At 43.2% G+C, this 50,439-nt stretch carries 54 protein-coding genes; 17 read left to right on the top strand and 37 right to left on the bottom strand.

Annotation, left to right across the window (positions count from 1 at the left end; genetic code table 11):
* Nucleotides 1–65 precede the first annotated feature (65 nt).
* The 4 genes from RH88_RS23780 to RH88_RS22615 form a co-directional block, all read right to left on the bottom strand.
* Nucleotides 66–218 carry a hypothetical protein gene (locus RH88_RS23780; RefSeq protein WP_005600399.1) on the bottom strand — a complete coding sequence of 51 codons (153 nt, stop codon included), beginning with the start codon at nt 216–218 and terminating at the stop codon, nt 66–68.
* A gap of 729 nt (nt 219–947) precedes the next feature.
* Nucleotides 948–1,781 carry a hypothetical protein gene (locus tag RH88_RS22625; RefSeq protein ID WP_005600397.1) on the bottom strand — a complete coding sequence of 278 codons (834 nt, stop codon included), beginning with the start codon at nt 1,779–1,781 and terminating at the stop codon, nt 948–950.
* A gap of 5 nt (nt 1,782–1,786) precedes the next feature.
* On the bottom strand, nt 1,787–2,512 hold the full coding sequence (locus tag RH88_RS22620) for an IclR family transcriptional regulator (protein ID WP_005600395.1): 726 nt from the start codon (nt 2,510–2,512) through the stop codon (nt 1,787–1,789).
* A gap of 505 nt (nt 2,513–3,017) precedes the next feature.
* Nucleotides 3,018–3,551: a dihydrofolate reductase family protein gene (locus tag RH88_RS22615; RefSeq protein WP_005600392.1), complete on the bottom strand. Its 534-nt coding sequence runs from the start codon at nt 3,549–3,551 to the stop codon at nt 3,018–3,020.
* Nucleotides 3,552–3,639: 88 nt separating this feature from the next.
* Here RH88_RS22615 and RH88_RS22610 point away from each other — a divergent pair, with 88 nt between their 5' ends.
* Nucleotides 3,640–4,200: a TetR/AcrR family transcriptional regulator gene (locus RH88_RS22610; protein WP_005600390.1), complete on the top strand. Its 561-nt coding sequence runs from the start codon at nt 3,640–3,642 to the stop codon at nt 4,198–4,200.
* Nucleotides 4,201–4,283: 83 nt separating this feature from the next.
* Here RH88_RS22610 and RH88_RS22605 read toward each other — a convergent pair whose 3' ends face one another.
* Complete coding sequence (locus RH88_RS22605; RefSeq protein ID WP_005600388.1) at nt 4,284–5,960, bottom strand: DUF342 domain-containing protein; 1,677 nt, start codon at nt 5,958–5,960, stop codon at nt 4,284–4,286.
* Between the two features lie 282 nt (nt 5,961–6,242).
* Between RH88_RS22605 and nifW the strand changes: the two genes are divergently transcribed.
* The gene (nifW, locus tag RH88_RS22600; protein ID WP_005600384.1) at nt 6,243–6,518 is read left to right on the top strand and encodes a nitrogenase-stabilizing/protective NifW family protein; all 276 of its coding nucleotides are present in this window, start codon (nt 6,243–6,245) and stop codon (nt 6,516–6,518) included.
* A 132-nt stretch (nt 6,519–6,650) separates the two neighbouring features.
* Here nifW and RH88_RS22595 read toward each other — a convergent pair whose 3' ends face one another.
* The 8 genes from RH88_RS22595 to RH88_RS22560 all read right to left on the bottom strand — a co-directional run bounded on the left by RH88_RS22595 (nt 6,651) and on the right by RH88_RS22560 (nt 11,881).
* Nucleotides 6,651–7,076 carry a hypothetical protein gene (locus tag RH88_RS22595; RefSeq protein ID WP_005600382.1) on the bottom strand — a complete coding sequence of 142 codons (426 nt, stop codon included), beginning with the start codon at nt 7,074–7,076 and terminating at the stop codon, nt 6,651–6,653.
* 248 nt (nt 7,077–7,324) lie between these two features.
* Nucleotides 7,325–9,232: a hypothetical protein gene (locus tag RH88_RS22590; RefSeq protein WP_005600381.1), complete on the bottom strand. Its 1,908-nt coding sequence runs from the start codon at nt 9,230–9,232 to the stop codon at nt 7,325–7,327.
* A 62-nt stretch (nt 9,233–9,294) separates the two neighbouring features.
* A complete protein-coding gene (locus RH88_RS22585) occupies nt 9,295–9,729 on the bottom strand; it encodes a hypothetical protein (protein WP_005600380.1) in 435 nt (144 codons plus the stop codon).
* 31 nt (nt 9,730–9,760) lie between these two features.
* Nucleotides 9,761–10,261 (bottom strand): lysozyme inhibitor LprI family protein, encoded by a 501-nt coding sequence (locus RH88_RS22580; RefSeq protein WP_005600379.1) that lies wholly within the window; start codon nt 10,259–10,261, stop codon nt 9,761–9,763.
* Nucleotides 10,258–10,599, bottom strand: coding sequence for a hypothetical protein (locus tag RH88_RS22575; protein WP_005600378.1), 342 nt, complete (start codon nt 10,597–10,599; stop codon nt 10,258–10,260). Before RH88_RS22575 ends, RH88_RS22580 begins: the two co-directional genes overlap by 4 nt.
* Before the next feature lie 9 nt (nt 10,600–10,608).
* Nucleotides 10,609–10,998: a hypothetical protein gene (locus RH88_RS22570; RefSeq protein WP_005600377.1), complete on the bottom strand. Its 390-nt coding sequence runs from the start codon at nt 10,996–10,998 to the stop codon at nt 10,609–10,611.
* Nucleotides 10,995–11,456 carry a hypothetical protein gene (locus tag RH88_RS22565; RefSeq protein ID WP_005600376.1) on the bottom strand — a complete coding sequence of 154 codons (462 nt, stop codon included), beginning with the start codon at nt 11,454–11,456 and terminating at the stop codon, nt 10,995–10,997. The genes RH88_RS22570 and RH88_RS22565 overlap by 4 nt, the downstream gene beginning before the upstream one ends.
* Nucleotides 11,457–11,521: 65 nt before the next feature.
* Nucleotides 11,522–11,881 carry a hypothetical protein gene (locus RH88_RS22560; protein WP_005600375.1) on the bottom strand — a complete coding sequence of 120 codons (360 nt, stop codon included), beginning with the start codon at nt 11,879–11,881 and terminating at the stop codon, nt 11,522–11,524.
* Between the two features lie 492 nt (nt 11,882–12,373).
* Here RH88_RS22560 and RH88_RS22555 point away from each other — a divergent pair, with 492 nt between their 5' ends.
* The 3 genes from RH88_RS22555 to RH88_RS22545 are packed head-to-tail and all read left to right on the top strand — an operon-like array spanning nt 12,374 to nt 14,677.
* Nucleotides 12,374–13,099 carry a CDP-alcohol phosphatidyltransferase family protein gene (locus tag RH88_RS22555; protein ID WP_005600373.1) on the top strand — a complete coding sequence of 242 codons (726 nt, stop codon included), beginning with the start codon at nt 12,374–12,376 and terminating at the stop codon, nt 13,097–13,099.
* The gene (locus RH88_RS22550) at nt 13,092–14,024 is read left to right on the top strand and encodes a phosphatidate cytidylyltransferase (protein ID WP_005600371.1); all 933 of its coding nucleotides are present in this window, start codon (nt 13,092–13,094) and stop codon (nt 14,022–14,024) included. The genes RH88_RS22555 and RH88_RS22550 overlap by 8 nt, the downstream gene beginning before the upstream one ends.
* Nucleotides 14,025–14,032: 8 nt before the next feature.
* The gene (locus RH88_RS22545; RefSeq protein WP_005600369.1) at nt 14,033–14,677 is read left to right on the top strand and encodes a lysophospholipid acyltransferase family protein; all 645 of its coding nucleotides are present in this window, start codon (nt 14,033–14,035) and stop codon (nt 14,675–14,677) included.
* A 75-nt stretch (nt 14,678–14,752) separates the two neighbouring features.
* On the opposite strand, the gene RH88_RS22540 is transcribed toward RH88_RS22545, so the two are convergent.
* The 3 genes from RH88_RS22540 to RH88_RS22530 all read right to left on the bottom strand — a co-directional run bounded on the left by RH88_RS22540 (nt 14,753) and on the right by RH88_RS22530 (nt 16,487).
* Nucleotides 14,753–15,193 (bottom strand): hypothetical protein, encoded by a 441-nt coding sequence (locus RH88_RS22540; protein WP_241212218.1) that lies wholly within the window; start codon nt 15,191–15,193, stop codon nt 14,753–14,755.
* A gap of 16 nt (nt 15,194–15,209) precedes the next feature.
* Entirely contained in the window at nt 15,210–15,932 is a 723-nt protein-coding gene (locus tag RH88_RS22535; RefSeq protein WP_005600365.1) for a hypothetical protein, read from the bottom strand.
* A 201-nt stretch (nt 15,933–16,133) separates the two neighbouring features.
* Nucleotides 16,134–16,487 carry a hypothetical protein gene (locus tag RH88_RS22530; RefSeq protein WP_005600364.1) on the bottom strand — a complete coding sequence of 118 codons (354 nt, stop codon included), beginning with the start codon at nt 16,485–16,487 and terminating at the stop codon, nt 16,134–16,136.
* Between the two features lie 164 nt (nt 16,488–16,651).
* On the opposite strand from RH88_RS22530, the gene RH88_RS22525 reads away from it, so the two are divergent.
* The gene (locus tag RH88_RS22525) at nt 16,652–17,113 is read left to right on the top strand and encodes a hypothetical protein (RefSeq protein WP_005600362.1); all 462 of its coding nucleotides are present in this window, start codon (nt 16,652–16,654) and stop codon (nt 17,111–17,113) included.
* Between the two features lie 83 nt (nt 17,114–17,196).
* On the opposite strand, the gene RH88_RS22520 is transcribed toward RH88_RS22525, so the two are convergent.
* Nucleotides 17,197–17,598, bottom strand: coding sequence for an NUDIX hydrolase (locus tag RH88_RS22520; protein ID WP_005600360.1), 402 nt, complete (start codon nt 17,596–17,598; stop codon nt 17,197–17,199).
* A 252-nt stretch (nt 17,599–17,850) separates the two neighbouring features.
* Here RH88_RS22520 and RH88_RS22515 point away from each other — a divergent pair, with 252 nt between their 5' ends.
* Nucleotides 17,851–18,342 (top strand): peptidylprolyl isomerase, encoded by a 492-nt coding sequence (locus tag RH88_RS22515; protein ID WP_005600358.1) that lies wholly within the window; start codon nt 17,851–17,853, stop codon nt 18,340–18,342.
* Nucleotides 18,343–18,362: 20 nt separating this feature from the next.
* Nucleotides 18,363–18,704, top strand: coding sequence for a thiamine-binding protein (locus RH88_RS22510; RefSeq protein WP_005600356.1), 342 nt, complete (start codon nt 18,363–18,365; stop codon nt 18,702–18,704).
* A gap of 123 nt (nt 18,705–18,827) precedes the next feature.
* Here the strand turns inward: RH88_RS22510 and RH88_RS22505 are convergent, their stop codons facing one another.
* The 7 genes from RH88_RS22505 to RH88_RS22475 form a co-directional block, all read right to left on the bottom strand.
* Nucleotides 18,828–19,205, bottom strand: coding sequence for a DUF4087 domain-containing protein (locus RH88_RS22505; RefSeq protein WP_005600355.1), 378 nt, complete (start codon nt 19,203–19,205; stop codon nt 18,828–18,830).
* A 66-nt stretch (nt 19,206–19,271) separates the two neighbouring features.
* The gene (locus RH88_RS22500; protein ID WP_241212217.1) at nt 19,272–19,757 is read right to left on the bottom strand and encodes a hypothetical protein; all 486 of its coding nucleotides are present in this window, start codon (nt 19,755–19,757) and stop codon (nt 19,272–19,274) included.
* Nucleotides 19,758–19,778: 21 nt separating this feature from the next.
* A complete protein-coding gene (locus tag RH88_RS22495) occupies nt 19,779–20,204 on the bottom strand; it encodes a VOC family protein (protein ID WP_005600351.1) in 426 nt (141 codons plus the stop codon).
* A 48-nt stretch (nt 20,205–20,252) separates the two neighbouring features.
* Nucleotides 20,253–20,669, bottom strand: a complete 417-nt coding sequence (locus tag RH88_RS22490) for a lysozyme inhibitor LprI family protein (protein ID WP_005600349.1) — start codon at nt 20,667–20,669, stop codon at nt 20,253–20,255.
* A 42-nt stretch (nt 20,670–20,711) separates the two neighbouring features.
* Nucleotides 20,712–21,062 (bottom strand): hypothetical protein, encoded by a 351-nt coding sequence (locus tag RH88_RS22485; protein ID WP_005600348.1) that lies wholly within the window; start codon nt 21,060–21,062, stop codon nt 20,712–20,714.
* 67 nt (nt 21,063–21,129) lie between these two features.
* Nucleotides 21,130–21,498 (bottom strand): DUF4087 domain-containing protein, encoded by a 369-nt coding sequence (locus tag RH88_RS22480; RefSeq protein WP_005600346.1) that lies wholly within the window; start codon nt 21,496–21,498, stop codon nt 21,130–21,132.
* 43 nt (nt 21,499–21,541) lie between these two features.
* Nucleotides 21,542–21,823, bottom strand: coding sequence for a hypothetical protein (locus RH88_RS22475; RefSeq protein ID WP_005600344.1), 282 nt, complete (start codon nt 21,821–21,823; stop codon nt 21,542–21,544).
* Between the two features lie 431 nt (nt 21,824–22,254).
* On the opposite strand from RH88_RS22475, the gene RH88_RS22470 reads away from it, so the two are divergent.
* Nucleotides 22,255–22,701 (top strand): GNAT family N-acetyltransferase, encoded by a 447-nt coding sequence (locus tag RH88_RS22470; protein WP_005600342.1) that lies wholly within the window; start codon nt 22,255–22,257, stop codon nt 22,699–22,701.
* A gap of 37 nt (nt 22,702–22,738) precedes the next feature.
* Here the strand turns inward: RH88_RS22470 and RH88_RS22465 are convergent, their stop codons facing one another.
* The 4 genes from RH88_RS22465 to RH88_RS22445 form a co-directional block, all read right to left on the bottom strand.
* Complete coding sequence (locus RH88_RS22465; protein WP_005600340.1) at nt 22,739–24,358, bottom strand: methyl-accepting chemotaxis protein; 1,620 nt, start codon at nt 24,356–24,358, stop codon at nt 22,739–22,741.
* Between the two features lie 1,063 nt (nt 24,359–25,421).
* A complete protein-coding gene (locus RH88_RS22455; RefSeq protein WP_005600339.1) occupies nt 25,422–27,236 on the bottom strand; it encodes a cation:proton antiporter in 1,815 nt (604 codons plus the stop codon).
* Nucleotides 27,237–27,479: 243 nt separating this feature from the next.
* Nucleotides 27,480–28,664 (bottom strand): multidrug effflux MFS transporter, encoded by a 1,185-nt coding sequence (locus tag RH88_RS22450; RefSeq protein ID WP_005600337.1) that lies wholly within the window; start codon nt 28,662–28,664, stop codon nt 27,480–27,482.
* Nucleotides 28,661–29,305, bottom strand: coding sequence for a recombinase family protein (locus RH88_RS22445; protein ID WP_005600335.1), 645 nt, complete (start codon nt 29,303–29,305; stop codon nt 28,661–28,663). The genes RH88_RS22450 and RH88_RS22445 overlap by 4 nt, the downstream gene beginning before the upstream one ends.
* A gap of 302 nt (nt 29,306–29,607) precedes the next feature.
* Here RH88_RS22445 and pflB point away from each other — a divergent pair, with 302 nt between their 5' ends.
* The gene (pflB, locus tag RH88_RS22440) at nt 29,608–31,905 is read left to right on the top strand and encodes a formate C-acetyltransferase (protein ID WP_005600332.1); all 2,298 of its coding nucleotides are present in this window, start codon (nt 29,608–29,610) and stop codon (nt 31,903–31,905) included.
* 129 nt (nt 31,906–32,034) lie between these two features.
* On the opposite strand, the gene RH88_RS22435 is transcribed toward pflB, so the two are convergent.
* From RH88_RS22435 to RH88_RS22415, 5 genes are all read right to left on the bottom strand, one after another.
* Entirely contained in the window at nt 32,035–33,732 is a 1,698-nt protein-coding gene (locus tag RH88_RS22435) for a fused response regulator/phosphatase (RefSeq protein WP_005600330.1), read from the bottom strand.
* 10 nt (nt 33,733–33,742) lie between these two features.
* The gene (locus RH88_RS22430) at nt 33,743–34,042 is read right to left on the bottom strand and encodes an STAS domain-containing protein (protein ID WP_005600328.1); all 300 of its coding nucleotides are present in this window, start codon (nt 34,040–34,042) and stop codon (nt 33,743–33,745) included.
* Between the two features lie 708 nt (nt 34,043–34,750).
* Nucleotides 34,751–36,847, bottom strand: a complete 2,097-nt coding sequence (locus RH88_RS22425) for a tRNA(Met) cytidine acetyltransferase TmcA (protein ID WP_005600327.1) — start codon at nt 36,845–36,847, stop codon at nt 34,751–34,753.
* A 167-nt stretch (nt 36,848–37,014) separates the two neighbouring features.
* A complete protein-coding gene (locus RH88_RS22420) occupies nt 37,015–37,986 on the bottom strand; it encodes a ParB/RepB/Spo0J family partition protein (protein ID WP_005600325.1) in 972 nt (323 codons plus the stop codon).
* Nucleotides 37,987–37,993: 7 nt separating this feature from the next.
* The gene (locus RH88_RS22415) at nt 37,994–39,211 is read right to left on the bottom strand and encodes a ParA family protein (protein ID WP_005600323.1); all 1,218 of its coding nucleotides are present in this window, start codon (nt 39,209–39,211) and stop codon (nt 37,994–37,996) included.
* A gap of 1,246 nt (nt 39,212–40,457) precedes the next feature.
* Between RH88_RS22415 and RH88_RS22410 the strand changes: the two genes are divergently transcribed.
* Nucleotides 40,458–42,428, top strand: a complete 1,971-nt coding sequence (locus RH88_RS22410) for a replication initiator protein RctB domain-containing protein (protein ID WP_005600321.1) — start codon at nt 40,458–40,460, stop codon at nt 42,426–42,428.
* A 349-nt stretch (nt 42,429–42,777) separates the two neighbouring features.
* Here RH88_RS22410 and RH88_RS22405 read toward each other — a convergent pair whose 3' ends face one another.
* The 3 genes from RH88_RS22405 to RH88_RS22395 are packed head-to-tail and all read right to left on the bottom strand — an operon-like array spanning nt 42,778 to nt 45,025.
* Nucleotides 42,778–43,251, bottom strand: coding sequence for a hypothetical protein (locus RH88_RS22405; RefSeq protein ID WP_040758069.1), 474 nt, complete (start codon nt 43,249–43,251; stop codon nt 42,778–42,780).
* Complete coding sequence (locus tag RH88_RS22400) at nt 43,248–44,180, bottom strand: ATP-binding cassette domain-containing protein (protein WP_005600319.1); 933 nt, start codon at nt 44,178–44,180, stop codon at nt 43,248–43,250. The genes RH88_RS22405 and RH88_RS22400 overlap by 4 nt, the downstream gene beginning before the upstream one ends.
* Nucleotides 44,177–45,025, bottom strand: a complete 849-nt coding sequence (locus tag RH88_RS22395) for an ABC transporter ATP-binding protein (protein ID WP_005600317.1) — start codon at nt 45,023–45,025, stop codon at nt 44,177–44,179. Before RH88_RS22395 ends, RH88_RS22400 begins: the two co-directional genes overlap by 4 nt.
* Before the next feature lie 370 nt (nt 45,026–45,395).
* Here RH88_RS22395 and RH88_RS22390 point away from each other — a divergent pair, with 370 nt between their 5' ends.
* The 3 genes from RH88_RS22390 to RH88_RS22380 all read left to right on the top strand — a co-directional run bounded on the left by RH88_RS22390 (nt 45,396) and on the right by RH88_RS22380 (nt 46,754).
* Nucleotides 45,396–45,593 (top strand): hypothetical protein, encoded by a 198-nt coding sequence (locus RH88_RS22390; protein WP_005600316.1) that lies wholly within the window; start codon nt 45,396–45,398, stop codon nt 45,591–45,593.
* Nucleotides 45,594–45,742: 149 nt separating this feature from the next.
* Nucleotides 45,743–45,952 (top strand): DUF3283 family protein, encoded by a 210-nt coding sequence (locus tag RH88_RS22385; RefSeq protein WP_005600315.1) that lies wholly within the window; start codon nt 45,743–45,745, stop codon nt 45,950–45,952.
* Between the two features lie 85 nt (nt 45,953–46,037).
* Nucleotides 46,038–46,754, top strand: a complete 717-nt coding sequence (locus RH88_RS22380) for a YebC/PmpR family DNA-binding transcriptional regulator (RefSeq protein WP_005600314.1) — start codon at nt 46,038–46,040, stop codon at nt 46,752–46,754.
* 129 nt (nt 46,755–46,883) lie between these two features.
* On the opposite strand, the gene RH88_RS22375 is transcribed toward RH88_RS22380, so the two are convergent.
* The gene (locus RH88_RS22375; RefSeq protein WP_005600313.1) at nt 46,884–47,474 is read right to left on the bottom strand and encodes a hypothetical protein; all 591 of its coding nucleotides are present in this window, start codon (nt 47,472–47,474) and stop codon (nt 46,884–46,886) included.
* Nucleotides 47,475–48,076: 602 nt separating this feature from the next.
* Between RH88_RS22375 and RH88_RS22370 the strand changes: the two genes are divergently transcribed.
* From RH88_RS22370 to RH88_RS22360, 3 genes are all read left to right on the top strand, one after another.
* A complete protein-coding gene (locus RH88_RS22370) occupies nt 48,077–48,643 on the top strand; it encodes a copper resistance protein NlpE (RefSeq protein ID WP_005600312.1) in 567 nt (188 codons plus the stop codon).
* Nucleotides 48,644–48,877: 234 nt separating this feature from the next.
* Nucleotides 48,878–49,564 (top strand): tRNA (adenine(22)-N(1))-methyltransferase, encoded by a 687-nt coding sequence (locus tag RH88_RS22365; protein ID WP_138944317.1) that lies wholly within the window; start codon nt 48,878–48,880, stop codon nt 49,562–49,564.
* Between the two features lie 467 nt (nt 49,565–50,031).
* Nucleotides 50,032–50,391, top strand: a complete 360-nt coding sequence (locus RH88_RS22360) for a DUF805 domain-containing protein (RefSeq protein ID WP_005600310.1) — start codon at nt 50,032–50,034, stop codon at nt 50,389–50,391.
* Nucleotides 50,392–50,439 lie beyond the last annotated feature (48 nt).

Below are 50,439 nucleotides of genomic sequence, written 5' to 3'. Positions count from 1 at the left end.
TAAAACGAAACGTACGTACGTACGTCTTTTTTTGTTATCTCGCTGAGGAAATCTTATCGAAGAATTTATGCTTCTAGCACGTCTTCTCCAATCACTTCAGAGAACAGTAATCCATCATCAATATCCACATGTAAGCCCATCATAGGCAACCCATGATGACAGACCCAAGAGACTAAAAACACGCAAATTGCGACGGATAAAATTGCGAATGTAAACATAGGATTACCTCTCTTGGGTGGGACATATGCTATTAATTTATGCCCTCTCAAGCGATTAGTCAATCAAGTGAATAACAAATTCTACACAACATCACAAAATTTATGCCAAATAATATTTTTAACTGGGATGATGGGAGATCGGATTAATTCAGATTAGAAACTCATCACAAACCCTTGTGTTAACTTGGCCTTAGTCACACTTCATCAGCCTCACTATCATTAAACTTTCAAGAAATAACTGGCACTAATTATGCTTAATATTAATGAGCGGCAATAAAAATGTTAAACTTTTGTTTTTGTTGGATTTAATTTTGATGGCATTTTTCTGACGTTTTGTTGTCAGATATATTAAGGTGATATGTCATCCACATTAACCGCTTTTAACGACTAGATTTCAGTATAAAACGTGATCAAAGTCCTAGCTATATAAAGCAATCAAAGCTACATTCAAAAGGTTCATGAAGAACTGTATTCAAAAGCGTTCATATGAGAACGCGCTTTCGTGAGGAAATATCATGAAGAAAATGAGAAAAGCACAATTACACCGCGTTCGTATCCAATATTGGAAAGATACGAATAAAGCAGTAAATAAAACTGCGTAATGTGTGTTACAACGACCTCGAAGCTGGCTCATTAGCCAGCTTTTGTATTTCTATAACCCCTATCAATTCTCTCGTATAAAACACAATCGAATTTATAAGCGTTCTAACTTACATAACTCGTTAATGGCTATGCCACTTGATCGGTGCTTGGCACCATGCCCGCCAACTCCTGCAAGATGATTTGCGTAGATTTAGCAAAAACATGCTTATCTTTCCAACCCACAAGCTGCACCATCTTGACCTTACCCGAAATCAAGCATTGGCGAATAATACGCGTCACGATTTGTACATCTAAATTACGGTCAACTTCCAAGCGAGATTTAGCGCACAGCGATTCTAAATCAATATTGAGCACCACTTCATCGCAATGTGAGAGGTAACTGCTCACTTGTTGCTTGAGTTGGAGGCGGTGACTAAACTCACATTCAGGCAATGTCAGCCAGTCACATCCAAGATCTTCCGCATATTCAAACGTTTTTTCATTCTGTAACCGCGAATCAATGCCGATATAAAATAAACGACATTGATTAAAACGAGCCAACGCAAAATGATAAGCAGAACCCATTTCTGGTTCTAACGTTGCTTTGTTCTCGAATTGATTACCAACATGAATAATACCGAGTTCTTTATTGGGCGCATGCAAAAGCGGCAAAGCATGCAGTATGGTTTCGGTACTATTGGTAAAGACGACAGGTAAACTGTTGGAGCCTAAATAGCGACTTAGATTGAGTTGATAACGGCCAACCATTTGATCAGAGAGCAAAAAATGACCGCCATTGCTCCAGCGGCTATGATTTTGCTCTGTCATCCACTCAAATACATCAGATAGACTTTGTTCGGCCATTTCAAATTCGACGGTTTTCATTGGCTTAAGTAACTGAGCTGTACTAATCAAAGCCATTGAATGAGTCGAAACACCTACGGGATCGTGGTTTTTATTACGTCGAAATAGACCAAACATACAAATCACCTTTCTGGAGGGAGTGCCCTTGCCGCTTGAAGTACATGAAGGATGATCCGTTGTTGGTTTTGCAGCACACGATGCGCTGGCGCCATCACGGAGATCGCTCCAATTAACTTCGATCCTTTCATCACAGGAGCACTAATACCGGATACACCGGGATCAATTTCTGATGTACTGATCGCATAACCTTGCGAACGTATAGCATCAAGCTCCTGTTGCCATTCGTTAATTCGATGAGCTTCACCAAAATAGCGTAAGATTTTTTCACGGCGTTGCGCCGGCATAAACGCCAACATCACTTTTGAGGACGCACCTCTTAGCAACGGCTGGCTTTGACCTTGCACATAACTACAACGCAATGCTTGCATGCTCTCTTTACGGCTCACACACAACGCTCGGTAACCAACGGGAACCATGTAAGCGGCCATCTCGCTTGTCTGCTTTTGCAGTCGGTTAAGCACCGCATCAACAGAATCCAAATCATGCTGGCTGGTTTCATAGCTACGCATAAGTAACAACGCAGCCGGACCGATGATCAAGGTTTTGTCACTCGGACTTTCCTCAATCAAGTTCCACTCTTTAAGTAGTTTAAGGTGACGATATAAACTACTAATCGGCGTTCCTAACTGCTCACTCAGCGTTTTGGCTGTTACTGGTTCTTCGTTAACCGCGACTTGCATCAAAAGCTGCAATAGCTTCTCGTTAACCTGTCCTGAATTCTGCTTCATCGAGTTCACACTTATGTTTTATCTTTTCATAGAAGAGTTGCGCAAATTGTATTCCTAAATGGTGAGAAACTATAAACAATAAAGCTCACACTTTCTTAACTGGTGAGAATGACTAAAAATACAAAATGGGAGCAATCATGCGGTAAACTATCGAATATTGAACAAAAACAAGAGAGAAATTGCAGAAAAACTGTCAATTAAGCCATTTAACTGGCTACAAATAACAATTTTTAGTGTTTTATCATGGTGTATACGTCGATTATCGTTCAATGATAATTTATCGATATCATTTCTTTTTCAATAAGAATAGCGTCAGCAGATTCTCATCGTTTGAAATAAACCTTAAACGAAAAAAACAGCCAATGAGTGATCATTGGCTGCGATTAGACATTGTCGCTTTGCTGATAGCATTGTCGCTTTGCTGATAGCATTGTCGCTTTACTGATAGCATTGCCACTTTGCTAATAGATAGTTAGCTGATACACGCCTTTCACTACAAAACCGCTCAACGTTGGCGAACGAAGTGATTTTTCACCAAACAATCTAAATAGCGCTCAGATTTTACATGTTTAAATTGCAGTGGCCGTGGTAACTCACCAAACAGAGGAATCCCCCCTCCCAGCACAATCGGAATCGTGGTAATGATCAATTCATCAATCAAGTCTTCACGCAAGAAGCTTTGGATCGTCAAACCACCATCGATGTAGAGGTTGTGGTAGTCCTTACTATTTAGCTCGGCGACGACATCTTTCAACTCCCCGTTGATAAGAAAAATTTTATCTTCATACCCTTCTGGAACACAGTTCATGGTGCGGCTCAAAACAAAAACCGGTTTTGTATAAGGCCAATCACAGTCAAAACTGAGCACCATATCCACCGTATTCCGCCCCATCACTAAAGCATCGACTTCTGTCATGAACTGTGCGAAACCAAAATCATTGCCGTCAGGGTTTGGGATCTCATGTAGCCAGTCGATTTTATTCTCTTTATCTGCAATATAACCATCAAGGCTGGTCGCTATATAGACGATGTTGGTCATCAGGATCTCCAATACTTGTTAATTGTTTGGATTGAAATTAAAATTAAATCTACATCGTAGAATTAATTGAGTTTAGCGAGTCATCCAAATGAGTGTCAAGAGTAGTAAGCGTGGTCGTCCAGCCAAAGATTCTGTCGCACTGAGCCACGTCAGTATCATTGAACAAGCAAAAAGCTTAATGAGAGAGGATGACAAAGTCCCCAGTATTCGCCGTTTAGCTAGCGCGCTTAACGTCGATGCGATGGCGATTTACCACTACTTTGACAATAAGAATGCGCTATTAGAAGCCATTACCATCTCCTTGATAAACGACATTTACCTGCCTCAAGAAGACCAAACGTGGCAAAATGAACTGATACGCTTATCTCACAGTTATTTACGATTGCTACAACGCTATAATGGCTTGCTAGAAACACTGCTGTCGATGAAAGCGCTTGGCCCAGCCCAACTGTTCACTCAGCGCTTTGAGATGGTCGTAGAGCCTTTACAGCTCGATGAAACCACTATCAATAATGCATTAGGACTCTTAGTGGATTATCTACATGGATTTGCATTGGCAATGAAGTGCAATCAAGACCGAGAATCACTCGATATTACGATGAGTGAAGGGGCGATTTTTCTGATTTGCGCGGCGATTTCACCTGACTAACCCCCTAATACTTTTTCCCTGACAATAAAAAAGCTCTTGTTATTCACAAGAGCTTTCAAATATAAATCAATCACGTCAGTGGTCTAAAAATCTTCCGCTAAGGCATCTTCATCTAACGTGGCAGAGCAACGGATCTCAAACTGATTAAAACTGAAAAAACTCGCCCCATGAGAGCGCTTAGTCGTCACTTTATCCTCACCAAATTGAATCGTGACATGAGAGTAGACTTTATTGGTCACCTTCACCACGTTCTCTTCTAACAAGCGATTAAACTCAGCCTCGTGGCTATCACGTGCATATTTAATTTTTTCCAAGTTCGCATTGGCGGCGACTTTACGTTTATCGATCTGGTCTTGCTCTTCTTCACTGCGATCGGCTTTTGGACGCTTTTTAAATTCTAACTCTTTGCGCACGACATCCATCGTGGTTTCTTGCGCCAATTGGTAGTGCTCTTTATATTTATTTTGGCGCTCTTTGTGCATTTTATAGCGCGCAAAGGCATGGATGTGAGTTGGGGTATCACCTTCGACTCCGAGATTAACACAAGTAATTTTACCGCCAACTTTGGTTCGCCCACCGCTTAACGTCCCTTGACGGCCAGACTCATCACTGACTGTTAAGTTGTTGCCACAGCGAATTTCATTATTCATGCAGTGGATGGTCAAATTGATATCATGACCGGCCTGCAATTCACTAAACTGGGCGTAGTTGGCTTTGATTGACCCACCCGCTTTCAGTAGACATGATTTGGCTTGGTTATCAGAGACATTATGGCCAATGATCCCTTTCGCGACTTCGATATCGCCTTGCGCCTGTACGTCTGCCGATTCCACAAAGCCAGCCACCGTAATATTGCCCGTAGCCCGTACAATCATGTCTGATTCGATATTGCCGCGTACAATCACGTTGCCTTTAAACTTCACATGTCCTGTTGCCACACCGATCGATTGCACCACCAGAACTTCATCCACATCCACACTCGCAGCATGCAAAATTGGCATACCAGATACCGCTGCCACCAGCACATTAGGATCGGTATCGGAAATCACCGTGCCTTTGCCTTCTTTGAGTGGAGCGTCTTTACCGTCGCCAGCAGGGAGAACTTTACCTTGCACGGTTAAACCGGGAGTGCCCATCGTTGGAGGAACACGGCGCATCAAAGATTGGCCCGCGGCGACGTTGATGGTCTCACCCAAATTGAGCATATCCACCTTACCGGTTTCATCTTCAATCGGCGCTAAAACTTGTTTAGAGACATCTTTCACCAAGGCAACGAACTTCGCGTCTTTACCCTCAATCGGTTTTTTACCGGCGGCCACCGGTTGGGTGAACTGTTTACCTGCTTTAAGCTGGTGACTCACGACCATCACCTTTTTTAGCGCGAGTTTGTTGATGCCTTTGGTCACAGAGGCTCGTGCAAGCGCGTGGATCACTTGTGGACCTTGTAGCGGCTTACCGCCGTAAGCCCCCGTCACAACCATGCTAGCGAGCATATCGTTATCGGTAACCAAAACTTCAACGGTCGCGTTGCGTACCTCCGCAACCACGATACCGTGGAATGCTTCCGATTTTCCTTCTTTGGCAAGGGAGAGAAAACGCAATACTTCTTCTTCAAGAACAAAGTAGGCTCCGACATTGAGATCGGATAAAACGTTGGCAAGTCCTTTCTGGTCAAAATCACGCTTAAGCTCCATCTCTTTGGGTAAGCGAGCAATGACCTGTTGCTTATCGTCAGACAGTGAGACGATATCTTTCCACATGGTCGGTCTACCTTGGTAAATACTCTCTTGCAGTGTATATAACTTCACCGGTGAGAAGTATGAAAGCGCTAGCATTTTCCGGCTTGAGTCTGGTAAATAACACAAAGAAAAGTAAGAGGATGTGACAGAGGTTTGAGTAACGAATCACTAGTTATGATTTTCGTGCAAATTTTAGACAAAAATAGCGCCAACAAAACTCGACTGGACGAGGATAAAATCAAAGCAGATAAAAAGAAGATATGCTATTTTCCAGCTATAACGCTTCTTGCATGAAATACTATAATGAGCCAGACGGAAATTCAAAAAACCATCGCCAGCTTTACTTCTATCGAGCAAGCTTTAGATCATTTTGATATTGAGTACGATAGCAAGTTCACCAATGAATACGGCACTCAATTGGTGAAACGCTTTAATGGCTATTTGATTTTGCAAAAACCAGAAGATTGGTTTGCCGCGCGTCGAGCATTGAAAAATGCCTACTGTAAGATTCAGCGCTCACGCTTAGATAAGTACACAAGGCAAGCCTGCCGAGGATGTACTACCTGCCAACGGCGTTAAGACATCATCATCCTAACATCATCAACAACAGCTAGGCGATAAACAAACGAATCTCTAATCACATAGAGCTCTATGTGATTAGAGTGAGAAGAGTGTAGTCAACAACGCTGAAGCAGCAAATACGCAGGGGGGTTACATCACACACTCTTGTGCTTCTTTAGCCTTATCAATACTGCGCTCAATCAACGATTGTGCTTCTTGATTGCTGACGGTTTCCATCACTTTATTCATCAGCTTTTCTGCGGTCGATTCTGATGAAACATCAACTAAACAAGCATACGCATTGGCGATGTGCTCTTTCGCTTCAGTGAGCGCGTTTTGGTCAGCAAAATCCACCGTCAACGCTTCTTGCACTGATTCGGCCAATTTTTCTGCTGACTCGGCGGCTTCACCAAATTGATCAATATTCAGCGACTCAAGATCCACCGATTCGATTTTTTCCTGAAGGCTATCTACGGCGTCATTGGCGGCATCTTGTGCTTGCTCAATCGCTTTGCTTGCGTCATCACAACCAGTTAGAGCAGTAACCAACATCAGCGCGGTGAAATATTTTTTCATGATTAACCTTCCTATTATTACTACATTAGTGGCATTAAGTTATGCCAATGTCCTGCATCTTAAATCAAGCCGCTAAGCACGCAAACTGAAACTTGCCGCCAAATCGCTATACTCCTACCCAACCGGGCTTAATGCCATCTTAAGCAGTTGAATTACTAATAATGTAACAAGCAAACTAACAAGTAAAAAGGACACGGTAAAACCCATGTCCTTTTGTAGCGATAATTTACTATTTATCAACTGGTTGGTTAATCGTCATAATCACCAACATTGGACACGCTATAGCTCGCATCATTCCATGGCCAAGGGACCTTCGCCATAAAGGCCGTCAACTCTGGTGTGTCGGCATGCACCTCACGAATGACAGGCAACGTTTGATGTATATGATAAGGGTTAACAGGCTCTCGACTACCTATCGCACAGAAATAGTCGGCAATGACGGGTAAATATTGGCGCTTATCAGCCAAAGACATCACTGCATCAGCTAATGCGGGATGGCCTTTCGCTCCAACAAGATCACCGGCACATAACCAAGTAGCATACTGGGCAATAATTTGCGCAATAAGATCTGCGCCCTCTGCGTGGCCAGCCGCATAAGGGAAAACATCGTATTCACTTTTCATCGTGACATCACAAGTTTGCTGGCCGTTAAACGCGACATAGAATGATGTGGCATGAGCACCATCCCCCGCCTTCATCTCATAATGAGATTGCCATGATGGCATCAGTGCCAATAGATTTCTCAGCGACTCTACACGCGCATTGTCATCATTGAAGTCTTGGCAAGGTACATCTACCTGACCACTTGTGGCGGGAACAGCACCAATCGTGTTGGGTATGGTCAGTGTTAATTGTGATTGAGCACATTGCAGTTGATTGGTATTGCTATTGGTATTAGCAAGCTCCGCCTGAGCAAGATCGCATTGCCAGAAAAACTCATCGTCTTCCATACCAACGGCAATCATCAAATGTTGGTCGATTTGGCCTTGGATCACCACTGGTTCATGCTCAAATAGGCTTAAACCACGTTCACTGCCTGCTCGTATCAACGAATAGAGCGGCGTTAAGCATTCTCCATTGAGCGATATCTGTTGAATTTTGTTATCTTGCCAGCCAAGCCAAATACTCTGGCCATCTTCTGCTAGCGTAGCCGAGGTTAAACTCTCAATAAACGTTTGTAGTTGATCATGGTGGCTTGAACTGACATCCCCGCCTGCAATAGCAGTTAATGATTCAACCAATTCTTCTCGATCATATTTGTCACAAATTTGTTCAGCGCTCAATGAGCGTACAACGCGATTCCACACAGTTTTCTTCTGCTTGAAATCGATAAACTGCACCGAAAAATCAAAACATGGTTCAACGTCATCAGCGCCTTTGGCGAATGTCACCGTTTCCGCATTGGCCAATATTAGCGTGGCATGCTTTTTATCTTGAAAGAAAATATGGCGAATAGGAATCTCATCTGGAGCCGGTTTGCCTGCTAGATCATAGGTTTCTACAGCTGCTGTAATTGGATTGAAGCTGACCAGTTGATGAGTGCGCTTTTTACCCAATTGGTAGAAAACAAATTCATCACGACCAATATAAACCATGCTGCCACCAACAAAGCGGAAAGGTACTTCATAGTGCTCAATGGTGAAATGAGCAGCACTCAATTGCTCTACCGATGTTTGTGTTAGCGCGATACTAAGATCAGTAGAGAATAGGAGGCTATCTCGACGACGTCCGCTATTCTTTGCTCCCACTAAGTACAATTTGCCGTCCTGCAAGCAAACGTCTTTGGTGGGATATACCTCGAATGAAAATATCGGCGCTAGCGTGAATTTACCTGGCGCGTTAATCGCAGCAATATAAACTTGTCCCATCTTATCAACCGCAACAAAACGTGTGCTATCCAACCATTCGGTTAATACCACATCCTGCTGGCAGCCTTGCAGTTCAAACTGGCTGTGTAACTCGGAATTGAGACCATTCTGCTTAACAATTTGCAATTGCGCGACACCGCCGTAATACAAGCACTGGGTTTGAATACGATATTGCGGCTCTATTTTTTTGTTTTCTTCTGTATCTTTTGCAAGCTGATGCTGAATGCCTAACTCATCTTCGCTCGATATTGCTGAACGATTAAAAAGTGACTTAATTATATTTTTCAAAATCCGACCTATTCAATGGCGATTATTGTTATTTATGGCGATTACGCTTTGTTAGTGGTTGGCTAATTGCTACTCCAGATGCATTGTCCGTTATCATCAAGGTTATAAGACTGATTAGAGAGATCGACACTTCGACCACTACTGTGGATGTAATGTAAATTCCACATCACTGCACCTTGGCTATGGAACTCATAGCGCCCATTGATTTTACCGTCGACAACTTCCAACCAAGTATGTTTGAACTCCCACGGTCTATCAGGGACTTCATTGATGGTTTCTGACCCTTTGTACACGAGGGGAATATAGTGCTTAGATTGCTTATAACGCACTTGTCCGCCCACCCAGCCGATATCTCGGTCTAGATAGGTTTTGAGCTCAAGGTTGATTTTCCCATTAGGGGAGGAAAAACAGCGCGTATCCACCATCACATCGTTGGCAAGTAAGGAGGTACTCACACATCCAAAAAGAAAAGTGATCAGAGGGATAAAAGGTTTCATATTCTTTACTTAATTAATTATATCCATGACGTCACAGCGGCTCGAAAGGCTGCTGTTCTAATATTTCTAACCATTGCTTGAGTAACAGGGCTCGTTGCTTAATCAGCGGAGCCAATAGATCAGATGCGACCTGTGCACGAATTGCGACATACATAGATCCCGCCTGCGGGTATTGCTGACGGATAAGATGACGATTAAATTCGATACTCTGATCGCGTGAGGCTAACCAAGCTAACTGACTGGTTTTAAGTTCCGCCTTACCCTCTGAATCTAAACTTCGATAAAGTAATCGGTAGTAATAATTAAGCTCTTTATCCCACAACTCATCAGCCACGAAACAGCGCAGTGACAGTGAACCGCCAAAGCTATTGTCTAAGCAGGTTTGTACGTACTCAGCAATTGGCCGTTCATAATCAGCAACACTCGCAAATTCGGCTAACGGCTGAAAATGCTCAATCGGCTTTTCGACAAACTCATTGGCTTGGCTGGCACAAGAAAATATAAACAGCGCTAGTGATAGAAGTTTATTCATGATGATCGCTGCGCGACAGATAAAGCGCCACATTGAGCACAGACGGCTTTGCCCTTTCTAATCGTACTGGCACAACTCACACACGCTCGTTGTGGCAATTTAGGGTCATAGTAGCTAGCCAGTCTCATGAACTCTTGACCTTTAATAGAATTCGTCTCAATCCCCTTCTGCTTAACACCTCCATCCGTGACCATTTCTCTTTTACTACTGGATTTTGACGATGCATAAATGGCGATCACCACAACAATGACGATAACAACCAACAACACGAGAATCGCCAAGATATGCAAGAGACCTGACATAGCGAAAAATTCAATTATCCCCTGAGATTCAGACATCAATTTTCCTTAATCGACCTGTTTACCCGCCACAGAATGACAAGAATGGAATGTGAATGGCGCCAACAGTAAACTTATCATCATGGCGTAAATAATAGGGATCAGCGCAACGCTCAAGCCCGCAGCCATTGCAATGGCATCATTGTGGAAATTACTCAGCAGTGAAATTAGGCCATAAACGAACATGAAACCACCACTTAACCAGCAAACTTTAACACACAAAGTTACACGGTCACTTGCCGAGCTATTATTCCTGATAAACCAAGCTGCAATAGTCGGAGCTAAAACCGTGGTCAATGACAATAGATCAACAAAGATGAGCCATTCATTCATCAACGCCAGTTGCGAAATAACATATAGGCAAACAAGCCAGTAACTGATTAATCCAACCTTATTCATTTTTTGTATCCACGATATTGCCATTGTTCGGCGGCGACGTATTTTTCTAACTCTGTGCATAGTAACTCCAGATCTGTGTATCGAGATAGATCGGCACTCGCACCATTATTAGTGAGTAATTTTAACGATTTGATCCTTTGCGAAGAACCTTTGACGATAACGCTTTTTACGTTACCCCATGGCATCGTTTCTGTGGTATCAGGTTCATGAGAAATCATCCCTTCAGGGGTGATCTCTACGCTATGTTGCGCGGCGTACTTTCTAAAGGCATGGCCACCACGAAAATTAAGCAAAGCGGCAAAGCAAGAAAAACAGAACGCGTAGAAAACAGGTTCCAGAGGAATGGTTCCGCCAAGTAATATAGACCCAGCGGAAATCAGTACCGGCCACAATAAGGCGATGAAAATCGGGCCTCGGTATTTATGCTTTACAAATTTATCGGCAATTTTAAACTTCATATCATTCGAATTAATTTATTCTCAATAGAGAGCACGACTATGATTCAAGCCCTTGAGCGCGAGCGCTAGGCGTTCTCATGAAATACAAGGTGAGAGTCGAGGAAAAACGTAGAGTGTGCTTTCAAGATTGCCGTCACTGCAATGATATAGCAAAGCAATAACGTATCTGCGGCCATACCATCCAAGAAATGAATCGCAGTGGCAGCCACTAACATCAAAAGGCCACCAGCCTGATAAGGTGCCAACGTTTTTAGTTCCGCTCGTCGACCATTGAGCACTTTCATGCCTTGATCACTTAAGCGCAACACCTCATTGCAGGAATGGCAATTAAAACAACCATCTCCGCCAATCTTATCGATATGTTTTACCGACAGAACGGTGTCTGCGGCACATTTTGGGCAGTGGTAAAAAAGCGACGTTTTCATCAATCTACTTCCTAGAGCAAAAGGCCTATCTCGCAATTCACTATAAGCCTGAAACCAATAACAACTTGTGCTCACCCTATTGGTTAAATAACCGTAACGTAAGCCGACTGGTTTGAGGGATACACTCATAAAAGGTTCACCTCACTCGCTATAAATCATACTCTTTTGATATACATCTCGCGCCATATTGTTAAAACAAAATGCTTGTTTTTCTTAATGTTGTGGAGCAGGCACGCTTTGCAAACGCTTGCGATAGAACTCTTGATGAACACAAACAATCTTGCCACACTTGAAATGCATTTATCGGCCCAATAACTAGGTAAAATCCATTGCTTATTTTGATTGTTTTACACAAATAGAGCAGACAAGGTAGACGGAATTTGACAGGTCACACGCAGTTTGAATGGTGACAAATCAAACTGTTATTACATTATTCATTAATGGCGCAGAGTCGTTATAATGCAACCAAATTCATTCAAGGACATTGGCTGCATGGAAAATCAAGAAGAGTCTAATCGCCGCCCTCTCGCAGTGCGTAATATTTCTATCACCAAACGTATTGCTGTTTGGCTGAGCCAAAAAAACATCACCCCTAACCAAATCTCGCTCATGAGTATTGTCTTTGCCGCGGTTGGCTTCGCTTTTTCGGCTGGTTATTACTTCTGGCCTGCGCCAGTTTGGTTGGTGTTGTTTGCTCTTATGATTCAAATGCGTTTACTGTGCAATCTTTTCGATGGCATGGTCGCAGTAGAAGGCGGTAAGAAAACCCCAGCAGGAGAGCTGTTTAACGATGTGCCGGATCGCATCGCTGATCCACTATTGATAGTTGCAGCAGGTCTGGTGGCCTACTCCGCGTTTGCCATGCCACTAGCTTGGGTTGCAGCACTACTGGCGGTACTGTCAGCTTATATTCGCGTATTGGGAGTCAGCATGGATTGCCCGGCCGATTTTCGCGGGCCAATGGCCAAACAACATCGAATGGCACTCCTCACCGTGACGCTATTAGTGATGGCGATTAACCAATGGTTTGATTTGCTGCCAAATGTTGGGCTTTATCTGATGGACATCGCACTGGCAACCATGGTGATCGGGTGCGCCTTTACCTGTTGGCGTCGGCTGGCGTTTATTTTCAATACCAAAGAGCAACAAGCACAAGCCGCGTCAGTCGCCGCCAGTGAGCCGTTAAGCGAACCATTGAACGAGAAAGCACATGACTAGTATCCCAATTCATTCGCTGCATATGATGGCAGCCATCACGCTCATACTCGTGATTGGCACCTTGGTTTATCTCTATTTATCACGCCGTAATCCAACCAAGGATTACCACGAACTAAAACTGCGCATTCGCTCTTGGTGGTGGATGATCGGTATCGTCTTTGTCGTGCTCTATCTACCTACCCAATACACGCTGATCTTTGTCGCCTTCTTAAGTTTTATGGCGCTAAAAGAGTTCCTCTCCATCGTACCAACTCGCATGACAGATCGACGCGTGATCTTCTGGGCTTATCTCTCGATCCCATTCCAATACTATTGGTTGTCGATCGGCTGGTATGGCATGTACATCATCTTTATTCCAGTCTACATGTTCCTCTATCTTCCGATGGTTGCGGTGTTGATTGGTGATACCAAAGGTTTTATCCGCTCGGCAGGCATCATTCACTGGGCGTTGATGCTGACGGTATTTTGCGTCAGCCACATGGCCTATCTATTGGTATTACCGAGCAAGAATCCAGAGGCAGGGTCGATGGGCATGCTGCTGTTCTTATTGGTCTTCACTCAGTTTAATGATGTTTGCCAATACGTATGGGGTAAGAGCTTTGGCAAACACAAAATTGTACCGAAGGTCAGTCCGAATAAAACCTGGGAAGGCTTTATAGGTGGTGCGGCTACTATCATCATCACCAGCTATTTTGTGGCCCCATATCTAACACCGCTTACCTCTGTGCAGGGACTGGTGGCAGGAATGATCATTGCCTTCAGTGGCTTTATTGGTGATTTGGTGATTTCGTCGGTCAAACGCGACTTACAAATCAAAGATACCAGCCAGTTTATCCCTGGCCATGGCGGTATTTTGGATCGTATTGATAGCTTGATGTTTACCGCGCCGCTGTTCTTCCATTACATTTATTATCTTTACTACTAGGGCACGACATGAAGATATTCAAAATTCTGTTCGTCTTACTGTTTGTAAAGCCACTCGTGTTTGTTGGCTTAGGCCTTAACATCATTAATCGGCAGAACCTGCCGCTCAACGGCCCAATGGTGGTGGCTGCCAATCACAACAGTCATCTCGATACCTTGGTGCTGTTGGCGCTGTTTCCCATCAGTATGGTGCACAAAGTGCGCCCTGTAGCGGCGGCGGATTACTTTCTCAAAAACAAAATCTCAGCGTGGCTATCACTCAATGTATTGGGCATCATTCCCATCCATCGCTCACCCAGTAAAAGTGATCGTCACGCAGTGTTTGATGAGTGCCATAAAGCGCTTAATCAAGGCGACATCTTGATCATCTTTCCGGAAGGTAGCCGTGGCGAACCTGAAACCATGAGCGGACTAAAGAAAGGGATATATCACTTGGTTAACGAGCATCAGGCCTGCCCTGTCATTCCGGTGGTGATGCGCGGATTGGGCCGAGCGCTACCCAAAGGCACGGCGATGTTTGTCCCCTTTAACTGTGATGTGGTACTGGGAGCACCGATTGAGAAATTTACCGATGCGGATGAGTTTCTGATGACTATGCAGGCACAATACCAACAGTTAGCACAAGCGTGCATTGTGACTCACTACGAAGAATAAACGTTCGCCAAGCATAACAAAAAAGGGCGCGATTGAATTATCCAATCGCGCCCTTTTCTCGTTTAATATGCGCGGTTATTCCGCTGGCAGATCGACACCGATTAGTTGTTCGTAAACGCTCTCATTCTGGCACAAAATCGTTGCCATTATTTTACCCTGAGAAAGCACATCAATCCCCGATTCCATTTTGCCATCAGGCTTGCGCTCTCGTGACGTAAATACCCGATAAACAATCGCGTTTTGCGCGGATGGATTAGGTATTGAAACAGAGTAATACTCGTTTGAACCTGCTCCAATCCATTGATAGGTAGACGCTAGATCGCGAGAAACCGTCAGTTGCAATTCGGCTTCCACCAGCTTTTCACCAAATCGATAATGGATAACAGTGCCAAAATCTTGCACTTCGACTTGTTTACCACTTTGAGTCTGGCAATAAAACAACGTATTAGCGAAAACTGAAGGACTTACTGCGAACGCCGATAAAGAAATTAGACCGACTACAAACGTCTTTTTCACAGCAAACAAACCACGACTAATCATGCTGTGTATCAACCATTCGCATATCAAAATACTGATCATAACTGTGACTGTAGAAGATCCAACGATCATTGCTAAGCCAGTGCTTTTCTCCCATCAAAGCAAACAACCATTCTTGACGATAAGGTTCTTGTTCAGGCTTTAGTTCAACGGTTGGTGATAAGCGAATCGTCACTTCCGGCGTACGCCATTGACCTTCATCATAGCTCTGTAAAAACGCGCTTGATTCTTGGCCGTTATAGTAACCACTGATGCGATGACGACCATCAGGCGAAGTCTCACGATCTTGTGGGTTTTCCTCTATCTCTTCACCCGTAAGAGTTGAAACCAGCCAATCAGATTCATGACCACAAACAAAAGAAAGTAACTGCTCTTGCGGATAGAAAGCTTCAAAACCACAGGTCTCAAAGTCTTCAAGCTGATAGAGACTCTCACCTTTCGTGTTGTAAATATTCAGAGTTTCTCGAATCCAATCTGCGTTCTCCACTGGCTCTTGGGTAACATTGATGCGCTTGCCGAGCATTGCATAAGCACTCTTCGAATCTTTTATTTCGACCAGTTTCGGCTGAGCGTATGCCACTTTATTTTGAACTAAAGCTTGGTATTTTTCGCTGCTAATTGGCGAAAATTCGAACACAACCAAATCTGATTGCGCGTAACAAAACGACGTAAAACCACTGACTAACAACACTGAGATAGCAGTACAACACTTGTTCATTTATCGGGCTTCCGAAATAGTTAACAATGATCGAAAAGACAATTTTTTATCTGTATGGAACAGAGGAAGATCTTAGATCTGAAGCTTTTGCAGCACCAGAATACGTTGATCTGTCATCTCGGTAAGGCAGCAATAGTATGTAATTACAACAATATAGCTAGAACTGTGTTTTAATTTTTTGCACAAACGCAGCGACTTTCACTACAACCACACCTCTTTGCCACAATAGATTACTTGGGAGTCATCAGTGGTGTAACAGGTGAGTCCTGATTTTAAAATACTTTCTGGCAATGACATACCGGGCTGATCATTGACCTTAATCTGGCGTGATTCGCTATCTGAGCGTTCCGAAACCGAACCACCATTAGCCAACGCCCAATCAGCAATGTACTCGTTGGTATTGGCACACAGGGTAATCTCGCATGATTCAGTGCTTTCTTGGCCTTGTTTTATCACCAAACACTGAGTGCTCAGTAGGCCACAGCCAGCGCTCACGTTAGTGCTTAACATGCTGCTCAATAATATAATGGCAACGGCGCAACAAGCGTATTTCATTAATCATTCCCTCTATTTTTAAACGCCCATTGAAAGGCAAACGATACAAACAATAATCTCATAAATTGGGGCTCACTCGTAACTGTGTCAAATCAGTAAATGCGCACTTAATCGCTCAGTTACAATCTCTGAATTGCTATCAACGGAATAAAATACTCGCTACTATGATGAACCCTTTACCATTAGCCTTGCTATTACTGACTGGATTCACTGGCCATGCACTGGCCGAACAACAGCCTACTCAGTCGTCAGAACAGCCATTGTCAGAACAACCCTCACCCTCAAAGCAAGAATTGCTGATCAGAGGGTGTTTTAATGATGGATATCAAGGCCGCAGTACCCTCAAACTTGATCAATATATTGGTAACGACTTATTTATCGATAATTTCCGCGCGTATGAAACTCGCTACCAACGATTTTTAGCCAATGCTAACGATCCGTTTCGTCCACAAGTGCGAGCGAACTTATTGGATCAACCACAGCACTACGCGGCGTGTGCCGATGCGCAATACCAAGGTTATAAAACACGGATGGTGGAAATTTGGTCGCACTTCGAAGCGCGATTAGAGAAAGAAGTTCAGGGGCGAGCAGAGTTTCAACGTAAGGTAAATTGTACTAAATCCTAAAACGCCCTATCCGTAATCCGATTAAAATCAACACCAAGCAAGAACAGACAGCCAGCGTCTGTTCTTATAACAAGTTGACGGTTCTAGCCAATCAATTGTTGTTCTACCAGCCAATCCATTGCCACTAGCAACGCCAATGAGCAGACCGATTTATCTTCCATTGCGACCAACTTCAGCTCTTCAATTTCAGCTTCAGGGCTCATCTCACCGCTAAAATCGGCGAAATAACAGGTAAGCTGAACTGAAACCCCCTCCGCTTTACCATCGGCTTGAGCGGTAAACGTCTCTGCATACTTGATACTGCTTGGATGCAGATCGACCGCCAATTCTTCTTTAATTTCACGAACCAGCGCTTGCTCATCGCTTTCGCCTTGTTCACGTTTACCACCGGGCAGATAGAACAACTCTTTTCCTCGTGAACGCACCGCAAGCACCTTGCCATCACGCACATGGAACCATGCTAATTTATCAATCACTTTAGTCACTGATCACCTCAACAAGAATTTTTAATGATTTGAATTTTAACAATGTATTGGTGTTATCACACCTTTTTGATTAAGTTACTCGCTCACCAACTATGTGTGAATCACCACGCAGTACGAGTATCTCAGCGCGATAATGCGTATACTTCAAAAACTGCCCATACCAATCTTGATCACGAAGAGATTCGGCATCCGTAATCAACAAGAATTGATTAAGATTGAGATTATCTACCCCAACACTATAAGAGCCAATACATGATTGTTTTTACCACTAATTTTGGTGATATTGAGATTGAACTAAACATGGAGAGAGCCCCTGTCAGTTCAAAGAACTTTCTAAAATACTGTGAAGATGGGTTTTATGAAGGCACGATTTTCCACCGTGTTATCGACGGGTTTATGATCCAAGGTGGCGGCCATACGGAAGATATGCGTGAAAAAGAGACCCGAGATCCTATCGTCAATGAAGCAAATCGCGGCTTAAAAAACACCATCGGTTCAATTGCGATGGCTCGCACTGATGCTCCGCATTCGGCTACGGCTCAGTTTTTCATCAACCTAGATGACAACGATTTCCTTGACCATACTGGTACCACCAATCAAGGTTGGGGCTACGCGGTATTTGGTAAAGTCTCTGCTGGGATGGACGTTGTAAATAACATTGGCAAGGTTCTCACTGGCACCAAGAAAGGCCACGATGATGTGCCGCTTGATACCATTACGATCACTAAAGTAACCATCAAATAATCCAGGTGAGATAAAGAGACATGTCCGTTCAAAATCCTATCGTCAAAGATGTATTTGTCGCTTTCCAAGTGATCCCTCGCCTTAAAGAGGGCAATAACTTTGAAGTGGTTGATAAAGCGATTGAGGTGGTCAAAGCCGCCAATGTGCCATACCAAGTGGGTGCAATGGAAACCACCATGAAAGGTGAGCTAAATCATTTACTTGAGATCGTGAAAAACGCTCAACAAGCGTGTTATGACGCGGGCGCACTGGAAGTGATCACCAACATCAAGATCCACAGCAAAACCGAAGCCGCAACCGATACGTTTTGCACCTATGATCGCGGCGTCACCAAAGCCAATCACATGTTTGTGAATAGCTAAATTTATAAATGGCTCAGTTTATCAATAGCCCAGTTTATAACTAGCTAAGCGATTGAATAAAAGAGCTTTGTTACCAAGATCGATGATCATCAATAACGTTCATCGCTCTTGGCGGCTGTTTGGTTATTTAAACGGCAATGGAATGTGTGGGGTAATATGGATATCTTCCAAACATTGCTTTAACAACAATTGTTTCGCTTGATGAATTTTTACAATCGTAAAACTCTCTATATCGCTATCTACCGTTAAACAGACGCAGCTAAAACCATTGTTGCGATTAGTCCGTACAAACTCATCTTGGTTCTCGGTGACTTGGCTAACAATCGCCATAGAGTCATCATCAACCGCTTCACCACCTTGCACGGAAATGTTCCAGCTACCGTCACGATCCAATAATGACATATTACCCGGGGTCGAATTATCAAACCAACCACAACGCATCTCTGCCGCCCCCACTTGGCATGAAGCCAGTACAACCAAACCTAAAGCCAAAACCCTCATTACAACGTCCTTTTTACTCTGTTTTACCAGGTTACTGTTTCAATCATCACGCACATCACCATAGGACTAGAGCAACTCATAGTTATATTCTTCTTTCTTCACATGGCGCAATTTGCTGGTATTAACCCCAAGGATTCCGGCGGAATAGTCAGTGCATTCTTTATTGGCGAGTAATTTATTACCTTTCAATACCATCAAACCGGCATAATCGGTTTTACGCCATTGAGCAGGACCAATTTTTTCTGCGTTACACATCACGTCATAAACGATATAGCTGTAATCACCGTTAGCAAAACGAAGCCGAGATGTTCCACCACCAGAGCAACCACTAGTGCTTAACACAGGCTCATCGAGTTGTAACTCAAGCTTGGTTTGCGTGCCATAGCGGTAACTCACCTTGCCATCTTCAGCCACACACGCAGCCACTGCCTTAGTGCCAATCTCACACGAAAAGACCGCTTGTTCGGTTGCCGGACATAAACTTTCCGCCGCAGTCGTTAACGGTAGAAACGCAAAACCAAGTGGCATGCACACTTTTATTATTGTATTCATCAATTCACTACTTTGAGTTGATTATTTCGACGGCTCATTATTGCCATCACGCGAATCCTTACCGTGGTGTAAATAATTAGATAGCTCAATCAGATTACCGTCCGGATCGCGAATATAAATCGACACTATTTTACCCATCGCACCAGTACGCTCTATCGGCCCTTCGATAATCGCCACACCTTGTTGCTCGATATGAGTAACCACATCCATCAATCTGGTTTTGGTAATAAAGCACAAATCGCTGCTGCCCACTTGCACTAACTCAGCTTTCGGTTCAAATTCTTGCCCGTGTTGGTGCAAGTTGATCTTTTGCAGACCAAAAGCCAATGCAAAACGGCCTGCGCCAAATTCCACCACACTCATGCCCAATACGTTTTGATAGAAATTGATCGTGGTTGGGATATCTTTTACGGTGATCACTAGATGATCAAGATGGCTTATTTCCATTAATACTTCCCTTACAGGCAAGAGGTGGCGAAATTACAGCGACAACAATTAAAGGTAAAAGACGCTATTGAAGTATTTCGTGCGCTCTTCGGTCATTGCCAGTTTGCACTCTTCAATTTGTACGCCAGTCCAGCCACCATTGGCTCCCGTAGAGAGGCCATAAAATTCACATTCGGTATCACGAAATTTTAACCACGCTCTTTGTGCTGCTCGAAATGGTTCAATTAACTCTGCGTTGGCCCATTCTTCTTCCGCCGTAATTCTTTTAATTGCTTGTTGGTAACTGGTATTCAACGCTTTATCGGCCACTTGCATTTTTTGCTCTACGCATAAATACCCAGCCATCGCCCCACCGCCCGCAACTGTACATGGATCTTCCATCTCATCAGAAGATGGTTCAGCACAGAATGCCGATATACTAAACAGCGCCACTGAAAGGCACATCACCACTTTTTTCAATTGCATTCCCTAAAAGATTTTGCCCATCGTTATCAGCAAGCTTCGCATTTAATATTGCCACTCACCGGACTCTTGTAACAGCGTATCACCATTAGCATTAGTGACTCTCAAGTCACCATGAACACTCACAAAATATTCCACCGCGCCATTTTGGAATAGATAACCTAAAAAGGTACAAGGTGTTACGCCATCGGCACAGATGGTATGCACGGTTTTCCCTTTCAGTTGGATCTGATTTTGCGATTTTTTTGAAACACCAAGGTAAGAGACATCGTTACACAGCATCTCCCCTTGATCACAGTTGATCTCGATAGAGATGGTGTAGTTTTTGGTTTCTAATACATCAGCATACGAAAATGCACTAAAAAAAAGCGCGAACGCAATCGCTATCTTCTTCATTACGGTACTCGACCCTTATTTATCAGCACGATTACATCGCGATCTGTCAGTCCAAAACATAACCCGCTTAATCCAAGACATAATCCGCGATGGCACGGTCATCTTGACAACGTTTTAGACTTAACTGGTTCACTTGGTAGATCTTGGTGATACGTTCACGCTCTTTATCAACATCCACCTTCATACAAGCGCAAGCATAACCATAAACACCATTATTTCTCACCACTTGGCTTTCATCTGCAAAGGCTTCAGAAAACCGATATAGCGACGGGGTTTCTTCTAGGTAATCACCCATCATAGAGATTGTCCAAGTGCCATCACGGTCGTGTAACCAGACATTATGTGGGGTTGGATTTAGCACCCAGCCACAACGATTTTCCGCCGCGTGAAGACTAAGGGGCAATAGCAATGCGCACAGCATAAATTTAAACTTCATAGCAGGTTTTGTTCTTTTTAAATAAGCGAATATCACTCGCCAGTTAACGAATAGCGACGCCTGCCACTTCAATAACCGAGTTTACGCTGGCTCTTTCAATGATTTTTAACAAAGTGGTTTGGATCAATTCGCTTTCCCTTACGTCAGTGTCACTGCAAAAACGTTGCTCTTGTGGTGCGTCACCTTCAGCTTGGATAAATTGGATCTCAACTTCACTCGCGCACTCCTCATCTTGGCCATAATAAGCCAACGTAATTTGAGGATAACCTTTGAAGCCTTTATTCACTTGTTTGGCAATGCGTTTCTTGGCTTTATCTAAGTTCATACCTGAATCCTAAATGCTCGATCAGGCAGCAATAATGTGCTTTTATTTCTTTTATAACAACGTGTAACGTTCGATTCTATGACGCTAGCAAGATATTGCTTCGTCGAGACAAAACAAATCGCTTGTACCTCTCTACCCACCACGCTTTTAGTCTGCCTATTCGCCGCTATTTACATTGTAAAGTTCGTATCTTCGGTGGGTGTTTATGACTCTTATCCGTGCTTAAGGATAGGTGCTTAAGGATAAGTACTTAAGAGTAGAGACTTAACGGGGAATCAAATTTTAAACATGAGTGATTTGAGCTTTCAACATTGTCGTAGATATCGCTTGCCATCAAACTATCCACTCCGCTAGGTTAGATTCAGCAATGATCAACATTGAGCTTTGCTGGAAGAGAACCTAAAGCCAACTGGACAAGGATATAGTGAAAAATGGAATTTAAGCGCGTCACAAAGCATGATCTTACTGCGGTAAAAGCACTGGTATCAAATGTATCTCAAAGTGATGTTTTACCCTTGCTGAACGCACAAGGCCAACATGAATACCAACGAGTGGTGCTACCAGGGATTGAAGCAACCTTTGCTACCCCGAACTTCACCACCATCAAAGCAATCCTCAATGACCATCTAGTGGGTTTTGCCGCTTTAAGAGATGGCAACTACTTAACTCACCTTTTCGTTGCCAAATCAGCCCAAGGTAAAGGCATTGGTGGACAGTTACTTGCACACCTACTCCACTCAACGACGGCAGAAACGATAACACTGCGATCGTCAGTAAATGCCGTTAGCTTCTATCACTCCCAAGGTTTTGAGGCTAACGGAGAAGAAGCAGAGTGCAATGGAATCCGCTTCGTTCCGATGAGCTTACAGCGGGCATAGGTTATAGTGAATGGCACTGGATGCCCCATGCTATTTGCTAATTTACCGCAAAGAAAGACAATTGATTTTTCTGAGTTTCAGCCAACTCTGAGAGCTGCCTTGCTGCACTGACACTTTGAGTTACCCCCGTCGCGTTAAGGTTAATAATCTCAGAGATATTATTGATATTCGTGTTCAGCTCCATGGTGACTTGAGATTGCTCTTCGGAAGCGGTCGCAACCAATGTGTTGATTTCAGTTATCTCTGTCATTGCAGACGCAATGGATTTTAATGCTGAATTAACTTCATGAGTAAGTTCTTGATTTTTATTGACCAATTGTAAACATTGATCCATACGACTATCTGCTTTCTCTGAATGATCTTGTAGCTCTTCAATAATTGATTGAATTTCGGTTGTCGAATCCGATGTTCTCTTCGCTAGCATACGGACTTCATCAGCGACGACAGCAAAACCACGTCCGGATTCTCCGGCTCTCGCCGCTTCAATTGCGGCATTGAGTGCTAACAAATTGGTTTGATCTGAGATCGAACGTATTACATCAATAACCGTACTGATCTTATCGGACTGGTGTTTTACAGAAGAAACAATGCCTGCCATTTCCGAGAGGCTATCACTAACATCTTTGTTAGCGCTGTAACTTTCGTTGAAAATAGCAACACCTTTTTCGGTGATTTCTTCAATTTGGCGTGATTTTTCATCAGCCAAAACCGCATTATCTCTCACATTATCAGCGGTACTAGATAACTCATTGATCGCCGATGCAACTAATAGAACTTCATTATTTTCTTTATGCACATTGTGCTCTGATTCTTCCATTATGGTAGAAAGCTCTGTTGACGCTGCGGCGACTTCCTCTCCGACAATTAATAGGTTTTTAATTGTTGAAGATAAATTAACACACGTTTTTTCCAAATCATTGTTGAGCAGGAAGACTTCATTGGTACCATTACAGTCCAAATCAATATCAATGAGATTACCGTTAGACATCCGATTGATATTATTCTGTGCATTCAATATAGGCTTGACAATCTGCTTGGACAAAAACAAAGACAACAATGAAATCGATGAAAAAATAATCAAGCAAAGCACGGAACTGTAAAAAATCAGATCCGTCAATGTTGTATATGAACCATCTATCTGTTGTTGCGCATAACCCTTAATAAAGTCACTCAATTCAAAAGAAGCTGATACCATTGCATTTCCAGCGATGGTTGCGTCTTTATCAAAAGCTTGCCACTCCTGCTCAGAGAGCAATCCCGCTTCATATTGAGACTTTTTTAGATAAAGGTTTTTAGCAAAATATCCATAGTTTTCTATGGCTTTTAAAAGCGAATCGGCCAATGTTTTAGTATGTTGCGATTGCGAGAGTGCAATAACGCTCTCCGTAATATTTTGTTGCCAAGCATTCACATCAGAATCATAATTTTCATTATGAACAAACGACGATGTTGTCAAAATTATACGAATCTTATAGGTGTCCTCAATAACCTTGGCAACAAGTTCTTCCTCGCCAATAATAAACATAAACTCATTGTTGAGTTCATCCACATTAGATCTTATTTTTGATAATGAAAACGCCGTTGTTGCCGCAATACAAATCCCCATCATAAATACAGGTATCAACACCAAATTTCTAATTGAAATATTATTCAACATTTAATTTTTGCCCCCCAGCAGAAAATAGTTGCACTCAAAAATACAAAACATTTCCAAGTGTTACAGAATGTAATCAAAGATGCACATACTATGAACATGCTTTAATATTCTTCATCAAATAATATTTATCAACACGATTGGTTAACGTTGTGAGTGCTTTTTTAGGCACTTATTAAGTAACTTACTGAATTGAAATTTACAAGTGGCGACTTAACATGCAAAAATTAAATGGTAATTCTCAATGAGTAGGAAAAATACGACTAATTTAGAGAGTAGCTTTATAGAAATGTAAACAGTTTATTATGTTAACAAATAAAGATATCAACCATCATTCCTTACAAGTGCTACTCATTATTAACTTTAATTAAATGAAAAAATATACACTCAAAAGATAAGTGTGAATGTCTCTAAGGCTTTATCTTGAATCTAAATTCAAAAATAGAAAATAAACAATCAACTAAATTTATAATTTAAGCTGACCCTACTTACCAAGGCATAGTTTCAAAATGGATCTTTCATATCGTTCAATCTCTCCATCTCCTATACCTCTAAAAACGATATCTCCCAACTAAAACCCCCCGTTGAGTCAAGGATCTCATTCAAAGTAAAGGCCTAGATTAATTTATCGTTCGGTGTTGAGATCGCAGCAAAATGATCGACTGATGTCATTAAACAAAGGATTCAATAAGATCAAAGCAATGATGATCTTTCTGGTTTGAATCTACTCTTAATTTTCACGTTTAACCAACGCAAATTAGGGGCTATAACGACGCTCTATTAGCCAATAGCAAGCCTCAACCTCTCCGTCAGCTTTGTCTAAAGAAACAACGCGCGTACAAATTCAAGGCAAAATGCGTTTACCTTTTACTCCACCCCGTGAAAAAACAATCAAAACCCGATAAGAAAAAGAGGAAATTGACTCATTGGGATATGGTGGCGATAGTAGATAAAATCGCCACCACATTTACAAGATCATCAGTAAAACATAGGGACACCACTTACTTTTCATCCACTCAAACTGAAGATCTAGGCGTTACAGCCAATAAAAAAGCACAGGATCACGTTAGTCTTGATCTCTGATCGTGTCACTTTCGCGGATCAACGCGATAACCGTACACCCATTGGCTGGCAAGAAGTGTTCAGGATCATCACAAAAATGGATCTGATCATTATCAGCGACATAAAATAGCGGTTGCACAAAGTTATGTTTGTGAAATTCAAGATAATCAGCATAACTGAAGCTATCACTTAACTTGGTGTGACGAATTTCCGCGCCTTGGCTGAGTAAACTGGCCAATTGGCTGTAACTGACGTTCCCTCCCATCAGCAATTGCCCATGATATTGTGCAGACACCGTATGCTTCTCACTGGAGGGTTTCTCGCTACGTATGGTTTTCTGTAAGCAATGGACCTTATCTTCACCAAAATCCGTCACGAACTGCATACAAGCCATCATGTTGAAATGTTGATCTGAGGTAAGTGCGACCACTTGGCCAATACCGATCAAGTTGAGATTGTCCTCAGCATGGCTCGAAATCGGATTGCCATAATAGCCCTCCATTCCCTGCATTCGCACCTGGCTGATGTAATCCCAATTTGAATCAGTCAATAAAACACGACGATCATAACGAACCAATGCTTGGCCTATTTCCTGGGCAACTCGGTTAGCGCCAATCAACAAAAAACCACGCGGCTTGGCTTCTGCTACGTCGAGCGCCAGTGCCATTGGTCGTGCGGTAGCACTTTGCAGAACAACGGTACCAATGATCACCATAAACGTTAAAGGCACCAGCAACACCGCTTCACTTATCCCGTACTCCATCAACTTAATAGCAAACAGGGATGAAATAGACGCAGCCACAATCCCGCGCGGGGCAACCCAAGACAGAAACAGCTTTTCACGTAAAGAAAGCCCGCTACGCATCGTAGAGAGGAAAATAGAGACTGGACGAGAGACAAGCTGCATAAAGACAAACAACAGCACTGAAGCAACGCCTAGAGCGGCAAAATCATCTAAATGAATACGAGCGGCTAAGAAAATAAATAATCCAGTGATGAGTAGGATCGTAAGGTGTTCTTTGAAATGGAGGATTTGTTGCAGATTGATCCCCTTTGCATTCGCCAACCACATGCCCATTACCGTAACCGTCAGTAGGCCCGCTTCCGATTCAATATGGTTAGAAATCGCAAACACGCCTAATACAATCATGAGCACCGCAAAAGGTTGTAAGTATTCCGGTAGCCATGCTCTGCGTAGCGCCGTCGCGACAGCTGCGCCTGAGGCGATACCAAAGCCCACTCCTACCGCAATTAGAGTAATAAAGACCTCAACACTGTTAACCGCGCTATGAGAAACAATAAATTCATACACCATCACCACAAAAAGTGCGCCGATGGGATCAATAAGAATCCCTTCCCAACGTAAGATATTGGCCAATTTGGCATTCGGTCGCACCGTTCTTAACAGCGGCACGATAACCGTCGGCCCCGTTACCACCGTTAGGCTGGCAAACAAAATGGCCAATTGCCATTCAAAGCCAAGAAGATAATGCGTCGCGACGCTGGTCAATAGCCAAGAAACCAATGCACCAATCGAGACAATGCTCCAAACAGAGCCACTTACCGCTTTGATCTGTTTGAAATTGAGCGTCAAACTACCTTCAAACAAGATCACCGCTACCGCGAGTGAAACTAAAGGAAAAAGTAGGTTACCCAATACGGCATCAGGATCGAACAACTGTAAGATGGGGCCGAGAACAATCCCCGCTAATAACAAAAACAAGATGGCAGGCAAACGTAACCGCCATGCAAGCCACTGACAACCTAAACCAACAACCCCTACCGCCGCTAAAACCAGCGCTTCGTTACCGATTTGCATTCCTTGCACCTTATATGAACTCATCCTTGATGAGCGGCGAATACGCCATTTCTATCAACTAAGGAAAATATAAGTGATGTTGTTGATTTTTTCGCCATCAACAATCAAAAATAGCAATCTAAGTCTCTGTCTTGCCTATTTTTAACTAGAAAAGAATATAAAAAAACGCTACCACGACGAATCGAAGTAGCGTTGTAAGAATAGCGAGGATCTAAGTCGCGACGTTTTAATCTAAATCGCTAGTTAGTCAATTTGGGGCTCGGGGCTATTGAAACCCCGCACAATATTGGTGAATGTAATCACAGCAAAAAGAACAATTACCAGCGAAAGGTGCCAAGCATGACTCAAGCCAAGTTGGACTAACAGCATACTCACTAATGACGAGACAACCATTTGTCCACCGCCAGACATTGCAGCAGCGGCCCCCGCGTGACGCTTGAACGGTTGCATCACCATCGCTTGAGCACATGGCAGTGCAATGCCGTTACCCAAGATCATCAACAGCTGGCCGAGCATCAGATAAAGTGGTTCTACTGGGCAGAAGAATAGCCACAATGCGGCGCTAAGATGCAGTACTGGTGTGCAGAGTAGCATTTTCTTGCTGCCGATAAGTGGCCTGACCCGATTACAAATACTGGTACCCGCTAGCATGCCAAGCGCAGGAATGATCGCCCACATTGCATATTGATCGGATGTCATGCCAATTTGGTTTTGCATGATAAATGGCATCACCGAAACGGTCGTGATCATCAAACTGAAATTAAGCCAACTGATACTGGCAAAACTAACAAAATAGCGTGATGCCAACAGATCGCGATATTGGCGCAACATTTTTTTCGCTGAAGGCACTTTCGAATACTCGGTCACCGTTTCTTTAAAGCGAACGGTAATAATGACCCAAGCGATAGAGACATAACCCAGCAAGGAGATAAACACCATGCTCCAGCCAAAATGAAAATTGATAAAACCACCAATGACGGGGGCAAACAATGGTGTTATCGACGCCGCCATAGCGATATAAGACATCGCGACAGGTAACTCCGGTCCATTAAAGCGATCTCGAGTCGAGGCGCGTGCTAACACCGCACAACAACCCGTGCCCAATCCCTGTAAAAAACGCCCTGCGACCATCGCGGTAAAAGTTTGGCTGAAGAAAATGATCATCAACAGACCCAACATCGCAATGAGCAATCCCGTCAATAAGACTTTCTTGCGCCCAAGCGCATCCGAAATTGGTCCATAAAGAAATTGCGAAGGGCCAAAGCCCAATAAGTAGACACTAACCAACAACTGAGCTTGCTCAAGTGAAATCGCGAAATCTTTTGCAATCCACGGCAACGAGGGAAAAACGAGACCCATGCTCAATTGACCAATACTGATAATCAAGCACGCTAATAAAATAGAACGAAAAGAAAAAGGTTGGTTCATTTCTTTTCACCCTCTGTCCATGGATTATTTCCACGTGCAGTTAAACCGCCTTCAGCATCAAATTGCTGCAATTTTGCTTTGACTCGTTTGACTGTTGATTCACTCACTGAACAAAGCTCCGCTACATGCCTAATTGAGTGACCCTGTAACAGTTTCATTGCAATACGTTTATGCTTCTCTTTATTGGCAGGTCGACCGCGAAATTTCTGCTGCCACACCTCGGGGTTGTCCTTGAGCGCTTGTCTTCCTTGTTCAGCAGCAAACAATCGATGCTGAGTTTGCACCTTGTCATAACCTGAAAGCAGCGAGAGTAAAATTCGACTTTGTTCTGAATTGGGTTCAAAACAAAGTGGTTCGCAAAGCAGTTTGATGGTGACTCCTTGTTCAAGAAGCTGAGTCACAGTATTCGCCGCTTGATTAAAATCACGGCCAAAAACTGTTAACCACCAGATAACCAGCGTATCTCCAGAATGAAGACGAGTCGCTAGTGCACTAAACTCCGCCCTTTCAAGGGGAGGAACAAAGCCATGAACTCGGTCCTCAATATGCACAGCGTTTGGGGCAAACTGGGTTAATTGCTCAAGTTGATCTCGATATGCACGATTTTTGGGTGAGAAACGAGTGTAGATATAACTGGCCATAACCTCTCCATACTGGGTAAGAACAACAGGCTCATTTAGTGTATTAGTTCATAATGCAGTGGTTCATTATTTATTTCAACACCAAATGAACCACCCCTCGAAATAACATCAACTTTATTTAGCGTAGCTCTCGCTAACTTCATCTATAAATTATTGATCTTAATATATATGTATAAAATGCATGTAATTTATAAAAACAATGCACTTTACTCACAAACTCAGCCGCCTATGATGATTTTAAACGAACAACAGTTCGATCAATTAATCGATACTTAATAATTGTCAATACTTTAGGAGGTCCTATGACTATCCCAACGACAGATATGATAGAAGCTTGGCACGGTTTTACAGCCGGTGATTGGCAGACCGATGTTAATACGCGTGATTTCATTCAGAAAAACTATACCCCTTATGAAGGTGATGAATCATTTCTTGCCGAAGCAAGTGATTCAACACTGCAATTATGGGAACAAGTATTAGAAGGTATTAAACAAGAAAGTCGTACTCACGCTCCTGTCGACTTTGATACTGACGTCGTTTCAACCATCATCTCCCATGACGCCGGTTACATCGATCAAAACCTTGAGACCATCGTTGGCCTCCAAACTGACAAACCTTTAAAACGCGGTATTATCGCCAACGGCGGTATTCGCATGGTGAAAACATCGTGTGAAGTGTATGGCCGCGAGCTTGATCCCTCCATCGAAAAGACATTCACTGAATATCGAAAAACCCACAACCAAGCGGCATTCGATCTTTATACCAAAGAGATTAAAGCTTGTCGTAAATCTGGCATCATTACTGGCCTACCCGATGCGTATGGCCGTGGCCGTATCATTGGCGACTATCGCCGCCTTGCACTTTATGGCATCAATTTCCTTAAAGCCGATAAAAAATCGCAACTGGATTCAACTCAAGCACAACTAGAAAACGGGCAAGATCTTGAAAAGACCCTGCGCCTACGTGAAGAAATTACTGACCAAATTCGTGCATTAGAAGACATTCGTCAGATGGGTTTAAAGTACGGTATTGATATGTCGTCACCTGCGCGCACAGCGCAACAAGCGATTCAATTCACCTACTTTGGCTACCTTGCTGCCGTTAAGTCTCAAAATGGCGCAGCGATGTCTCTAGGTCGCACATCAACCTTCCTCGATATTTATATTGAGCGAGATATCGAACTGGGGCTAATTGATGAGAAACAAGCCCAAGAGCTGATTGATCACTTCATCATGAAGCTACGCATGGTTCGATTTTTACGTACACCTGAATACGATTCATTGTTTTCTGGCGACCCAATCTGGGCAACAGAAGCAATGGCGGGTATGGGTGTCGATGGCCGAACTCTAGTAAGCAAAACCACTTTCCGTTATCTACATACACTGCATACCATGGGACCTGCTCCCGAGCCGAATATGACCATTCTATGGTCTGAGCAATTACCGGCAGCTTTCAAACAGTACGCAGCCAAAGTCTCTATCGATACCTCTTCGATTCAATACGAAAATGATGACTTAATGCGCCCGGACTTCGATAACGATGATTACGCTATCGCCTGTTGTGTTAGTCCTCAAGTTGTTGGCAAGCATATGCAGTTTTTTGGGGCTCGCGCGAACCTTGCCAAGGCACTGCTTTATACCATCAATGGTGGCGTCGACGAAAAAACCATTACCCAAGTTGGGCCACAAGTGCCTCGCATCGACGATGAAGTATTGGATTACGCACGCATCATGCCTCGCTTTGATGAGATGCTAGATTGGCTGGCCACTCAATATGTGACGGCTTTAAACATTATCCATTACTCACATGACCGTTACAGCTATGAAGCATCGTTGATGGCATTAATGGACCGCGACGTTCACCGTACTATGGCTTGCGGTATTGCTGGGTTATCAGTTGTCGCCGATTCGTTAGCCGCAATCAAATACGCAAAAGTCACACCAATTCGTAATGAACAAGGTATCGCGATCGATTTTAATATCGAGGGTGATTATCCGAAATTTGGTAACAACGATTCGCGAGTGGACGATATCGCCTGTGATCTTGTTGAACGCTTTATGAAAAAGATTCAACAAAAACACACCTATCGAGAGGCTGAACCTACCCAGTCTATTTTGACCATCACATCAAACGTCGTGTATGGCAAAAAGACAGGGAATACTCCTGATGGACGTCGTGCTGGCATGCCATTTGGGCCAGGTGCTAACCCTATGCATGGACGAGATGAAAAAGGCGCAGTGGCCTCACTCGCTTCAGTTGCTAAACTGCCGTTTGCCTACGCTAAAGATGGCATCTCTTACACCTTCTCTATCGTGCCTAGCGCACTAGGTAAAAATGAGCTAAACCAGAAAGTGAACTTAGCCGCCCTCATGGATGGTTACTTCCACCATGAAAGCAACGAAGGAGTGAATAACATTGAAGGTGGACAACACCTAAACGTCAATGTGTTAAATCGTGAGATGTTACTGGATGCGGTTGAGAACCCTGATAAATACCCTCAACTGACTATTCGTGTTTCTGGCTATGCGGTTCGATTCAACTCTCTGACTCGTGAACAGCAACAAGATGTGATCAGCCGAACTTTTACCGACCGAATCTAAACTAATAAGTTAGATGCGAGAGTGATAGTGACTAAACGGCCACTTTCATTGTGAACGGCTAAACTAGAAAGTGAGAGGCTTTTGCCTCTCACTTTTCATTTTACAGTGTAAATTGAAACGCCACTGGGATTAGTGACTACGTGGAAAATTATGCGGTGAGGTAAACTGATACAAAGCCGTCACTTTTTTTCCTTGCTTAGTATATTCAAGTGATTCGCATAGCTCTGATGCTAGTACAATCCCCCGTCCATAAGTCAGACTGTTATCACTCAATGTCTGCGCACCTTGAAATTCGAAGCCTTCACCATTGTGCTCGACCATCATCAATAATTGGCTCTTGTCAGGATCGAAATCGAGATCAAGACGAATCCATGCATCCCTATCGAGCTCGGTCAATTTATCTTCTCTTAACTGATAAAAGAGAAAGAAACCATCCGGTTGTTCTTTAATGCTTGAATCAAGATTCAATAAACCGTGGTCAATGGCATTCGATAATAGTTCAGCCAACACCGAACAGACCAAATCCAAATGCGTGCCATCATTGATTAACCCCATAAGGTAGCGACGCACGTCAGTCATCAAACTGACACTCTTAATCACTTCAGAAGAGAAGCGTAGCGTCGACTGCGTGCTAATATGGCTAATGGCATTGGCGTTACTTGTCGACGTCACTTCTTGGTTAGTTGAAATAGGAAAAGTCATAGAAAGGATCGATAAATCGTCATCGGTGGTTCGGTGAGAAAACTGACGGACGGATTCATACAATTTAGGGATGGCAGAATCCCCCCGCTGTAGGGCCGCTTCGAGACGGTCCTGGCCAAATAATTCACCTTTCTCATTGACCGCTTCGGTTAAGCCATCCGTGTAGGCGATAATTTTTTGATTCGGCTCGAGCTTGAGATGAATCAGATCGGTTTCGAATTCACTGTTCGACAGCACACCTAACGGCATGTGCTTAGACACCAACCTTCTGACGATCTTACCGTCTTCAGAAAGAATGTAACCATCGGGTAACCCCCCTCCCCACATTGAAACTTCGAAGCCATTCGCCCGAACTTCAAAAATAGTCGCAGCAAGCATCATTCCACTCGGTAAAAAGCGGCCTAATACTTCATTCAACTCAGTGGCAATTTCTCCTAGAGACATTCCTTTCAAAGCCATCGAGAAAAAAGCGCGAGTTGCAGGAATGGCAGAGATAGCGGCTGGCAATCCATGACCTGTGGCATCGGCTATCATCACGTACACTCCCCCATGGGGACGATTAGCAACGACAATCAAGTCACCGTTAAAAATAGTTGATGGGGTCGATATATAATCAATGCCAAAGATATGTTTGACCTGAGAACTCATTTCTTCTTTGAGGTTAGAGAAGATCGATTCCGCCATGGCATAATCGTAGCGCACCTGCTCATGAAACTGACTCAGTTCGTCGCGCTGAGAAATCACTTCATTGTGCATCCGAACAATACGAAAGTGTGCTTGAACTTTGGCAAGTAACACACTTCGCTCAACCGGCTTCAAAACAAAATCATCCCCAAGCGCTAAACATCGTTCGAAAGAGTCATGGTCATCGAGGACGGTCAAAAATATGATCGCGATATGGTGATCGGGAAATGCCTGACGAATCTCTTGGGCCGTGGTGAATCCATCTTTTTCAGGCATCATCACATCTAACAAAATGACGTCAGGCAGCAATGACATTTCACGCATCGACTCAACAACACCCACGCCGCTCTCGAACGTATCAATTCGTGAGGTGATATGACTGAGCATTAATCGGCACAACTCACGGTTGGTAGCATGATCATCGACTATCATAATACGCATCTTATTCTCCTCACGTGATTCTAAATTTTCTATCGAATCGCGAGATAGCGAGAACTTTTCTTACTTGAGGCAGCGTGTTGGTAATTTGGATCTCCCCGTCACTTTGCTCCAGATAGTTATGCATGTTGATCAAAATTCCCAAACCAGCGCTATCAATGTAATCGACTTTACGCAAGTCTACGGTAAATCGATAATCGCGTTTGTCTGAATAGCAGCGCTTAAATTCTTGGATGACGTGAAATCCAAACGTCCCTTCAACAAAAATTGTAATATGCTTTGAATCCGGATTCACCTCTGTCTCTACAGACATAAGCCCCTCTCCTTACGACCTAACCTGTTACCAAGTGCTGGCTAACGACATTGCCAATCTGACACCCAAAGAAACTTTTCGCCTCTTGTGACTCACTCTCGATTATTTTGATAGTAGATTGAGAGTTTGAATGACATTTCGAAATAGAGGATCCAAAACTCATTCACCGTCCTCACTCGACCAAAGAGGCATAGACGCCGTACGATGGAAGAAAGTTGTCATCAAATAAATTCGATTTAACAAAGAGAAGCTCGTAATTGTGTCGTTTGGATTCGTCTAGCCAACATTAAACTGATTGCTTATTGTTGAGTGTAGGAAGGATTCAGCGATTCGCCAACAGTCGAACAACAAATAACTCATGTCACGATTTAACTGTTTAGATCGCGTATCGAGCTAAGATTTCTCACCACAATCCCCCTTAGGACATTGGGCCGTCTGACGGATTAGCTAAACGCAGTTCAATCTCGCCTAGCAAAATTGATAGCACTAATGATAAAACTCTTTTTAAAGACTAAACAATTTACAGTGTAAAGCTAAGCTTCAATTTACACTGTAAACAGGGCCATCTGCATCACACGGTGATATGAATGAAAGCAGGCTTTTACAGTGTAAATCCGAGGGTATGATTTACACTGTAAAATAACAGATAGAAAGAACAAGAAAGGATTCAGAGAAAGAAAATCGATGAGCGGGGAAACTTCGCTACCGCTAGAGCTTAGATACCCACCGTTGCAGTTCATCACGCAGAGCTTGCTCTATTTGCTTTCTGCCAACTAGCCCAAACTCTTGAGCGCACGCTTCCCAACCCCACTGCTGAATAACTTTACGAATCAACAATGCTGAATCAACTTTCGCCCCCTGGGTAAGTAATGCCTGTTCAATAAAGGGCGCTACATTTTCGTAGTTTGTGCCGCCACCAATGTAGCTCTCAATCAAAGCGAACTTAAGACGAGATACATCTTCACTTTGCTGATAGCTATCATTGGTTTTGCTTTGGCGGAGTAGACTCGCCACTAAGGAGGGTTCAATCTCCCTAAATGCATCTTTCAATTGATAAGCAAAACTTGAATTAAACAAACTCTCAGCTTGCACAATCCATTCGGCGGCCCCTTTAACCATCGCCAAAGAATGGCAACCGCTGGCTTGATCTCGCTGGCTTCCCAGCTTTACCGCAACATAACCATTCGACAACCAAAAATGAAGTAGTGAATCGGTAACACCATAGCTGGTGGAACAGAATTGGTAATCACGATTGTTTTGTAGCTCAGTCAGCATCAATGAGCCAATACCTCGACTTTGCCATGCAGGGTGCACAGCAATACGCATGATGCGCAAACTTGGCACTTGTGCGGCAATATCTAATCCAAGATGGTTGGCCAATGTTGTTGCTATTAGCTGCCCTTTAGGACGGCGTTTTCCTTGGCGAATCTGTGCAACCAATTCCGCTGATAATCCGCCTTCCTCAACGCCAATGATGCAACCAACACAAACCTCCCCTTCAAATCGAGCCCACAACTTCATAGAAGCGTCACTGAGCAGCAACATCAAATCGTTCGGCGTCGTCTGATAATGGGCATTAACCAACAATGCAAAACATTCACGCAGTAAGCGAGGGGATGAAAATAGAGCTTGCTGATCATAAAGTCGTAAGCGGCTATTTGCGTCGCTTACATCATCAACCTCACTCAACTCGGCATCTAACAAAAATGTTTGATATTGCCATTGCTCAAGTGGGTCTTGCGTTGCCCAGCGAATAGGCAGATCCATATGATAGAAGTGCGCCCCGGGTCTATGCTGACGAAGCCAAGTTTGGAACTTCAATGTAAAGCCACGTCCGCACCCTTCATAACCGTGAATCGTCGTAGAGAACACCACTCGATGATAATGTTCAACAATAGAAAATAGCAGCGGCAATGGAATCGCTGCAGCTTCATCGACCAGCAATAAATCGCAACTAGGCTTGCAACGAAGCAGCTCATCCGGCGCGATAAACTCGATAACCGAGTTATGCCACGTTAAGGCTAACTTTGTACGCAGCGCTTCGGGCAACAATCGCTGTGCATGTTCAAACAAAGGTGCAAGGTTCTTAATAACCGGTGAAGTAACTAGGATACGCATCGCTTTATTCTGCGAGAACCTACTTTGCATTAGCCGTGCCGCCGCAATGCCAAGGGCACTTGTTTTCCCTCGACCACGATCGGCAGTTAATACTAAAGGTCGACGACGATGGCCACTCACCACCTTGATGATACGTTCGATTGCCTCGTCTTGTTGGGCGAGATTTTTCAAACCTAAACGATGAGAATCAAAGCTCTGTTGTTCCATTTGATTCAAAGCATCTGTTATTGACGTTTCCGGGGATAGGAGAGTTCCTTCTACCGGAATAACTGGCAGCGGTTTATGTTGTTCAATACAGGCAAATTGGCTGCATGCCCTTGCCAACCACGCATAACTCAAATCATCACAAACGCGTTGATTTAGTAAAAACAAAACCAATCCGCCGCCACGTACCGTACCCAGCGCCGACGTTAAGCTGTTTGCGTCAAAACCATCACGAAGATCAATCAACAACAAACGACATTCCTGCCCAAGAAATTGTTGTCCTTTATTGTAAGTCAGGTAACGTTCAACCCCCGTTTGAGGCTCTCCTCCTAATTGGAAGACCTGGTCGGGATAAGCCGCTATGGCCAGTTGAACGATCGATTGCTGCCAATCAGCATCACCTTTAACCGTGATACCAGATCGATGATTGCGGTGCGTTGCCAACGACGACAACGCTTGGAAATATTGCTCAATAGAATTCATGTCGCAAACAGTCAGAAAGAGTTTCGATTAGTATACTTGTTAATGCCCTACTCTCGCTATTACCGATCGATTAACTCGATTTACCCACGAAAAAAATCTGAACTCCAGACATAAAAAAAGCCGCTAAAGCGGCTTTAAAAAAAATGAAGAAACCAGACCAAGTAATACTATTTGAACTTGTCTTCAATGAAACTAAGGATTTCTTTTAGTGTTTCATCGTCCACTTTTTTCAAATTAAGCGCTAAATTACTGCCTTTACGACTGTAACTAACACGACCTTTGACAAGATCAATTTTATTACTGACTGGACGTTTCGCTGGCATCAACTCTTCAACCCAAGATTCAATCATCTCAGAAACATCTTTAGTAATACGCGCAACACCTTGTGCTTCGCTACGTTGCCATGCGTAGCTGTCTTCATCACGGCACTTCTTAAGCAACATACCTTTATCAGCATGGCTAAGCTGACTAAACTGCTTATGCAATTTAACGATTGTTGGGCGACCTAAATCCGCGACGTTCGGGTATGCTTGTAACAGTTCGAGCGGTAAATCTGCCGCTTTCAACGCACCACTCACCAACGCTTCACTGCATTGGAAAATTTTTGCTAATGCTTTTTGATCTTCAGCTTCGCCACTGTCCAATTTCGCCTGCATCTCTTTGCCTTTTTCAAAAAGAGAAAGCGGCTTGTGTGCATTCGCAACGTCAGAAAGGAATTTAGCATGCTCTGAATTAATGTTTTGAGCGACGTAAATAAGGAAGGCTTTGCCTGCTAAAATGCAAGACATACGACGGCGACTGCCATCAAGCACTTCAATTTTTCCGTCTTCACGCATACGTCCGACAGCTGGGTATTGCTGCCCACGTTCACGTAACGTCACTAAAACATCTGACAAAGCATGTTCATTCAAAAATGATTGTTCACGAGCATTTTCTGCAAAAACGACCGTTTGTGATTCAACCTGATCCGCTTCAATACGAAGCAGTTCGAATTCAACCATATCTTCACCAGCAACCGCTAGCTCAATTACCTGAGCCTGTGCTTTAGCCGCTTGTTGTGCCTCTTGAGGCGTCGTCGCACGACGTTTATTGGTCTTACCAAACAGTCTTGCGTTTAAATCTGAAGTTTTAATTGCCATGAGCCAATTACCCTTGGTTTAGTGAAGACCAGTAACTATGCAGTACTCGTTCTAGTTCTAGTGCGCTCTTTTGTACGGCGTCTTGAGCCGTTGCAAGGGTCTTTTTACCGCCCTCAAAGTCGCTGGTCGTTAAATCAAATACGGTGCTGTAAGTATCGGCACAAGTTTCAAATGCGCGGCTACGTGGGATGGTCGCCATCATCACTTGGTCGCCCAATAGATAGTTCATTTCAGTCAGAACTGAAACTTGCTTCTTGTTGTCATCTTCAAACATCGTTGGCATCAAACGGACGAACTCCAACCCACTCCAATCGTCAGGGAACATTTCATAAACGGTTGGTAGATGTTGGAAAAAGTTAACCGTAGAAGCCCAGTCTAAACGCTTCGCAGCACATGGAATCAACAGTGCGTTTGACGCGTACATTGCATTCCATACGAGTGGATCGACGTGCGGGCCGGTATCAATCATGATCACATCAAAGTCATCAGCAATCTTATCAATCAACTTCTCTTTCAGTAGTTTTACGATATCCAACGACTGATTCTGTGACAGATTTTGCCACGCTTCCGCATTAAACATCGCATCTTCTGGGAAAGCAGAGACGGTTTTTAAGTTCGGATATTGCGTTGGTAGTAAGACATTACGATGTAAGAATTCTTTCGTAATCTCTACCCCTTCAGGAACATTTTCCAACATGATATCGACAGCTGAGTAGATATTATCGTGGTCAGTTAAACTGATCTGAGGGTTAAGAAATAGACGTAATGAACCTTGTGGATCAAGGTCGATAAGGCAGATACGGTAACGCTTTTCTAAATTCAATGCCATGCACGCAGCTAGATGCACCGCCGTCATAGATTTGCCCGTACCACCTTTTTGGTTCTGTACGTTGATAATCCATGGTTTGTTCTCAACATTTTTTTTGCGTTCATAGAACTTTGGCGCACCCGCAGCATCCATCAGCATATGAGCTTCTTGCAGCGAGATCGAATAATGGTTTGCATTATTTTTAGTAAACTGGTGGCCTTCTGCTTCCAACTTACTAATTGCATCGTCTAGTTTACGGCGAGTCAAACCTGAGCGAGTTTCCATCAATGCCTTCGACATCGGTGGGAAATGGTCGTCACTGCGCTCTTCTAATACAATCTCAATACGGTCTGCTTGAACCTGTGCAGTTTTCTCCGCAAGCTGAATGAGATTCTCTATTGTCTGTTCTCTTTTCATTGCCAAATTCCGTTATTAGTAACTGTCACTATTGTACAGCACTATATCCGTTTAACAATAAAAAGGTGAACATTCACTTATAGATAGCCATCACATTAAAATGAGAACAATATATCGTTTAAGTGAATTATAGTAAAAACCACTCAAAAAATGCTCTATTTTCTGTGTGGCATTACAAGTGAAAAGCCGCAGATTTAAATGGTTACACCGTCACTTATTTACAATGTAAAAACGGATTTCAACGCTAAAATCATCTCTTTTCTCGGAACGATTAGTTTCTTGCCACAAATTACGGGCGATGTAAATCGAACCACAATAATTACTGGACTAGAGATCGAAAATGACCAGCACAACACGAAACGAACTCAGTCACAGCAAGGATTTAGTTTGGAAAGAGCATTACGGTTAACGAAAGCATGATCAAGGATACACTGATGATCATGCTTTCGGTTAAATAGCGACGCTATGGAAACATGATCAAGGAAATATAACCAGGAAAAAGCGCTCCAGGGATCACCATCAAGCAAGATCGTTAAATGGATCAATGATCAAGGCAAGTTAGCGTTCGGAAGCATGTAAATTCGCGGGTAAATTACGGAAGAATGCTGATGAACTAAGGCTTAACGGGCGATTTAAGCCAATAATACGACAATACGACGAACACGGGGTTGGTCAGGCCAATAATCAACATTACTTGATCATGCTTTCGTAGCGTTTATTCCCCGTGGTTAAGTGTGAATAATCACAATCGAATTGTATTTCAATTTACTAAAGTGATGATAAAATAAACAAAGCAGCAAAAAGGATCGTTCTACCTTGATCATCGTTACGGTAAAAAACACCACAGCAACGATGAACACGATCATATGCTTAATTTGCGCCCAATCGGTCTGTGGATAACATGTGCATTAACGTTGATCATGCTTCAAGCGTTTGTTTGATCATTGGTTCGAAGTAGGGATGATCATCGTTTCGATTAAATTTGATCATGCTTTCACTAATACAATGATCATGTTTTCGACTCCTACTTGATCATGCTTTCACGAATCAAAAAAATACCACTTAAACTTCAGTAGCTTACAAGCAAAATAGCGACCAGATCATTAGATCATATAATCAATTAAGATCAGTTTAATCATAAAGATCAGTTTAAAAGAGCAATAAGTTTTTTCTTTCTTTATGATCTCTTTTTCTTTATTCTTTCGGAACTATAGCGATATTACGGCTTCTGTGACACGGATCAAAAATGAGTTCTGAACAAAAAATACTGATCAAAAACCCTCGCAGCCACAAAGATGGACACTTATTTGAAGTGTCTGAAATTGCAGTTGATTGGATCGAGCAATACCAACATTTCAAAGGTGTCACAAAAAGCATCGTAGAACTTTTAAATCTCATTTCTTTACGAGGCTTTTCAAGCAAAGATGGTTTGGTCTCCACAACAGAATTGATCGATGCGACAGATGGTCAGATCACACGCGCCGCCATTCAACAACGATTAAGAGCGGCGGTTACCGTTGGGTTATTCGATCAAATCCCCGTTCGTTTTGAAGAAGGGCTTGCAGGAAAAACCATGCTACATAAGTTTGTTAATCCCAATAAACTTATCTCAGCACTGGGTGCAACGAGCCTAGTCACCGAAAGCGTGAAACAATCGGAAAAGAAAAAACGTTCAAAAGCACTTGCTCAAACACAAGTGAATAAACGCTTACTGAATGAATACGGCTTGAATACACCACCAGCAATGAAAGATGAAGCGGATCAATTTATCGTTTCACCAACCAACTGGGCAGGTATTATCGATCAAGCATTAGCGCCACCAAGAACACGTAAAAACTACCAAAAATCGATGGTTTCGATCTCAGGTACACGCGCAGTGATCGAAACAAGATCATCCAAAAACATCATGACTGTTGACGATCTCATGACCCTATTTGCGTTGTTTACGCTGACAGTGCAATACCACGATCATCATCAGCATCAATATCAGTTAGACGCAAAACACGTTCCGAATAAAACACCGCTCTACATTACTGATATTTTGTCGCTGCGTGGCAAGAAGGATAGTGGTCCGGCGCGTGATTCAATTCGCGATAGTATTGATCGTATCGAATTTACCGATTTTCAATTGCATGAACTGACAGGCCGTTGGCTCAGCGAGAACATGCCAGAAGGCTTTAAGAGCGATCGTTTCCGTTTTATAGCTCGTACCATTACTGCATCGGAAGAAGCCCCTACAGAGGGCTCTGACGGCGAAATACGCATAAAACCGAACCTGTATATCCTGGTATGGGAGCCATCGTTCTATGAGGAACTGCTAACACGCGACTATTTCTTCCTTTTTCCACCAGAAATTTTGAAACAACACACCTTGGTATTCCAGTTGTACAGCTATTTCCGTAGTCGTATGTCTCGCCGCCATACCGATGCAATGTTGTTAAGTGAGCTCAACCAAAAACTAGCGCGTAACATTGAATGGCGTCGTTTCTCGATGGATCTGATCCGTGAATTGAAACGCCTATCCGATGGTAAAGGGGGAGAGGATCTTTTTGTGGTTAACCTTTGGGGTTACCACTTAACGATCAGTGCAATGATCGACAAAGATAAGATCAAAGATTATCACGTCGATATTAAATGCGATGTTGAAGAGGTGTTACGTTACTCACGTGCTCGCACCACTAACGCTGGTAAACGCAATATGGCGCCAACCTTGCCGAACCCACTTCGCAACGAAATGGTCACGCGCCAGCAATTGGATGAACTGTCGCAAATTATCGATGGTGAATTTGAGCCTATACAGCGCAAAGAGCGTTCGCCAAAAGGTCATTTAGGCCGTCGAGTGAAGCAACGTAAGCACCTTGTAGAGATAAATGCGGATGAAATTACCATAACCTTATCCAAATATACCTCAGCAGAGGCCCTAGAACGCAGTATAGGCGCTTTAGCGGCTATGACAGGGCATTCACACAACTCAATCAAAGAAGAGTGTCTGGAGCTCATAGACAAGCTTGACTGGCTTCGTGTTGGTAACGATAAGATCCCTTATGAGACATTAAGTAAGATGATCGAACTGTATAACGCACAAAGTGAGAACAAACATTTATCGATCGAGCGTCTGATCGCCGGCTTAGCGGTTCGCCGTAAAGTGTGTAAACAAGTGATGGATGGTCACTTGGATGAAAGTGTATTCCGTGCTTTGGATGAAGTGGCGATTTAGATTTGAAGTGGATTGTAGAAAAAACAGACAGTTTTAGTACATTCCACTGACAAAACACTGACATAACGTCAACAGTGCACGTTATGATGAAGGCGAATAGACAACCTTTTGTCCTTTCTGATGAAACCTGAGATTGAAATAGTCTCAATAGATTGGCTCATATATTTGTTACATTCATTCTGAATTGTTTGGCGAGTTCTTTTGAACTCGCTTTTTTTTGCGCTTAATTTCTCCCATCGAGATGAGAGCCTCATCTTGGTAAGTAGTCGCTAAGCCCAGTGTTCATTCGGACGCATGAAGCAAAAAACGGAACGATGATCAAGGCAACATTCGATCATTTAGCGATAAGTTAATGCAACCGTTGCGATCCTTGATCATGCTTTCGTTCTTCATTCCAGGCATGAGCTGCCATGAACTCCACATGTGTCTCGACAATCTTATTTGATTCAAGCTGCCACTGATGCTGTTGTTGCTGATTACAAAACTCTAAAGACAGCACCGTTAAATGCTGCATACGCTTCATTGACCAATCTTTGAGTTCGATTTCCGCCATTGGTTGGCTTACCGTTGCTTGCAGCTTGGCGTATGCCAATTGAAGGTATTGGTAAGCCAGCTTCGGATCCTGGTAACGAAAAGCATGAAAGATACGTAGGCAACCGTCGAGCCAACACGCGATCGCCTTACTTTGCAGCTCGGTGATCGATGGCCCCCATACCGCATCGGGTACATTGAGGATCAATACTTGAAGATGTTTCTCTTGATCATGCTTTCGGGTTTGATGCCAATCGCTGATCTCGTTTACCCACGTATCTAGTTTCATCATGCAGCTTCAACCAACTGTTTTACAAAGTGATTCGGTCCGACTTGGTTCACGCCTTGGGTGACAATCGCACTGGTTGCGCGAATTTGATCGGCCTCTACTGAATAGTTTGGTTCAGTTTCGACCAAATGACCAAATGGAAGATCGGGATCTGGCACCGCAGAGATCAATAGCTTGGTGTAAGGATGTTGTGGGTTGGTGAGGATCGCTTGAGTGTCTCCCCATTCAACAATTTGGCCTTTGTACATCACTGCAGTTTCTTCTGCGATGTAGTGCGCGGTCGCAAGATCATGAGTGATGTAGAGAAAACCGATACCAAGATCTTTTTTCATTCGTTGCATCAGATTCAGTACACCTAGGCGGATTGAGACATCCAGCATAGAGGTTGGCTCGTCTGCCAGTATCACTTCTGAGCCGACTGCGAGGGCGCGCGCTAAATTCACACGTTGGCGCTGGCCGCCACTCAGCTCATGAGGATATTTACCTAAGGTGTCCGGCGCGAGTTCCACCAGCTCAAGCAATTCTTGCAGGCGTGCAGGGATATCACTATCGCGCTTTACTTGTTTATGGATCTTCAAAGGACGAGTTAAGTGATGCTCGATGGTATGAGTTGGGTTGAGTGAACCAAACGGATCTTGAAAGACCATTTGAACCTTACTGCGATAATCGAGCAATTCTTTACGACTGTGGATGTCATTGATATTTTTGCCATGATAGAGGATCTCACCACTTGTCGCAGGGTAGACCTTAGTCATTAAGCGGGCACAGGTACTTTTACCACAGCCTGATTCGCCCACTAAAGCGAGCGTGCGGCCTTTGTGGATGTCAAAGCTGACGCCTTGTAAGGCTTTAAAGCGCTCAACAGAAGAGAAGCCACCGCCAATGGTGAACTCCTTCACGACGTTGTTGAGTTGAATGATTGGTTCGCTCATGCCATTGCTCCTTCAGTCGAGTGCTTCCCTTCATGGATATTCGGGAAAGAGGCCCATAATTTTTGGGTATACGGATGTTGTGGGTTATTGCGGATCTGTTTCGAGCTGTTCACTTCAACGATTTCACCATGGCGCATGATCGCGATACGGTTACACAATTGGCTCATCAGCGCCAAGTCGTGGGTGATAAACAGGACTGAGAAACCAAATTCTTCACGCAGTTGATAGATTTGCTGCAAAATCTCACGTTGTACCACTACATCTAATGCGGTCGTGGGTTCGTCCATGACGATCAGCTTGGGATTGAGCGATAACGCGATCGCAATCACTAAGCGTTGGCGCATGCCACCACTGAATTGATGGGGATATTCAGACAGACGATCACGAGGAATATTGACCAAATCGAGCAATTGTTCGGCGCGTTTGGTCGCTTGCTCTTCGTTCATGCCACGGTGATGGCGAAGTACGTCAGCAAATTGTTCTTTGATTGGAAGCACAGGGTTGAGAGAGTTCATGGCGCTTTGGAAAACCATGGCGATCTCACTCCAGCGGATTGCACCAATCTCTTTATCCGAAAGTTTCAGCAGATCACGACCTTCAAAGTGAATTTGTCCTGCTGAGATAAAGGCTGGCGGCTTATGTAAACGGTTAATGGCAAAAGCAATGGTACTCTTACCACAGCCTGATTCACCCGCTAGGCCAAAGATTTCACCTTTGCCAATATCAAAACTGACCGATTTGACGGCGTTAAAATCGCCAGTATCGGTAATGTAATCGACGCATAAGTTGCGAATTTTAATGATGGGGTCAGCATGAAAAGCATGCTGAAGAGTTTGGTCACTCATAACGATTCTCACATGATAAAGATAATGATTATCATTAACTCTTAATTCGAACGAGAAAAGAAGTCTGGTATAAAAGAGTGAAGTTGGTCGTAAAATAGTCGCAAAAACCCTTGGGAAGAACGAAAGGATTTAATCGAAGTAATGGTGATTATTTGTGCTTGAGATGATCTAGAACAAAGGGAGTATTTTCAGCGGAGCCTTTAACTGTACTGCGCAATTTCATTAGGCGCAAAATAAAAAAAGCCGATTTTCATATCTCTGTTTTGAACTATTAGCGATATCACATTCCCGAACGAATCTACTTAACAAGCTAGGGTTCAGTTTGCTAAAGATTAGGGCGTCCCTAGCATGGTTTGTTCGGAGGTTTCCTATGTCCATCAATTCTATCGACCATGATGAAATGACAAGTATTGCAAATAAGTGGGACTTCACGGAAGAAGTTGAATCGTTAAAGCCAGTGACAGTTGTCAAAACTGCCCAAGCGCGTCGCCGCATCGAAATGTTGCGTGAGATTCGTGAAAGTGGCTTAACCATTGAAGAAGCAAAGGAACTGGGCTTACTTCACTAAGTCGTTAATTGCATATACTTGTAAACAGGGTGGCTAATCTATAAGCCACCCTTTGTTGTTTTTGATCTGACCACTGTTTTCTTCTCTCAACATTGCGCTCTTATGTGCTATATTTCCGCTTTGTATTTTTTTTTGTTCGAGATCTTACTATGTCGGTGAATTTGTCGCTGCTACCCGCAGATGAAAAAAATAAGGTTGAGCTAGATAAGCAAGCCTCATTTTTGGTCTGGAAGCTTCGAGAGGCGAAATCTGGCCCTGAAGAGATAGTACAACAGGCGAACCAACTGGTTGATGAAGTAGAACGCACTTGGTTTATGCAAAGTGTTGAGAAATACAAACGAATGATGGGCATCGCGTGACCCAAAGCAAATGAGGCGAAATTGAAAAGCCCTCATTTTTTGCTAGAATCCCTCGCGTTAAATTGAAATTAGAGAGAACATCCCAATGGGAAGAAGTTTTGAAGTGCGCAAAGCCTCTATGGCGAAAACTGCAGGCGCAAAAATTAAAGTTTATTCCAAGTACGGTAAAGAAATTTACATGAGCGCCAAAAATGGCGGTTCAGATCCAGACATGAACTTGTCACTACGTCACTTGATCACGAAAGCGAAAAAGGACCAAGTTCCTGCGCACGTTATCGAGAAAGCGCTTGATAAAGCAAATGGCGGCGGCGGTGAAGATTACCAACCAGCTCGTTACGAAGGTTTCACTCCTGGTGGCGCTAGCGTGATCGTTGACTGTCTTACTGACAACGGCAACCGTACGTTCCAAGATGTTCGCCAATGCTTCGTAAAAACAGGCGCTAAAATTGGTGTTGCGGGTACGGTATCTCACATGTTCGATCACCAAGCTGTATTCCAGTTTAAAGGTGAAGATGAAGAAGCAGTACTTGAAGCCCTAATGATGGCGGATTGTGATGTTGCTGATATCGAACTAGAAGATGGCGTAATCACTGTTTACGCACCTAACACTGAGTTCTTCAAAGTGAAAACAGCACTAGCAGCTGAATACCCAGAGCTAACGCTAGACGTTGAAGAAATCACGTTCGTACCTCAAACGTACACAGAAATCTCGGCAGATGACCAAGAGAAATTCCAGAAGTTCCTAGACCTTCTAGAAGACTGTGATGACGTTCAACAGGTTTACCACAACGCTGAAGTTTAATCTTCGCGCTGAATTGGTATAAAAAAGGCTTCGCACTGCGAAGCCTTTTTTGTAAATAGACCTTGAAGGTACTTATATAGTTAATGATTCTTCTATTTGAAGTCATTTTCTTGGTGAGCGTTTAGTCTTTTACTCACAATATTGCTCCTCATACTCGAGAGGAGTATACGTCGAACCATCAAGAAGGCGGTTGTAAGCCAAATATGCGATGGTGCGCGCTTTGGTGTTGTAGGTTAACGCCACAATTGTTCTCGATGTATCAATTATGTCATCAACTGAAATTCCTAGAAAGGCTTTACAGGCGATAACCTTGTCATATTTTCGGCTAATTTCCCAAGCTATTCTGGCGTTTGCATCGCTCTTATCACTGAAGTCATAATTTAAGTTTTCTTGTTGATAACGAGCATTTTGCTTTAGTACATTGCGAATCGGCTCTGTGATCTCCAAAGCGTTGATAAAGGCTTCAATGTCATCTCGTATTCCATCATTGTTTTCATCAGGGCCGATTATCGAGTCACTCCGATCAAGCAGATGATCGAAGTTTTCATAGATAACGTTAAACTGCTCGTCGATGGTTGCTTGAGATTTCAATTCTTCAATGAGCTCAGCTGTTTTATCTATCACTATTGGACGCACTGGCTGTGGATTCTGAGTCTTTTCCATCGATTCAATATTACATCCGACGAGGAACAATATAAAAAATGTAGAGAGATTATTCATATCGACATCCTATTAATAGTGTAATAGGGCAGAAAATATGGTTATTTTTATAACGGTTCAATGTAATCAGTAGGAAGTTTCCATATTGATTATGGAAGTTAGAGTGAAGCAAAAAACTTACAGACAAATGTTTGGAAAAGTCTTATTTGTAAGATGTTGATCGAGATGGGCTCACTATGATGAACTGCCCAACGACTCAATTTTCCAGTATGTCTCGTCGCAGATGGTTTTAGAATCTCGCCTAGACACGCGTTTGTTTGAAAAGTAGGGGCGAGTTATGGCCAAGCTGCTTAAGATTAATGATATGAAGGCGTTATTGGGCTAATCATGCTTTTTAACTTGATGGAATTATTTGTCAGTTTACAGTGTAAAGGTAATTAACATACTGAAAATAAAAAATAATATTCAGTTATCGTTAGTTGCACGCCATCTGTATTCAGCGTTAAAGTGATAGAAATATGAAGGTAAGGTTTATAAAAAACCATTAAATTCAGCCTCTTCTGACAAACGCGGATCAATAAATTGTGTTTGTTCTGACGTAATTGGCTCAAACACTTCTAATATTAGAAGACGATATCTGATTCGTTGAATAAGGAAGAAAGATGAATAAAACACTATTAATTCTAAGCAGTGCTGTTTTCGTTCTAGCGGGTTGCCAAGATGAAGCGCCAGAAAAGCCTCTCTCACAAGCCCCAGCGGAGCAAGTGACGGAAAATGTGACCGTTGATGTTACCGATGGTGTTCAAACGATATCACAAGCAAGCTCGACCTTGTCTGAAGCCAGTAGCAGCGTTGTAAGACCTGAGGAAGCGGTCAGTTCTGCGGAAGGTCGTTTGCAGCATAGTGCGCGCAATTCTCTTGATTGGGAAGGTTTATACATCGGCACATTACCATGCGCAGATTGTTCAGGTATCGCAACGTCATTAACGCTTAATTTTGATGGCACGTACGAGTACGATCAAAACTATCTTGGTAAAGGCAAAGAAGGCGAATATAAATCAAGCGGTGAGTTTATTTGGAATAGCAAGGGTGACACTGTCACGCTATCTAAGGAGGATGGCTCACTACAGTTCTTTGTGGCTGAAAACGCCCTTATGATGCTGGATGTTGATGGTAATAAAGTCGAAGGCCCGATGGCAGACAATTACACATTAGTACAACAAGAATAATGGGTGATTGACGAGTGTTTTTATTACACTCAATCGCTTAAATCGATAGACGATAAAATCTTAAAAGCAGCCTGTGGGCTGCTTTTTTCTTGTCTCATCGATAGAGCTGTGCCCCTGTGTTCTATGGCTCGAAAGGGTGAAGTTATATTGACAACGTAATAGCAAAGTAACATTAGCCAAAACACAGAAAAACATTACAATACGCCGGATTTTATAATGACGGCGGAATGTTCCTTGAAACTGAGTAAAAGATTAAAGCACCTTGATCAAATGGTGGGCAGTGGTTATAGCCATATTTGGGATTGCTGCTGTGATCATGGTTTCCTTGGCATGACATTACTGTCGCGTCAGGCCGCAGAACACGTCCATTTTGTCGATATTGTACCGAAATTGATGCAAGAGGTTACTGCGAACCTACAACGCTTTTACCCACATTCCATCTCCCAATGGCATACGCACTGTATTGATGTTGCTACCTTGCCATTACAACAGTATCAAGGCCGGCACTTGGTGATCATTGCTGGAGTAGGTGGGGATCTGATGATGCAATTTGTTGAGCAGATTCATACGGCTTTCCCGCAGCTGGCAATCGATTTTCTATTGTGTCCCGTTCACCATCATTACGCGCTACGACAAACGTTGATTAAGCTTGATTTTAGTTTGTATAAAGAAACCCTGGTGGAAGATAACCAACGTTTCTATGAGACCCTACTGGTTTCTTCTGTGCCTGATAAGACACGTAAGATCCATGCTGTGGGTGAGTTCATTTGGCAACCTAATTGCGAAGAGCAATCTCTTGTGGCAACTAAATATCTGGCTAGGACTCTCGAGCACTATAGCCGAATGCAACAAAGCAAAGACGTTGCTCATATTGTTCATGCTTATCAGGCGGTCACTATTGAATATGCAGAGGTTGACTGAACGATTTCATTGCATAGTGAATTAAAGTACTGATTTTCTGATAAATTACTCTGGTATTTTTGATATCAGCACCCAGCTCCCAGTTTACCTCTTCGGCAGGGCTCGTTTAAAACGCGAGTACCTGAAAAGCGATGCCATCCGTGGCCTTGCCGATGATGTTTTTCCTCTCGTGATTCATTAAATGTTGAAGTGATGTTGATTGAATTGGCATGCACTCATAGCAACTATCATTTTTGCACATATTAATTGAGCTGCTGAATTGAAGCGGCATAGACGGTAATATTATTGATATCAGACGAGTTTTTTGTTGGATGTGCTTTAATTTAGTTGGGCCTCACTATAGATTACGGCCTACAAAGAAGTACAACTTATCAGTGATAAAACCCATACGATAATAACCAACGCTCGTCATGGCTTACATACTTATAAGATCAGTTTAAAACGTTAATGCAACTAGGAGTAAATAGATGGAATGGTATCTTGCAGTATTAAAAAAATATGCCGTATTTAGTGGTCGTTCAAGACGCAAAGAATATTGGATGTTTTTTTTAATTAACCTTATTTTTACCTTGCTACTAGGGTTCGTTGATGGGCTTTTAGGTACGGTTGTATTGGGCTTTGTTTATAGCTTAGCGGTACTTATTCCAAGTATTGCTGTGGGTGTTCGCCGTTTGCACGATACTGGACGCACAGGCTGGTGGTTATTGATTAGCTTGATCCCAATCATCGGTATCTTGGTTCTGATTTATTTCATGGTAGGCGACAGTGCACCAGGCCATAACGAGTACGGTCCAAATCCAAAAGGTTCGGATGGCATGTTTATCTAGTTATGTGATTTTGCATCATAGATTAGTATGAAAAAGGCGAGCATCAGC

The sequence above is a fragment of the Vibrio scophthalmi LMG 19158 genome, assembly GCF_000222585.1.
Classification (GTDB): Bacteria; Pseudomonadota; Gammaproteobacteria; order Enterobacterales; family Vibrionaceae; genus Vibrio; species Vibrio scophthalmi.
Note: the sequence above shows the minus strand (reverse complement) of the source record. Positions and strands in the feature narration are given on the sequence as shown.

Coding starts and splice junctions, on each gene's coding strand:
- RH88_RS23780 (WP_005600399.1), bottom strand. CDS start 218: ATGTTTACATTCGCAATTTTATCCGTCGCAATTTGCGTGTTTTTAGTC.
- RH88_RS22625 (WP_005600397.1), bottom strand. CDS start 1,781: ATGTTTGGTCTATTTCGACGTAATAAAAACCACGATCCCGTAGGTGTT.
- RH88_RS22620 (WP_005600395.1), bottom strand. CDS start 2,512: ATGAAGCAGAATTCAGGACAGGTTAACGAGAAGCTATTGCAGCTTTTG.
- RH88_RS22615 (WP_005600392.1), bottom strand. CDS start 3,551: ATGACCAACATCGTCTATATAGCGACCAGCCTTGATGGTTATATTGCA.
- RH88_RS22610 (WP_005600390.1), top strand. CDS start 3,640: ATGAGTGTCAAGAGTAGTAAGCGTGGTCGTCCAGCCAAAGATTCTGTC.
- RH88_RS22605 (WP_005600388.1), bottom strand. CDS start 5,960: ATGTGGAAAGATATCGTCTCACTGTCTGACGATAAGCAACAGGTCATT.
- nifW (WP_005600384.1), top strand. CDS start 6,243: ATGAGCCAGACGGAAATTCAAAAAACCATCGCCAGCTTTACTTCTATC.
- RH88_RS22595 (WP_005600382.1), bottom strand. CDS start 7,076: ATGAAAAAATATTTCACCGCGCTGATGTTGGTTACTGCTCTAACTGGT.
- RH88_RS22585 (WP_005600380.1), bottom strand. CDS start 9,729: ATGAAACCTTTTATCCCTCTGATCACTTTTCTTTTTGGATGTGTGAGT.
- RH88_RS22580 (WP_005600379.1), bottom strand. CDS start 10,261: ATGAATAAACTTCTATCACTAGCGCTGTTTATATTTTCTTGTGCCAGC.
- RH88_RS22575 (WP_005600378.1), bottom strand. CDS start 10,599: ATGTCTGAATCTCAGGGGATAATTGAATTTTTCGCTATGTCAGGTCTC.
- RH88_RS22570 (WP_005600377.1), bottom strand. CDS start 10,998: ATGAATAAGGTTGGATTAATCAGTTACTGGCTTGTTTGCCTATATGTT.
- RH88_RS22565 (WP_005600376.1), bottom strand. CDS start 11,456: ATGAAGTTTAAAATTGCCGATAAATTTGTAAAGCATAAATACCGAGGC.
- RH88_RS22560 (WP_005600375.1), bottom strand. CDS start 11,881: ATGAAAACGTCGCTTTTTTACCACTGCCCAAAATGTGCCGCAGACACC.
- RH88_RS22555 (WP_005600373.1), top strand. CDS start 12,374: ATGGAAAATCAAGAAGAGTCTAATCGCCGCCCTCTCGCAGTGCGTAAT.
- RH88_RS22550 (WP_005600371.1), top strand. CDS start 13,092: ATGACTAGTATCCCAATTCATTCGCTGCATATGATGGCAGCCATCACG.
- RH88_RS22545 (WP_005600369.1), top strand. CDS start 14,033: ATGAAGATATTCAAAATTCTGTTCGTCTTACTGTTTGTAAAGCCACTC.
- RH88_RS22535 (WP_005600365.1), bottom strand. CDS start 15,932: ATGAACAAGTGTTGTACTGCTATCTCAGTGTTGTTAGTCAGTGGTTTT.
- RH88_RS22530 (WP_005600364.1), bottom strand. CDS start 16,487: ATGAAATACGCTTGTTGCGCCGTTGCCATTATATTATTGAGCAGCATG.
- RH88_RS22525 (WP_005600362.1), top strand. CDS start 16,652: ATGATGAACCCTTTACCATTAGCCTTGCTATTACTGACTGGATTCACT.
- RH88_RS22515 (WP_005600358.1), top strand. CDS start 17,851: ATGATTGTTTTTACCACTAATTTTGGTGATATTGAGATTGAACTAAAC.
- RH88_RS22510 (WP_005600356.1), top strand. CDS start 18,363: ATGTCCGTTCAAAATCCTATCGTCAAAGATGTATTTGTCGCTTTCCAA.
- RH88_RS22505 (WP_005600355.1), bottom strand. CDS start 19,205: ATGAGGGTTTTGGCTTTAGGTTTGGTTGTACTGGCTTCATGCCAAGTG.
- RH88_RS22500 (WP_241212217.1), bottom strand. CDS start 19,757: ATGAATACAATAATAAAAGTGTGCATGCCACTTGGTTTTGCGTTTCTA.
- RH88_RS22495 (WP_005600351.1), bottom strand. CDS start 20,204: ATGGAAATAAGCCATCTTGATCATCTAGTGATCACCGTAAAAGATATC.
- RH88_RS22490 (WP_005600349.1), bottom strand. CDS start 20,669: ATGCAATTGAAAAAAGTGGTGATGTGCCTTTCAGTGGCGCTGTTTAGT.
- RH88_RS22485 (WP_005600348.1), bottom strand. CDS start 21,062: ATGAAGAAGATAGCGATTGCGTTCGCGCTTTTTTTTAGTGCATTTTCG.
- RH88_RS22480 (WP_005600346.1), bottom strand. CDS start 21,498: ATGAAGTTTAAATTTATGCTGTGCGCATTGCTATTGCCCCTTAGTCTT.
- RH88_RS22475 (WP_005600344.1), bottom strand. CDS start 21,823: ATGAACTTAGATAAAGCCAAGAAACGCATTGCCAAACAAGTGAATAAA.
- RH88_RS22470 (WP_005600342.1), top strand. CDS start 22,255: ATGGAATTTAAGCGCGTCACAAAGCATGATCTTACTGCGGTAAAAGCA.
- RH88_RS22465 (WP_005600340.1), bottom strand. CDS start 24,358: ATGTTGAATAATATTTCAATTAGAAATTTGGTGTTGATACCTGTATTT.
- RH88_RS22455 (WP_005600339.1), bottom strand. CDS start 27,236: ATGCAAATCGGTAACGAAGCGCTGGTTTTAGCGGCGGTAGGGGTTGTT.
- RH88_RS22450 (WP_005600337.1), bottom strand. CDS start 28,664: ATGAACCAACCTTTTTCTTTTCGTTCTATTTTATTAGCGTGCTTGATT.
- RH88_RS22445 (WP_005600335.1), bottom strand. CDS start 29,305: ATGGCCAGTTATATCTACACTCGTTTCTCACCCAAAAATCGTGCATAT.
- pflB (WP_005600332.1), top strand. CDS start 29,608: ATGACTATCCCAACGACAGATATGATAGAAGCTTGGCACGGTTTTACA.
- RH88_RS22435 (WP_005600330.1), bottom strand. CDS start 33,732: ATGCGTATTATGATAGTCGATGATCATGCTACCAACCGTGAGTTGTGC.
- RH88_RS22430 (WP_005600328.1), bottom strand. CDS start 34,042: ATGTCTGTAGAGACAGAGGTGAATCCGGATTCAAAGCATATTACAATT.
- RH88_RS22425 (WP_005600327.1), bottom strand. CDS start 36,847: ATGAATTCTATTGAGCAATATTTCCAAGCGTTGTCGTCGTTGGCAACG.
- RH88_RS22420 (WP_005600325.1), bottom strand. CDS start 37,986: ATGGCAATTAAAACTTCAGATTTAAACGCAAGACTGTTTGGTAAGACC.
- RH88_RS22415 (WP_005600323.1), bottom strand. CDS start 39,211: ATGAAAAGAGAACAGACAATAGAGAATCTCATTCAGCTTGCGGAGAAA.
- RH88_RS22410 (WP_005600321.1), top strand. CDS start 40,458: ATGAGTTCTGAACAAAAAATACTGATCAAAAACCCTCGCAGCCACAAA.
- RH88_RS22405 (WP_040758069.1), bottom strand. CDS start 43,251: ATGATGAAACTAGATACGTGGGTAAACGAGATCAGCGATTGGCATCAA.
- RH88_RS22400 (WP_005600319.1), bottom strand. CDS start 44,180: ATGAGCGAACCAATCATTCAACTCAACAACGTCGTGAAGGAGTTCACC.
- RH88_RS22395 (WP_005600317.1), bottom strand. CDS start 45,025: ATGAGTGACCAAACTCTTCAGCATGCTTTTCATGCTGACCCCATCATT.
- RH88_RS22390 (WP_005600316.1), top strand. CDS start 45,396: ATGTCCATCAATTCTATCGACCATGATGAAATGACAAGTATTGCAAAT.
- RH88_RS22385 (WP_005600315.1), top strand. CDS start 45,743: ATGTCGGTGAATTTGTCGCTGCTACCCGCAGATGAAAAAAATAAGGTT.
- RH88_RS22380 (WP_005600314.1), top strand. CDS start 46,038: ATGGGAAGAAGTTTTGAAGTGCGCAAAGCCTCTATGGCGAAAACTGCA.
- RH88_RS22375 (WP_005600313.1), bottom strand. CDS start 47,474: ATGAATAATCTCTCTACATTTTTTATATTGTTCCTCGTCGGATGTAAT.
- RH88_RS22370 (WP_005600312.1), top strand. CDS start 48,077: ATGAATAAAACACTATTAATTCTAAGCAGTGCTGTTTTCGTTCTAGCG.
- RH88_RS22360 (WP_005600310.1), top strand. CDS start 50,032: ATGGAATGGTATCTTGCAGTATTAAAAAAATATGCCGTATTTAGTGGT.